The sequence below is a fragment of the Emcibacter sp. SYSU 3D8 genome (assembly GCF_039655875.1).
In the GTDB taxonomy this organism is placed as follows: Bacteria; Pseudomonadota; Alphaproteobacteria; order SMXS01; family SMXS01; genus RI-34.
In genome coordinates this window covers 736,355-792,056 of the sequence record NZ_JBBYXK010000001.1, presented here as the reverse complement: position 1 = coordinate 792,056, position 55,702 = coordinate 736,355, and the positions used below count along the sequence as shown (strand labels likewise).

Below are 55,702 nucleotides of genomic sequence, written 5' to 3'. Positions count from 1 at the left end.
GCTGATTCCGGCGCTTGGCCTGCTGCTGATCTCGCTGTTTGTCGGTGACGGACCTGGCGGCGGCTGGACCATCTATCCGCCGCTCTCGGTGCTGGGCAACGGCTCCACGCCGGGCGGCAACGCCTCGATCGACTTCGCGATCTTTGCCCTGCATGTCGCCGGTATCTCGTCGATCCTGGGCGCTGTCAACTTCATCACCACCATCCTGAACATGCGGGCGCCGGGCATGACCTTGCACAAGATGCCGCTGTTCGTGTGGTCGGTGCTGGTTACCGTTTTCCTGCTGCTGCTGGCGCTGCCGGTGCTGGCGGGCGCCATCACCATGCTGCTGACCGACCGCAACTTCGGCACGCACTTCTTTGACGCCCAGGGCGGCGGCGACCCGATCCTGTTCCAGCACCTGTTCTGGTTCTTCGGTCACCCTGAAGTGTACATCCTGATCCTGCCCGGCTTCGGCATCGTCAGCCAGATCGTGTCGACCTTCTCGAAGAAGCCCGTGTTCGGTTATCTGGGCATGGCCTACGCCATGGTCGGCATCGGCGTCATCGGCTTCGTCGTGTGGGCGCATCACATGTTCACCGTCGGCATGAACGTCGACACCCAGGCCTATTTCGTCGCCGCGACCCTGGTGATTGCGGTGCCCACCGGCATCAAGATCTTCTCGTGGATCGCCACCATGTGGGGCGGCTCCATCGAGTTCAAGACGCCGATGCTGTTCGCCCTGGGCATGATCTTCCTGTTCACCGTGGGCGGCGTGACAGGCGTCGTGCTGGCCAACGCGTCGGTCGATCAGTCCATGCACGACACCTACTATGTGGTCGCGCATTTCCACTACACCATGTCCATGGGCGCGCTGTTCTCGATCTTCGCCGGTTTCTACTACTGGGTCGGCAAGATGTGGGGCGTGCAGTACAACGAGACCCTGGGCAAGCTGCATTTCTGGATCACCTTCATCGGCGTGAACCTGATCTTCTTCCCGCAGCATTTCCTGGGCATGGCGGGTATGCCGCGCCGCTATATCGATTATCCCGATGTGTATGCGGGCTGGAACCACGTCTCGTCGATGGGCGCCTACTTGTCCTATGCGGGGGCGATCCTGTTCCTGTTCATCATCGCCGAGGCCTTCATGCGCAAGCGCAAGGTCGCGGATAATCCGTGGGGCGAAGGTGCGACGACGCTGGAATGGACGCTGTCCTCGCCGCCGCCGTTCCATCAGTTCAATGACCTGCCGCGGATAAAGTAACCGGGAGAAACAACGTGTCCGACGCGATCATCGCATCGGTCCGATCCACTGAAGCACCAGGCGATATCGGCGACATGGAACCCCGTGTCGCCGATTATCTGGCGCTGCTGAAGCCTCGGGTCATGTCGCTCGTGGTGTTCACCGGCCTGGTCGGCCTGGTGGCGGCGCCCGGCGGCATCCATCCCGTGCTCGGCCTGCTGGCCATCCTGTGCATCGCGGTCGGTGCCGGCGCATCCGGCGCGCTCAACATGTGGTACGACGCCGACATCGACGCCCGCATGACCCGCACCATGGGCAGGCCCATTCCCTCGGGCAGGCTCAACGACCGCGAGGCGCTGGGTTTCGGCATGGCCTTGTCGGTCGGCTCGGTCATCGTCCTCGGTCTGTTCGTCAACGTCCTCTCGGCGGCGCTCCTTGCTTTCACCATCGCCTTCTACGTGCTGGTCTACACGATGTGGCTCAAGCGCCGCACGGTGCACAACATTGTCATCGGCGGCGCCGCAGGCGCGCTGCCTCCGGTGATCGGCTGGGCGGCGGTCACCGGTTCGGTGACCTGGGAGCCGCTGCTGCTGTTCGCCATCATATTCATGTGGACTCCGCCCCATTTCTGGGCGCTGTCGCTGTTCGCCAAGGGCGACTATGAACGGGTGGGCGTGCCCATGCTGCCGGTGGTCGCCGGCCCGCGCGAGACCCGCAAGCAGATCCTCATCTACAGCCTGCTGGTCACGCCGCTGGCCGTGCTGCCGGCCGCGCTTGGCATGGCGGGCTGGCTGTATGGTGCGTTCGCCGTCGCCTCGGGCGTCTGGTTTCTTTACCTGGCACTGCGCGTCTGGCGGGGTGAGGACATGATCCAGCCTCGCCGGCTGTTCCTGTTCTCGATCTTCTACCTGTTCGGCCTGTTTGCCACCTTGCTGGCCGAGAAATTGCTGGGGCTGAGCTGATGCCGTTGCACGACGAGCACCGCAAGCGCCGGGTTCGCAACTGGACCATCGCCGGGCTGCTGTTCCTGCTGGTCTTCCTGTTCTACGTGGCGTCGATTGCCAAGATGGCCGGGGGCGGGCATGTCTGGGGCCAGTGACGGCCACGCCGCCGGGCGCCATCGTCGCACCGTTATCGTGCTGTCCGGCGTGGTATTGGGCATGATCGCTCTCACCGCCGCTTCCGTGCCGCTCTACCGCATCTTCTGTCAGGTCACCGGTTATGACGGCACGCCGCAGCGGGCCGAGGTCATTCCCGACCAGACGTTCGACCGCGAGGTCAAGGTGCGCTTCAATGCCGACACCGACCCCAACCTGCCGTGGCGATTCCGGCCCGAGCAGCATTTCGTCGACGTCAAGGTGGGCGAGAACAAGCTGGTGTTCTACAGCGCCGAGAACAATTCGGGCCAGCCGGTCACGGGCCAGGCGGTGTTCAATGTCACCCCGGCAAAGGCCGGCGCCTACTTCACCAAGGTGGAGTGTTTCTGCTTCACCGAACAGACGCTCCAGGCGGGGCAGAAGGTTGACATGCCTGTCAGCTTCTTTATTGATCCCGCCTTCATGGACGATGCCAACATGAAGGATGTGACCTCGATCACGCTGTCATATACCTTCTATAATCAAAATCAGGAGGCCGGCGGCAAGACCGCGGCCGTGCAATAAGCGAGCAGGGACGAACAATGGCCGACGCGCACGCCAAACCCAATCACGACTATCACCTGGTTGACCCTAGCCTTTGGCCGTTCGTGGGCGCCATGAGCGCGTTCGCGCTGTTCGGTGGCGGCGTGATGATGATGCACGACATGGGCTGGTGGCTGGCCGCGCTGGGCATGATCGGCGTGCTCTATACCATGTTCGTGTGGTGGAAAGACGTGATCAAGGAAGCCAACCAGGGCGATCACACACCCGTGGTTGCGCTGCACCTGCGCTACGGCATGATCCTGTTCATCGCTTCCGAGGTGATGTTCTTCGTCGCCTGGTTCTGGGCCTACTTCAATGCGGCGATCTATCCCACCGATTTTATCGGCAGCAGCTGGCCGCCCGAGGGCATTCAGACCTTCGATCCCTGGCATCTTCCGTTCATCAACACGCTGATCCTGCTGCTGTCGGGCACCACGGTGACCTGGGCGCACCACTCGCTGCTGGAAGGCGACCGCAAGGGCCTGAAGCAGGGCCTGTGGTGCACCATCGTCCTGGGCGCGCTGTTCACCTGCGTGCAGGCCTACGAATACAGCCATGCGGCCTTTGGCTTCACCGACGGCATCTATGCCTCGACCTTCTTCATGGCGACCGGCTTCCATGGTTTCCACGTGCTGGTCGGCACGATCTTCCTGGCCGTCTGCCTGATCCGCGCCTATCAGGGCGACTTCAAACCCGAGCAGCATTTCGGCTTCGAGGCGGCAGCCTGGTACTGGCACTTCGTCGATGTGGTGTGGCTGTTCCTGTTCATGGTCATCTATGTGGGTGGCCAGGGCGCCGGCGGCGCGCATCACTAGGCGACACGCCACGTTCATTCTGTTTTGGGTCGGTCCCGCCTGATGGCGGGGCCGAACCTGTTTTGGGGAACATGACAACACTTTTTCTGCAGAAGCCTCGTCCCATCCCGGTCATCTTCACCGTGGTCGCCATCATCGTTTGCACAGCCTGCGGCGTCTGGCAGCTTCAGCGCATGGCGTGGAAGCACGACAAGATGCAACTGATCGAGGAGCGGATCGGCCTTCCCGAAGTCCCGCTGCCGGCGACCATCGAGCATCCGGAAGCCTGGGAATACCAGCACGTCACGCTCAGCGGCACCTTCCTGCACGACAAGGAAAGCTATACGCCGGCGCAGTCCACGCGCGGCAATTACGGTTTTCAGGTCATCACGCCGCTGGTGCGTCCCGACGGCTCGATGGTGATGATCAATCGCGGCTGGGTGCCCGATTCGCAACGTGATCCGTCGACGCGCACCGAAGGTCTGGTGCAAGGCGAGACAACGGTTGCAGGCATCGTGCGGCTGCCCTGGCATCAGAAATGGATCGCGCGGCTGGTGATGCCGCCGGCCGACCTCGAGCAGAAGATATTCTTCGACGGCAATCTGGCGGCCATGGCCAAGGCGCAGGATGTCACCGTGCTTCCGGTCTTCGTGGAAGCGGACGGGCCGCCCACGCCCGGCGGCTGGCCGAAGGGCGGGCAGACGGTCATAAAGCTCAGCGATCCGCATCTGTCCTATGCCATCCAGTGGTTCGCCTTCGCGATCACTGCGGCGGTAATCTTTGTTCTCTATCATCGGCGGAAGGGCTGATATCCATGCGCCCAGATTCGATCCGCTATGTCAGCACCCGCGGCGCCGCCCCCGTCCTGGGCTTCGAGGATGTGGTTCTCGCCGGCCTGGCGCGCGACGGCGGCCTCTATGTTCCCCAGTCCTGGCCCACGGCCACGGCGGACGACCTGAAGCGCTGGTCTTCGTTGTCCTATGCGGATCTGGCGGTCGAGGTGATGCGTCCGTTCGTCGAGGGCATCCCCGAATCCGATTTCGCCGCCATCGTCCATGAGACCTATGCCGCGCCCGCCGTGTTCCACCATGCCGCGGTGACGCCCCTGCGCCAGCTGGACGCCAACGAATGGCTGCTGGAGCTGTTCCACGGCCCGACGCTCGCCTTCAAGGATGTGGCGCTGCAGCTGCTCGGAAGGCTGTTCGAGTACATCCTGAGGAAGCGCGGCGAGCGCATCACCGTCGTGGGCGCCACATCGGGCGATACCGGCTCGGCCGCGATCGAAGCGTGCCGCGACCGCGAAAACGTCACCATCATCATGCTGCATCCGGCGGGAAGGGTGTCCGAAGTTCAGCGCCGGCAGATGACCACGGTGCCATCGGCCAATGTCCATAACGTCGCCGTCGAAGGCACGTTTGACGACTGCCAGGCACTGGTGAAGGCCATGTTCAACGACCACGCCTTCCGCGATCGGCTGAACCTTGCGGCGGTCAACTCGATCAACTGGGCGCGTGTGCTGGCGCAGGTGGTGTATTACGTCCAGTCGTCGCTGGCGCTGGGCGGCAGGCCGGTCGATTTCGCCGTTCCCACCGGCAATTTCGGCGACGTGTTCGCCGGCTATGTGGCCGCCCGCATGGGCGTGCCGGTCAACAAGCTGATCGTCGCGACCAACATCAACGACATCCTTTCGCGTGCCCTGCGCAGCGGCGACTACAGCCGCGGCACGGTGCAGCCGACCATCAGCCCCAGCATGGACATTCAGGTCTCGAGCAACTTCGAGCGCCTGCTGTTCGACCTTTACGACGGTGACGGCGTCCGCATCCGCCAGCTCATGGATGACTTCTCGGCGACCGGCAAGCTGGCCATCGGCAACGCGCAGATCGCCCGTGCCTCCGGCCTGTTCGTGGCCGACAAGGTGGACGAGGACGAAACCCGGGCCACCATCGCCCAGGTGCTGAAGGACAGCGGCATGCTGATCGACCCGCATACGGCCGTCGGCGTCGCGGCGGGACGGCGGCTGCGCAGCGGTCCCGACGTGCCGTTGGTGACGCTGGCGACGGCCCATCCTGCCAAGTTTCCCGATGCCGTCAGCGCGGCCAGCGGCGTCCATCCGGCGCTGCCGCCGCATATGGCCGACCTGATGTCCCGGACCGAGCGCTTTGAAATTCTCCCCAACGACTTGAAGTCGGTGCAGGACCACATAGCTGCACGCGCATCATGAGCGTTGAAATCACCACATTGCCCAACGGTCTGCGCGTCGTCAGCGAGACCATGGACCGGCTTCAGACGGCCTCCATCGGCGTCTGGGTCGGCGTCGGCGCGCGCGCCGAATCCGCCGAGCAGAACGGCGTCTCCCACATGCTCGAGCACATGGCCTTCAAGGGCACAGCGAGCCGCTCGGCCCGCGACATCGCCGAAGCCATCGAGGACGTGGGCGGCCACCTGAATGCCTACACATCGCGTGAGCAGACCGCATATTACGCCCGCGTGCTGGGCGAGGACGTGCCGCTCGCCGTCGACCTGCTGGGCGACATTTTGCAGCGCTCGACCTTCGATCCGGTCGAACTTGAGCGCGAGCGCGGCGTGGTCATCCAGGAGATCGGTGAGGTCCAGGACACGCCGGACGATCTGGTGTTCGACCTGCTGCAGGAAGCCGCCTATCCCGACCAGTCCGTGGGCCGCTCGATCCTCGGCACCATCGAGACGGTCTCGGGCTTCTCGCGTGAGTCACTGGCGGGCTATATGGGACGCCATTATGCCGCCGACACCATGGTGGTCGCGGCCGCGGGCGCCGTCGATCACGCCCGGCTGGTCGATCTCGCCGCGCAGCAATTCGGCGATCTCAAGCCGGGCGCGCCCGAGGCGCTGCCGCTGGCCGAATACCGGGGCGGTGAAGCGCGCTGCAACCGCAAGTTCGAGCAGGTTCACCTGACCTTCGGTTTCCCCGGCGTGTCGTTCCTCGACGACCGGTTCTTTGCCATGCAGTTGATGTCGACCGTCCTTGGAGACGGCATGTCGTCGCGGCTGTTCCAGGAGGTGCGCGAGAATCGGGGCCTTGCCTATTCGGTCTATTCGTTCACCGCCGCGCTGGCGGATGGCGGCATGTTCGGCATCTATGCGGGCACCAGCCCGGACCAGATCGGCGAGCTGGTGACGGTAATCGGCGACGAGGTTCGCAAGATGGGCGACAAGGTCGAGCCGCGTGAATTCGCCCGTGCCCGCGCCCAGATCAAGGCCGGCACCCTGATGGCGCTGGAAAGCTCGTCCAGCCGGGTCGAACAGATGGCGCGCCAGTTGCTGATGTTCGGCCGGGTGATCCCGCTCGAGGAAATCGTCGCCCGCATCGACGCGGTAACGCCCGAGGCGGTGAGGGAGATGGCCGGTCTGCTGCTTACCGAAGGCAAACCCACCATTGCCGCCGTCGGCCCGCTGAAGAAGCTGCCGGACTACGACACGATCACGAAGCGCTTCGCGGCCTGACCGCTCAGGCGTGGCCGGCCTGGGTTGACAGCATGGACAGGTCGATGCCCAGCTTGGCCATGGCAAGCGGCCATTTCAGCGTGGCTTCGGTGCCGAAGAGCAGGTCCGGGTCCGCTTCCGTGTGCAGCCAGGCGTTTTCCTGAATCTCGGCTTCCAGTTGTCCCGGTCCCCAGCCCGCATAGCCCAGCGCCAGCAGGCTGTGCTGTGGCCCGGTACCGTGGGCGAGAGCCTTCAGGATGTCGACGGTGGCGCTCAGCGCCACCAGCTCCGATACGATCAGCGACGTGTCGTGCAAATAATCGGCCGAATGCAGCACGAAGCCGCGATTCGGCTCGACCGGTCCGCCGGTGAAGACGCCGACCTGCGCGCAGTTGGGCGGCGCGGGGATTTCCAGCTGGTCCATCAGTTCGGGAAAGGCGATGTGCTCCGCCGGCTGGTTGACGATGATTCCCATTGCCCCTTCCTCGGAATGTTCGCACAGACAGATCACGCTGCGTTCGAAACGCGGATCTCCCATGTTCGGCATGGCCAGCAGCAACTTGCCGCGGAGGTAATCGGGCTTGCGGGAGCGCACTCGGGTAAAGGTTTGCTTCGACATTGTCTGTAAGTGTGCCTTCCGGCGCGCCGCTCAAGAGGGAACGCGGAAAATCCCGCGCAGGCATGCTATTATAGCCCTATTCGGCGCGGGCGTGTAACCGGTCGGCTCGGCGTGAATTCCCCCATGCAATTCGGGTGGTGCTGCTGCTATGATCCCGCCCGCTGCCGCCGACCGGCGGCGACGAAATTCCGAGATATGGCAGGAACAGGGAGATTCCCATGACGATCAAAGTTGGTGACAAGATTCCCGAGGGTACATTGACCCAGATGACCGAGAAGGGTCCGGCCCCGATCTCGACGTCCGAGCTGTTCGGCGGCAAGAAGGTGGTGCTGTTCGCCGTTCCCGGCGCGTTCACCCCGACCTGCTCGGCCAAGCATCTGCCGGGCTTCGTGCAGAATGCCGACGCCATCAAGGCCAAGGGCGCGGATGTCATCGCCTGCATGGCGGTGAACGACGTGTTCGTGATGAATGCCTGGGGCAAGGACCAGAATGTGGGCGAGAAGGTGCTGATGCTGGCTGACGGCAGCGGCAACTTCACCAAGGAGCTGGGCCTTGAATTGGACCTCAGCGGCCTGGGCCTCGGCCACCGCTCGCAGCGCTTCTCGCTGATCGCCGAGGACGGCGTGGTGACGCATCTCAACACGGAAGAGGGCGGCGCCTTCCAGAACTCCAGCGCCGAAGTGGCCCTGGGTCAGCTCTGAGTATTGCTTACGGGCAATGAAAAGGGGCGCTTCGGCGCCCCTTTTTGTTGGTTTCAGGTGGCCCCGGCTAAGCCCACCTGATCTCTTCCAGTCCCCTGCGCGCCAGTTCGTCGGCCCGCTCGTTCTCTAGGTGGCCGGCGTGGCCCTTCACCCAGTGCCAGGCGACATCGTGCATCTGGATCAGCGCATCCAGTTCCTGCCACAGCTCGGCATTCTTCACCGGTTTCTTGCCGGCGGTGCGCCAGCCGTTACGTTTCCAGTTGTGGATCCATTTGGTGATGCCGTCCCGCACATAGATGCTGTCGGTGTAGAGATCGACCTGGCTGCGCTTCTTCAGCGCCTCCAGCGCCCTGATCGCACCCAGCAGCTCCATGCGGTTGTTCGTGGTCGGCTTCTCGCCGCCCCAGATTTCCTTTTCGGCGCCGTTGTATTCCAGCAACGCGCCCCAGCCGCCCGGACCGGGATTGCCCGAGCAGGCCCCGTCCGTATGGATTCGCACCCGCGCCGTCACAGGCCGTATTCTCCCGGATTCTTCACCCGCCGGTGGAACAGCAGCTTCTCGACATATTCCGACGGGTCCTTGGGCCGTACCAGCGCGCCCTCTACCTGGTTCACCCAATCATACAGCCGGGTCAGCAGGAAGCGCAGCGCCGCGCCCCGGGCCAGCGCCGGCAGGGCGTCGATCTCGGCCGGCTCCAGCGGCCGCACCGACTGGTAGCCGGCCAGCAGACGGCGGGTCTTGGTGGCGTTGAACGACCGGTCGGATTCGAAGCACCAGGCGTTCATGGCAATCGCCAGGTCGTAGGCCAGGAAGTCGTTACAGGCGAAATAGAAATCGATCAGGCCGGTAAGTTGCTCGCCGATGAAAAATACATTGTCGGGGAACAGGTCGGCGTGAATGACGCCGGACGGCAGGACCTTTGGCCATGCCGTGTCCAGCCATGCCAGTTCGTCGTCGATCATGCTCATCAGGCCGGGGCGCACCTGCTCGGCCTGATCGCGACAGGCATTGGCAAGCTGGCGCCAGCCGGCAAGACCCAGGCCGTTGTTGCGGCTCATGCCGAAGTCCGCCACGGCCATGTGCATCTCGGCCATGCCGCGGCCGACGCTGGCGCAATGGGCCGGCGAGGGGCGCACCACCGAAAGGCCGCGCAAGAACGAAATCAGCGCCGCCGGACGGCCGCACAGCTCTCGTAGCGCCTTGCCGTCGTCGCCCGTGATCGGCGTGGGGCAGGCCAGTCCCTTGTTCGCCAGATGTCCCATCAACCCCAGGAAAAATGGCAGCTCGTCGCGGTTCACCCGCTTTTCATAGAGTGTGAGGATGTAGCTGCCGCGCTCGGTCTGGAGCAGGAAGTTGGAGTTCTCGACGCCCTCGGCGATGCCCTTGAACGCGACGACGTCGCCTACGTCATAATGGGCCAGGAAATCGGCCAGGGCGTCCTCATCGACGTGGGTGTAAACGGCCATGATGGGGTGCAGTCGCGGGTTGGAGGGGCTCGCCGGCGGGTGATCGTGGAAGCCGGGGGCGGGCGCGCTTGTCCTGACCCCTGGCGTTCTCTAATATGCCGCTCCGACGCGTCATTTGATAGCAGCGCAAGGGACATACCATCATGGCAGAGCCGGTCATAGCCCAGAAAGAGCCCTATGGCATCGACGTCAAGGCCGGCAAGAGCTACTGGTGGTGCGCCTGCGGGCAGAGCAGCAAACAGCCGTTCTGTGACGGCAGCCACAAGGGCTCGGAGTTCGCGCCGGTGGAATATCAGGCGACGAAGGACAGGACGGTATGGTTCTGTGGCTGCAAGCACACCGGCAAGTCGCCGCAGTGCGACGGCGCGCACAACAAACTCTAGAGCAGCCGCGGTCGCCGCAGGGGACACGCTGCTCAGGCACTGAGAATTGATCATTGTCCCGCATTCGGGTGAATCACCTGGAGCCGGGCAATCCAACCAACCGGACACGGTCGAAAAGGCGGATTGATGAAGTTTTCCATGGGTTTGCCGCGGATCGCAGCGGTTGTGGTCGGGGCGCTGGCGCTGTCGGGATGCGGTATTCTCGGCGGCAAGGTCGACATGGGCATGTCCGAGGCCATGAAGCAGCACTGCCCGCCGGTCGGCATCGTCGCTTATACTGGTCAGTTGACCCGATTTGCCGGAGACGGGCGCCAGACGGGTGACGTGGCGCTCCGCGCCGAGGTCACGAACCTGAAGATTATCTGCAGCAGCCCCAAGGACCAGACCCAGGTGAATGCCCGGATCACCTTCGACATCGTCGGCGAGCGTGGTCCCGCCTCGACCGATTCAGGCGCGACGTTGAAATATTTCGTCGCCCTCGCGGATGAGAACCAGAAGGTTCTCAAGAAGGATGTCTACGACACCAGCCTGACGTTCGGCTCGAGCGACGTGGTCATTTCCCATGAAAAGCTGAATGCCGTGCTGCCGCAGAAGGGCGATGACGTTCCCTATGAGGAGGTGCTCATCGGGCTCCAGCTCGAGCGCGGCGAGTTCGGTTACAACGTCGCCCGCGGGGCCGGAAAGTAGACTTGAGACGCTGCTGCCGGCAGCCGAATATGGTCGCCGGCTGAAAGCCTCCGGGGACAACGACCATGCCGCCATCCATGCTTGCCGCGGAACCATGCTTTGCCTCGCCGATCTTCACGTTCGAGATCGATGGCGCCGAGGCCCTCAACGCGGCGATGATTCGCGACATCGAAGCCTATCGCCATGACAACGAGGGGATGCAGCGGAGCAACCAGCATGGCTGGCATTCCCCGACCGACTTCTTTCGCCGACCGGAAGCATCGTTCCGGGCGCTCGCCGATCAGATCAATTCGTCCATCGCTGCGGCGACACGGCAGATCGCCCCGAAGCTGGATCTGAGCAAGCGGGTCTTCATCCTGCAGGGCTGGATCAACGTCAATGGTCCGGGCGCCTACAATACGCCGCACGCCCATCCCGACTACGAATGGTCGGGCAGCTATTATGTCAAGGTGCCGGACTCGCCGTCGGACAGCCGCAGCGGCTGCATCGAATTCCTCGATCCGCGCGGGCCGGTCCACCAGATGGAAGGCCTCGGTTCGACGCACTTCGTGCCCAAGATCCGCAAGCGACCCCGGGCGGGCCTTATCTACCTGTTTCCGTCATATCTTCGGCATTGGGTCTATCCGAACGAACAGGACGATTCGCGCATCTCCATCGCCTTCAATGCCAAGTTCAGGCTCAAGGAGCCGATCCGCCAGACCTCATGAGGTTGACGGCGCCAATGGCGCGGTATCCTCGATGAACCGGCGTATGCCGTCCAGGCTGCCTGCCTTGCCGCCGCTCATGGCCGGCATCAGGACCAGCCGGTGGACGCCCATATCCTCGAAACGCCTGATCCTGTCGGCGTCCACGGGGCCTCTTGGGGTCACGGAAATTTCGAGCGCATCGAATCGTTCCGGCCGGCCTGCCTCGGCCGCAGCCGATTTGAGACCGGCCAGGGAGGCGGCGACATCTTCCTCGGTCTGGCCGAAGCCGAACCAGCCGTCGCCATGCCGGATGGCGCGCCGATAGCCTGCCTCGGACATGCCGCCAATGATGATTGGCGGGTGCGGTGTCTGCACTGGCATGGGCTTTGACTGGATATTGGCGAATTTCGTGAAGCGGCCATCGAAGCTGGGCCGGTCCTGGGTCCACAGGGCCCGGATCGCCTCGATGTGGTCGTCGACCCTGGCGCCTCGCTCGCTGTAGGGCACGCCGATCGCGTCGAACTCGCCTTTGACATAGCCCACGCCGACGCCGAACAGCAGACGGCCGTTCGACAGGACATCCACGCCCGCCAGTTCCTTGGCCAGGATCACCGGATTGCGCTGGGCCAGCAGGATGATGCCCGAGCCGAGCTTCAGCCGTGTCGTCACGGCTGCCGCGAACGCCAGCGAGGCGATCGTGTCGATGATCGGAAGGTCGGGCGGGATGGGCGAGGGCGGCGCCTGCGGGTCGATGGCGACCACGTGTTCGCCGGTCCAGGCCGATTCGAAGCCGGCGTCCTCGGCGCATCGCAGGATGGCGGCAATGGTGTCCGGCCTGGCGGTCGGGCCGGTGTTGATGGCGTAGTACCCGAGTTTCATGATCTTACTTCCACGCGACGGGGAGCTTGCGGCGGCCCCACAGGAAAAACGGCCCGATGCGCTCGCCCGGATCGACCAGCCGCAGATCGGGCATCCGCTCGGCCAGCGCCCGCAACGCTACTTCCGCCTCGAGACGGGCGGTCGGCGCCCCGATGCAGAAATGGATGCCGTGGCCGAACGCCATGTGTCGCTTGCGCGGACGGGTGATATCGAACTCGTCCGGCCGCTCGAACACCGCCGGATCGCGGTTCGCCGCAGCGTAATTGATAAGCACCTTGCTGTTGGCGGGAATGGTCTGGCCGTGCAGGGTCACATCCCGCGTGGTGTTCCGGTACAGGCCCAGCACCGGGGGGTCGTAGCGCAGGCTTTCCTCGATGGCGGAATCGATCAGGTCGGGGTTCTCGACCAGCATCTTCCATCGCTCCGGCCGCTCCAGCAGGCGCCACATCAGGTTGGTGATCAGCGATGTGGTGGTTTCGTTGCCGCCCACCAGAAGCTGGTTCAGCACCGAGAGCGCGTCCGACTGGGGGACGAACTTACCATGCTCGTCGCGGGCGTTGGCAACCAGGGTCAGCAGGTCGTCCGGCACGGCCTCGCCTGCCGCGATCCTGGCCTGGCGTCCCAGCAGGTGCGCGGTCATGTAGGACTGGAAGACCGCCTGTTCGGCGGCATAGGGCGCCGGGTCCTTGGCGCCCATGATCGAGACTTGCATGTCCGACCACATCTTGAACCGGTCGAGGTCTTGCTCGGGCACGCCAAGCAGCCGTGAAATGATGATCACCGGCAGGGGAAAGGCGATGGCATCGTGCAGGTCGAACGCGGCCGGGCCGCGCAGCACGTTCTCGATCAGCCCGGCCGTCAGCTCGACCACGGGGGCGCGCAGCTCGTTCACCTTTTTCGGCGTGAACGCTCCCTGGACCAGCTTGCGGAAATAGGAATGCTGCGGTGGATCGCACAGCATGCCGATGGGATCCTGGAACGCCGGGCCCTGGCCATGCCGGCTCGAGAATGTCTCGATGTCCTGCAGCGCATTCGCCACGTCCTCATAGAGCGAGAGCGTATAGAACGGCGGGTTCAGCTCATCGCATCGATGAACGGGGCAGGCGGACAATAATTGGCGATGACCGTTGGCCGGATCGGCCATCACCTCTTCCGAAAATGGACTCCAGCTCATAACGACTCCCCCGTTCCTGACCCTGTGCAGGATTCTCCGGCACGGCCTCGCCTACTTTCCTGCTTTAGCCGCCATCATGCCAGACAACCTTGTAGAGGTCGAAGCGCCGGTCGCGCAGGTTGCGCACCGTGCCCTGGGCGCGGGCCCACGACAGGTCGGTCATGTCCAGGTCAGCGATCGCCACGGTTTCCACGTTCTCGGTCGTTTCCGCGGCAATGCCGTCGCGGGCGAACGGGAAGTCGCAGGGCGTCAGGATGCATGACTGGGCATACTGGATGTCCATGTTGTCCACGTTGGGCAGGTTGCCCACATTGCCCGACATCACCACATAGCACTGGTTCTCGATGGCCCGTGCCTGGCAGCAATAGCGCACCCGCAGATAGCCCTGGCGGCTGTCGGTGCAGAACGGCACGAACAGCAGCTTGGCGCCTTCGTCCACCAGCCGCCGCGCCAGCTCCGGGAATTCGGAATCGTAGCAGATCAGCACGCCGATCGGCCCGCAGTCGGTCTGGATGGTGGCGACCTTGTCGCCGCCCTTGATGTTCCACCAGTGCCGCTCGTTGGGCGTCGGGTGAATCTTCTCCTGGGCGTGCACCGAGCCGTCGCGCAGGAACACATAGGCCACGTTCTGGATGTCGCCGTCGTCGGTCCGGGTCGGGTGCGAGCCGCCGATGATGTTGATGTTGTAGCTGATGGCCAGCTGGCGCAGCGCGGCCACGAAGCGCGGCGTGAAATCGGTCAGGGTTTCCAGGGCCTCGGCCGGAGTCAGCTTGCGCTTCTCGAATGCCAGCAGCTGCAGCGTGAACAGTTCGGGAAACACCACGAAGTCGCAGCGGTAATCGGCCGTGACGTCGACGAAATATTCCACGTTGGCGATGAATTCCTCGAAGCTGTCGATCTTGCGCTGCTGGAACTGCACGGTGGCGACCCGCACGTCCTCCTTCTGTCCCTGCGGCGGATGATGCGGGCTGCTCTCTTGCGGTGCATAGGGGTTGCGCCACACCATATGCGTCGCACATCCGCCCGAGGCCTTGTCGGATTCCAGGTAATTCCTGAGCACCCCGATGGGCTCGAATCCGGCGCGGATATGGAAGGAGATCACCATGTCCTCGACACGGCGGGCCTTGACCGCCTCGACGTAGTCCATGGGATCCGGATAGGCTTTCCTGCGCCGCTGCCAGCCGGGCATGCGGCCGCCGAACACGATGCCCTTCAGCTCCAGTGCCTCGCACAGCCGCTCGCGCTCGTCGTACAGCCGCTGGCCCAGGCGCAGACGCCGCCGCGACGGGTCGACGCAGACTTCCATGCCATACAGCCACTCGCCGTGCGGGTCGTGCCGCGATCCGTAGCCGCCGCCGGTAATCACGCTCCAGCTGTGCTGGTTCAGCGCCGTGGTCTCGTCGATGCGGAAGCTGGCCGCATAGCCCACCACGGTGCCGTCATATTCCACCAGGAACTGGCCTTCGGGAAAGTTGACGATCTGGCCCTGGACCATGCCCGGCGTGTAGGGAGGCATGTCGGGGTAAACCCGCTGCACCAGCGCGATGATTGCCCCCACGTCGTCGAGCGTGGCGTTGCGAACCACCAGCTTGGCGGAGGCGCCGCGCGGCGCGGACGGCTTTTTCTTTGCCGCCGCCCGCGGTTTCGCGGGCTTGGCGGTGGCAGGCTTTTTTGGGGCGGGAGCGCGGGCCATAGAGATTCCTTGTTGGTTTTCTACCCCACTATATGCACCGGATTGACGCGATGGAAACCGGCGCGACCAGACCCGCGGCGCCGTTCGGCGCGCGACGCGGGTCAGGTGCCGCCTGCAATCGCGTGACAGCGGGGTGGTGCTGCGCATAATACCGCGACCAATCCGCGATAAACCGACCGATGACGGAGTCCGCCGTGAAGACCGCCAATAACAGCGTAGCCACCGATGACGTCATCGCCCTGCTCGATCTGGAGCCGCTCGAGGTCAATCTGTTCCGGGGAATCAGTCCGGACGTGACCTGGCAGCGGGTGTTCGGCGGGCAGGTGATCGGCCAGGCGCTGACCGCCGCCTACCGCACGGTGGAAGGCCGTATTTGCCACTCGCTCCATGCCTACTTCATCCGGCCCGGCGATCCGAAGGTGCCGATCATCTACGAGGTCGACCGCTCGCGCGACGGCAAGAGCTTCACGACGCGGCGCGTGGTGGCGATCCAGCATGGCAAGCAGATATTCAATCTGGCGGCATCGTTCCAGATTCCCGAGGAGGGCTTCGAGCACCAGTTCGACATGCCCAATGTGCCCATGCCTGAGTCGCTGCCCACCGACGAGGAATTGCGGATGGCGATCATCGACAAGGTCCCCGAGGCCATTGCCAAGCACTTCGCCCGTCCGCGCCCGATCGAGATGCGGCCGGTCAGCCGGCACGATTTCATCGACCCGGTCAAGGCGCCGCCCTATCAGCAGGTCTGGTTCCGCGCCCGCAACACGGTGGGCGACAACCTGCCGCTGAACCAGTGCATGCTGGCCTATGCCTCCGACATGAGCCTGCTCGACACCTGCTTCCGGCCCCATGGCATTTCCTGGCTGTCGGGCAAGCTGCAGTCGGCCAGCCTGGACCACGCCATGTGGTTCCACCATCCGTTTACCATGGACGACTGGCTGCTCTACGACATGGACAGCCCCAGCGCCTCGGGCGCCCGCGGATTCAACCGGGGCAGCGTCTATACCCGCGAGGGTCTGCTGGTTGCCTCCGTGGCGCAGGAAGGCCTGTTCCGCTACCGGGGTTAACGGGGGCCGGACCGGCTGCCAATCCCCGGTTCCCATTGCCGCATGGCGGGCGTCCCGGGGCGGGTGTATCATCGCGGGCAATGCATAAAGCGCGCGAGGGCGTGGCCAATGAATACAGTTACTGCAACTGTTCGACGTTGTCTGACGGCGGTGGAGGCCATGCGATCGGTCACGCTTCGCTATCATGATGCGGGCGTTAGCGCTGTGTGCGAGGCGTTGTGCCGGGGCATGGGGCTGGGCCCCGATCTTTCCGCCAGGCTGTCTTATGCCGCGAGCCTGCATGATATCGGCAAGATCGTCGTACCGGATGCCATCATCAACAAGCCGGGACCGCTCGATGAAGCGGAATGGGCGGTGATGCGGCAACATCCTGTGATGGGGTTCAACATCCTGCGCGATTCCGAAGACATCACACTGAAAGTGGCGGCCAACGCAGTGCTATACCACCACGAATGCTGGGACGGTTCGGGCTATCCTCATGGACTGGCGGGGGAGGCAATTCCGCTGGAGGCGCGCATTGTCGGCATCTGCGATGTCTATCATGCGCTGCGTGAGGCCCGGCCGTACCGGGCCGCGCTGCAGCATGACCACGTCATGGGCATGATCCTGGAGGGCGACGGCACCGGCCGGCTTCATGCCGGCAAGTTCGATCCAGAGGTGCTGGCGGTCTTTCGTGCAAGTTCGGACGCGGTTCGCGAGGCATTCGATGCCTTGGGCTGACGGTTTGCGGGGCTTGACGCGAGCGGTACGGACGGTGCTCCATTCACCTGATTGATGCAGGGAGCCTGCGATGTCCAACGCGTGCAGCCATGCCGATTCCATCCATCCTGTCACGCCCAGCGCCAAAGGCTGCGAGGACTGCCTGAAGATTGGCGCGCCCTGGGTGCATCTGCGGCTGTGCCGCACCTGCGGACATGTGGGCTGCTGCGACGACTCGCCCAACCGGCATGCGACCGCCCATTTCCACCAGACCGGCCACCCGGTCATCGAAGGTTACGATCCGCCGGAAGGCTGGGGCTGGTGCTATGTGGACGAAGTGGTGCTCGACCTCACCGATGACATGACGCCGCAACTCGGCCCGATCCCGCGCTACCTCTGACGCTTTTCATCAGGCCGTCGCCGACGCCGTGCCCAGCCAAGGCATGACCATGTGCAGCGGCGGCATGCCGTCTTCCTTGCGCTTGAGCAGGTCCTCGATCTTGTGGCGGACGTCGTCGCCGATCAGGAACTGGCCGCTTTCCCAGAATTCCTGGCCGCCCCTGGTGCGCAGGATCAGCATGGCCGTGCGCTCCTGCATGGCATAGACCGCATCTGGGCAAACGCCCGCCTGCCGGAAATAGATGGCATTCTCCAGGCCGGTCAGGAAGGCCGAGAACACGGTGTAGACCAGATGCTGCTCGTTCGGCGGCAGGTCGTGGAATCCGCCCACGGCGCGGCGCAGGATTTCAATGCGCTGCGGGTCCTCGCAAATCCAGCGATTGTGGTCCGTGGTCTTGTCGATCAGCATCTGCTGGCTGGTGGCGCGGGTGAAATTGGCGCTCTGCCGGAGCTGCCGCGCGACATAAAGCAGCGAAATCACGACGGCGGCGGCACCCGCCACTTCGGCGAGCGCCGTTACTGCGTCCCAGTTCATGAATTGGCCTCCGGTGGCTGGACGATCACAGGACAGCCTGTCACAGGCCGGTCACCGAGGCCAAGGGGCAGAGTACCCGCATTGATCGGCCAGGCCGTCAGGTAACCAGCATGGTCACCCCGAGCATGGTGAAGATGATGCCGAAATAGACCAGCGGAAACGCCCACCGGCTGCGCTTGTCGATGCGGTCGGACAGCGCCGCCTTGCCCAGCTGGTCCAGCCGGCCCGCCACCAGATTGACCACCACCGAGGCGACCATGATCAGGAAGCTGATGGTCAGGAAGCCGTGCATCAGGGTGAAATACGAGATTGGCGGCAACAGCCCGCTCATCACGATCTGATAGGCGACGGCGGTCAGGATGCCCATGAACGACACGCTCAGCCTGTCGCCCAGCGACGACCGGTCCATCCAGAACACCGAGAACGACAGCAGCACGATCAGCACCAGCGGCAGGGTGATCAGCCGCCGCACATAGAACGACTCGCGCTCCACGTCGACGCTCACCGTCAGGGCCGAGCCGACGCCGCCACTGCCGGCATGGGTGGCGAGGCGGCTGCCGGAGGTCAGGCGTCCGCCAAGGATGCGCCATTGCGGAATCTTGACGCCGCGGGTCAGCGTATCCGCGTCGCCCGGGATGGCCTCCAGCACGATCTCGTCCACGCCGAAGCCCAGCACCTCGAAGACGGCGTCCAGGCGTTGCCGGTCGAAGGGGAAGCGGCGCATGTCGAAATCCCCTTTCGCCACCGCGTTCACTGTCTCGATCAGGGTCGAGGTGCCGTCCGGCTTGACCCGAAGCACCACGCCGCTGTTCTGGTACAGGCCGGATTCGTTGACCAGCACCACCTGCGGATACCAGCCCGGGGCAACCTCGGCGAACTGGTACCCGCCCTGGTAGACCTTTTCGTCCACGCCGGCGGCGACCGGGTCGAACGCCTGGCGCGGATCCTTCCAGATCAGCGTCAGCACGCCGGCCAGCTCGAAGGTTTCCGTCACGTCGTTGATGGCGTTGACGTCGTGCAATTCGAAATCGGCGCGGACCACGAACGGGCCGGGCTTGGGTGGCCCCAGGTCGAAGGCCCTGGCGGCAGCCGGCGCCCCGGCGCCTGCCGTGCCCGCTGCCGATGCGGGCAGCGCCAGCATCAGCGCCGCCGCCATGACGAGGCCGGCGGGAAGGAACTGCCGCATCACGGCGGATACGCGTCCGCCGGTTTCCGTGGATGCCTGAAACATGATGCCCCCGAAATCAATGCAGCCCCTGTTACCGCAAGCCTAGCCGCACCGGCGGGCAATCGCCAGCGCGCAGGGACATCGCGGGCCGAGGCTTGCGCCTAGGGCTTCTGCGCGGCGGCGCAGAGTTCGCGCAACTGTTTCAGCAGGGTGGGACCGGTGATCTGCGTATCGGCATAGCCTTCGGCCTTGAGCTGCTTGCGAAGGGCGTCGATCCCATCGCAGGAGCCCGACCTGGCCAGTTCGAATACGCGTTCAAGGGCGGTGAGGCGATCTGTCATCCTGTAAACTTAGGTCCGCGCGGCCGGAGAGCCAGTCTGCATGAGCGAATGGCTGCCGATGGTCCTTGGCCCGTATGCTCGCGCCGTCTTACCGCGCGCAATTGACTGGGCATTCGCTGCGGCTGACAGCGGGCCCGCCTTGACTCCCACCCGCCGCCTGCTACCTTCCTGCTACGCCTCACGCCCTTGCGGGAGAGACCGGTCCTTGCCGGCGCCGAAGAAGCAACCGCCCCGGAAACTTTCAGGCAAAAGGACCGCACGGGTACAGGCACTCTGGAAAGCAGACGCACCATCCTGGTGCTGCTCACCGAAGGAGTAATTCGGGCCCTCGCCGATGGCGGGAGTCCGGTAAATCTCTCAGGTTCCGAAGACAGAGGGGGCAGCCTTCGTCCATCCGGACGCGGGTGGCTTGCCCACATGTCAGGAACCCGATGACCGCTCCGGAAACGCTGCTCACCACCCCGCTCCATGGACTGCACCGCGAACTCGGCGCCGAGTTCGGCGGCTTCGCGGGCTACGACATGCCGATTCGCTATCCGGCCGGCATCATGGCCGAGCATCTGCACTGCCGCGCCTCGGCCGCCCTGTTCGACGTGTCGCATATGGGACAGGTGCTGGTGAAGGGGCCGGGCGTCATCGAGGCGCTCGAGCGGCTGGTGCCCGGCGACATCGAGGCGCTGAAGGTGGGCCGCCAGCGCTATACCCTGTTCACCAACGCCCATGGCGGCATCATGGACGATCTGATGGTCACCCGCCGGGAATCCGACCTGTATGTGGTGGTGAATGCCGGCTGCAAGAGCGGGGATCTCGCCCACATGCAGGCGCATATGCCGCCGGGCACCGTTGTCATGCTGGACGACCGGGCGCTGGTCGCGCTGCAGGGGCCCAAGGCGGTTGACGTCATCGCCCGGCTGGATCCGCATATCGGCGCCATGCCGTTCATGAGCGCCCGCGAGCTGACGCTGGGCGGTATCGACTGCTGGGTCAGCCGCTCGGGCTATACGGGCGAGGACGGCGTGGAAATATCGGTGCCGGCGGAACACGCCGAGACGCTGGCCCGGCTGCTGCTTGCCCAGCCCGAGGTGATGCCGGCCGGTCTGGGCGCGCGGGATTCGCTGCGGCTCGAGGCCGGACTGTGCCTTTACGGTGCCGACCTGGACGAGAACACCACGCCGGTCGAGGCGGGACTTACCTGGACCATCGGCAAACGGCGCAAGCTGGAAGGCGGCTTCCTCGGCGCCGAGCCGATCCTGGAGCAGCTGTTCGCCGGACCCCGGCGCATCCGCGTCGGCATCCGGCCCGAGGGCAAGGCTCCGGCGCGGGCGCACACCATCATCGTCGACGAGACCAGCAACGAGATCGGCGAGATCACCTCGGGCGGCTTCGGGCCGAGCGTGGGCGGTCCCGTCGCCATGGGCTACGTCACCCCCGATTACGCCGATGACGGCACGGCCATCGGCCTTGTCATCCGCGGCAAGGTTCACCCGGCGCGCATCGCGCCGCTTCCCTTCGTTCCCAAAGGCTGGAAATAGGAGCCGTGTCCATGAGCGACGTCCGCTACACCAAAGACCACGAATGGATCCGGCTGGAAGGCGGGATCGGCGTCGTGGGGATCACCGACTATGCCCAGAACGCGCTGGGCGACGTGGTCTTCGTGGAAGTGCCTGAGGCCGGCAAGACGCTGGCCGCCGGCGGCGAGGCCGGGGTGATCGAATCCGTCAAGGCCGCCAGCGAACTCTATTCACCGGTCTCCGGCGAGGTGGTCGAGGGCAACGCGGCGCTCGACGGCGACCCGGCGCTGGTCAATTCGGCGCCGACGGGCGACGGCTGGATCTTCAAGGTCAAGCTGTCCAAACCGGACGAGGTTGCCGCGCTGATGTCCGAGGCCGACTACAAGGCCTTTGTGGAAGGGCTCGACTGAATGCGCTGGACCCGCGCCGACACCATCCTGTTCCGGGCGCCGCCGTCCGGCGAACCGGCCGACTGGCGGACCTTGCGCCGGCCCATGCTGGACCTGTCCCGCCGCGTCTGGCGGCGCGAGGGCGGTTTCCGGTTTTCCGGCCCCTCCAGCACGCCCAACGGCACGCCGTCGGGCATTGCCCGCATGCGCGACGCCAAGAAGAGAAGGGATCACTGAATGCGTTACCTGCCGCTGAGCGACGGTGACAGGCGCGACATGCTGGCCAGCATGGGCGCCGCGTCGGTCGACGACCTGTTCCGCGACGTGCCGCCGGCAGCCAGGCTCGATGGGCCGCTCGACCTGCCGCGCCACCAGGGCGAGCTGGAAGTGCAGCGCCACATGGAGGCGCTCGCGGCAAAGAATGTCTCGGCCGGCAGCGTGCCGTTCTTTGTCGGGGCGGGCGCCTATCGCCATCATGTGCCGGCCAGCGTCCAGCACCTGATGCAGCGCGGCGAGTTCCTGACCGCCTACACGCCCTACCAGCCCGAGATCAGCCAGGGCACGCTGCAATATCTGTTCGAATTCCAGACCCAGGTGGCGCGGCTCACCGGCATGGATGTGGCAAACGCCTCGATGTATGACGGCTCGACCGGCTGCGGCGAGGCGGTGCTGATGGCCCAGCGGGTCACCAAGCGCCGCAAGGTCATCCTGTCCGGCAACCTCCACCCGCAATATGCCGACGTGGTCGAGACCGTGACCCGATTCACCCCGGAAGACGAGGTGATCCTGCGCCGCGCGCCGGCGCCGGAAGGCGGCGAGGACCTGGCCGCGCTGATCGACCAGAACACGTCCTGCGTGGTCGTTCAGAACCCGGATTTCTTTGGCCGGATCAGTGACTTGTCGACCTTGGCCGAGAAAGTGCACGAAGCCGGCGCGCTGCTGATCGTCGTGGTCACCGAGGCGGTTTCGCTGGGCGCCATCCGGTCGCCGGGCGAGATGGGCGCCGACATCGTGGTGGGCGAGGGCCAGTCCATCGGCAACAGTCTCAATTTCGGCGGCCCTTATCTGGGGCTGTTCGCCACCCGCCAGAAATATGTCCGGCAGATGCCCGGGCGGCTCTGCGGCGAGACGGTGGATTCAGACGGCAGACGCGGTTTCGTGCTTACCCTGTCGACCCGTGAACAGCATATTCGCCGTGAAAAGGCGACGAGCAATATCTGCACGAATTCAGGACTTTGCTCGCTGGCCTTCACGATTCACATGACATTGCTGGGCGAGGAAGGGCTGCGCCGGCTGGCGCGGCTCAACCATGCCAGGGCCATCCGCGCGGCCGATACGCTGGCGCGCGTCCCGGGCGTCGAGGTGCTGAACGAGACCTTCTTCAACGAGTTCACCATCCGGGTGCCGCGCTCGGCCGCGCAGACGATCGAGCTGCTGGCGCAGCATCAGGTACTGGGCGGCGTGCCGGTGTCGCGCTTTCACACGCAGCTGGACGACCTGATCGTGGTCGCGGTCACCGAGACCAATACGGATGAGGACATCGCCGCGCTGGGCGCGGCGCTGACGGAGGTGCTGCAATGAACCGGCAGGGACGCCCGACCGGGCCTTCGGTCAGTACGGGAGAAACCGCCGGCGCCACCTGGACCGGCAACAAGGCGCTGGCGCTCGACGAGAAGCTGCTGTTCGAGCTGGACGGCTGGGGCCGTACCGGCGTCGACCTGCCGGACGCCGATCTGGAGGCCGACCGTCTTGGCGGCCTCGCGCGCACCCGTCCCATCGGGCTGCCGGGTCTCTCCGAGCCCCAGGCGGTGCGGCACTATACCCGCCTGAGCCGGAAGAACTATGCCATCGACATGGGCCTGTTCCCGCTGGGCTCGTGCACAATGAAGCACAATCCGCGCCTCAACGAAAAGGTCGCCGCACTGCCGGGCTTTGCCGACATCCATCCGTTGCAGCCGGTCTCGACGGTACAGGGCGCGCTCGAGCTGATGGAGCAGCTGTCCCATTGGCTGACCACGCTGACCGGCATGCCTGGTGTCGCATTGTCGCCCAAGGCCGGCGCCCATGGGGAATTGTGCGGCCTGATGGTGATCCGCGCGGCGCTCGAGGCCCGCGGCGACGCGCGCAGCCGGGTGCTGGTTCCCGAATCCGCCCACGGCACCAATCCGGCGACGGCGGCGCTGTGCGGCTATAGCGTCGATCCGATCCCGGCGACGCCGGCCGGCCGCGTCGATGTGGACGCCATGGTTGCCAAGCTCGGGCCGGACGTGGCGGCACTGATGCTGACCAATCCGAACACCTGCGGCCTATTCGAGAACGATATCATCGAGATAGCCGAGAAAGTTCATGCAGCGGGTGCGTTCTTCTACTGCGACGGCGCCAATTTCAACGCCATCGTGGGCAAGGTACGGCCGGGCGATCTGGGCGTCGACGCCATGCACATCAACCTGCACAAGACATTCTCGACGCCCCATGGCGGCGGCGGACCCGGCGCCGGCCCGGTGGTGTTCTCCGAGGCGCTGTTGCCGTTCATCCCGCCGGCCTATGTGGCGCGAGACGGTCAGGACCTGAGCCTGGTCGAGGACGTGCCGCACGCCCGTGTCGGCCGCATGACCGCGTTCCACGGCCAGATGGGCATGTTCGTGCGGGCGCTTGCCTATATGCTCAGCCATGGCGGCGACGGCCTGCGGCAGGTGGCCGAAGACGCCGTGCTCAATGCCAACTACATCCGCGAGAGCCTGAAGGACGTCATGTCCGCGTCGTTCGACGGCCCGTGCATGCACGAGGCGCTGTTCGACGACCGGTTCCTCAAGGACACGGGCGTCTCCACCCTCGATTTCGCCAAGGCGCTGATCGACGAGGGTTATCACCCCATGACCATGTATTTCCCGCTGGTGGTGCACGGCGCCATGCTGGTCGAGCCAACCGAGACCGAGAGCAAGGAGAGCCTCGACGACTTCATCGGCGCCATGCGCTCGCTGGCGCTGGCGGCGAAGGCCGGCGACACCGAGCGGTTCGCGTCGGCGCCAAGGTTCGCGCCCGTCGGCCGTCTCGACGAGACCCGCGCCGCCCGCGCGCCCATCCTCACCTGGCAGGAGCCCGAGCCCAAGGCGGCGGCGGAATAACGTAGCGCGGCGGGCATAAGTACAATGTCCAAGCCCGAAGAGCTCGTCATTCGCTTCAACCGATGGAAGGTGATTCCTCCTGCCTTGATGTGCATCGCGTTCCTCACGCTTTCGATGCTCATTCTGAACACGATAGAGCCCGGTATGCCTTGGCATTGGAAGACTTACGCGGCGTCTATACCCGCGCACCCACAAGGTGAACTGCTCGCTCATTGACGTTGATCCAGAGGCACTTGCCCAAAGGGTTCGCGAGATGCGGGACCACTATGCAGGCGCAGCCGACCCAGTGCATTCGCTCAGAACCAGTAGTCCGCAAAGCACATAGAACCCCTATTTTGCTCGCGAGAAGGCGAAACAAAAAAACATTGTCATCCCCGCCAAGCGAAGCGCGAGCGGGGACCCATGGCGATGACGGCCACGCCCTAAAACCACTCGAGGAACAGGTCCTTCCAGTAGGGATTGCCGGCTTCGATGACCTCGATCTTCCAGGCACGATTCCAGCGCTTCAGCCGCTTCTCGCGGCGGATGGCCTCGGTGACGTCGCCGAACACTTCGTAGTAGACCAGCTTGTCGAGGCCGTGGGTCGCGGTGAAACCGGGAAGCACTTTGCTCTTGTGCTGGGCGATGCGTCTGGTGAGGTCTGATGTCACGCCGGTGTAAAGCGTGCCGCGCGTTTTGTTGGTGACAATATAGACGTAGTATTGTTTTTCGGACATGGCGTGGCTGATATCGATATGGGTCCCCGCTCAAGGCGGGGATGACAATTAAATTAGTAGATTACATACTTTTCTCTGAATCTCTATCTCATCCCGCTAAAGCGCTCGAGACGCTTCCTTGGGCCGCATCACCACGTGGTTGCGGCCGGTGCGCGAGGTCATGAAGTCGCCGAACTCGGCGGCGCAGGCGAGCGCGCTCCTGGGGCTGTCGGGAATGGCGTGAATGGGCTGGGTAAATTCCAGCACGATACGGCCGTCCTCGCTTGGTTCGGACGCCATGAACAGCATGGGAAAACGGTTGATCTGGGCCCACGAAAACGCATTGGGCGAGATTGCCAGGGACGCCGGGTTGCAGCGCAGGCCATGGGCCAGCGGGTCGAAGTCCACATAGCCGATCACCACGGCGCCGTCCCGCAGCCGACGTGCAGCCTGAAGCAGGACGTCAGACCGGTCGGAATCCACCAGATCGATGGGCGTGGCAGTGCCCCAGTTCCAGCCTGACATGTCGCGGGCGCCGCGCTGGCCCGAGCCGATGAAGACCGGGTCGAGACCCAGATCCAGAAGACCCTTGTGCGATGCCAGCGTGAGTCCGAAATGGCCGGTGCAGATCAGCACGCCGCCATATTGCCGGTGCGCTTCCTTGAGCAGCCAGGCGCCGCGAATGTCGAGGTGCAGCGTGAAGTCGGCGTCGATGCGGGTGAACACGCTCAGAATCCGGTTGAGCATGGAACTGCGCCAGTCCTTCTGCTGCCGGGGATTCACCCCCAGCAGATACAATCTGGACAGCACGGGATAGGACGCGCGGATGACCCGCCACGCCGTGAACTGGGCCCGCTCGCGCCGGCTTGAATACCAGATGATGCGCCCCACCAGCCCAAGCAACTGGTTGGCTATGCTTCGCCACATGGATCGGCCTCTTCCGACACAAGGCTAGCGAAGCGAATTATCGCGCGCAACAGGATGGCGCACGCACGTGGCTACGCCAGTACTTGCCACGCGATCATGCCCATGCCGGCAACCGCCACCGCCCAGAAAATGGGGCGGATCCAGGGGATGCCGAAAGCGTAGACCAAGGCGTGGATGAGCCGGGCGCCGAGGAACAGCTGGCAACCCAGCACCGTCCACTGGTTGGAGATGCCGGCCGCGGCCGCCGCCAGCACCAGCGGGGCGAACAGCACCAGGTTCTCGATCATGTTGGCGGCCAGCCTGCGCAGCCGCTTGTTGACCACGCCGGGCTCCGGCAGGTTGTCGCGCGGACCGGTCATCACCTTCATGCCGTTGACCAGCACCGACTGCGTGGCCGGCACCAGGATCAGCACGAAGGTCAGGATGACGCTCCAGACCAGGATTGTCAGTTCGGCGCTCGTCTCGGTCATTGTTCCCTCCCCAGGTGAACCCGGCGGGTACAATAACGCCGAATGCGCCCGGGCGATATGGCCAGGCGATATTCACCGCCACTGCTGCTTTTCATGTTGTTACCGATAGGTAAATTCATTACGCTTCATGCCGATTCCCGGCTCGAGCATCATCATTCACTCACACCGAGGTGCGTATTGTGTCCACACAAGCCAAGGCTCCCGACGTCTTCAATCCGTTCCTGAGCGGCAATTACGCGCCGGTGTCCGAAGAGACCGTCGCCGATTGCGTCGAGGTGATCGGCAAGATCCCCGAGGACCTGAACGGACATTTCCTGCGCATCGGGCCCAATCCGGTCTACGTGCCGGATCCGGCCACCTACCACATCTTCGACGGCGACGGGATGATCCACGCGGTGCAGTTCGACAAGGGCCGCGCCACCTATCGAAACCGCTTCGTCGACACCGAAGGCTTGCGCAAGGAGCGGGCGAAGGGCACCTGGATCTGGAAGGGCATGGCAGCTATGGGCGACTTCGTGAAGGGCGTTGCGCCGCCCGCCGAAGGCCTGATGAAGAACACCGCCAATACGGCCATGGTCTATCACAACAAGACCCTGTACGCGTTGATGGAGGCCGCGCCGCCGCACCGCATGTCGCTGCCCGGCCTTGATACCGAGGGCGAGTACAATTTCGGCGGCAAGCTGCGCCATCCCTTCACTGCCCATCCCAAGGTCGATGCGGTGACCGGCGAGATGATCACCTTCGGCTATTCGCCCATGCCGCCCTATCTGACACACAGCGTGGTCAGCGCCGAAGGCGAGATCGTCCACACCGCGCCGATCACCATTCCCAAGGGCGTGATGATGCATGACTGCGCCATCACCGAGCACTACACCGTGTTCCTCGACATGCCGATCACCTTCGATTTTGTCCGCGCCATGGCCGGCGGCCTGATGCTGGACTGGGAACCGGAGAATGGCTCGCGTCTCGGCGTGGTGCCGCGCATGGGCACGGACAAGGACGTGAAATGGTTCGATGTGGACACCTCGATGGTGTTCCACGTCTCAAACGCCTGGGAGGAGGGCGACGAGGTAATCGTCCAGGCCAGCCGGTCGTTGCGCACCGATGTAGCGCGGGCCACCGAAAACGCCGGCAATCACGCGGACATGGCCGATCAGCTGGGCCAGCTCTACGAATGGCGCCTCGACATGAAGACGGGCGCCGTATCCGAACGTCATCTGGATACGCGGCACCACTGCGATTTCACTCGTATCAATGACGATTTGTGCGGCCGCAAGTCGCGCTACACCTATGCGGCGCGTTTCGACCTGGACCATGACGCCCTGTTCAACGCCGCGTTGAAATATGACGACCGGACCGGCGAGGTTCTGGTTCATGAACTGGGTGACAATCGCTGGGGAGGCGAGGGCGTGTTCTGCAAGCGGGACGGCGCCGCCGCCGAGGACGACGGTTACCTGGTGCTGTTCGTCTGGGATGCCAATAGCCAGCGCAGCGAATGCCTGGTGATCGATGCACGCGACTTCACCGCGCCGCCGGTGGCGCGAATCATGATTCCGTCCCGGGTACCCTTCGGCTTCCATGCTGGCTGGGTCCCGGCTGGCTGAACGGCGGCAACTGGCCAGACGGCAGTCAGGCCGCCGCAGCCGCACGGCGCGGTCCGTGTTTCGTATTTGAACAGTGGAGTTTAACCGGCCGGGGCGGGTACAATCCTGCTCTGGCGGGGCGGCCTGCACATGGACCGTGGCCTTGCCGGATCGCGTGGAGGCGGGACCATGGTGCGAGTTTCCGGCATGAAGCGATTGTTGCTGGCGGCGGTCATCGCCGCGATGGGGACAAGCGCTGCACAGGCTGCGTCGGTCGAGGTGTTCACACCCACCGGAACGGTCAAGGATGTGCGCCAGGTCGCGGTCCGCTTCTCGGACAATATGGTGGCGCTGGGCGATCCGCGGCTGCCTGATCCCTTCACCGTAAGCTGCCCGGCCAAAGGCAAGGGCCGATGGGCCGATCCGCGCAACTGGGTTTACGATTTCGATCAGGACCTGCCTGGCGGCGCCGTGTGCAGGTTCACGGTGAATCCGGACGTGACGGACATCGGCGGCGCCGCCGTTACCGGCGCCCGCGAATTCACCTTCGACACCGGTGGGCCGTCGATCAGGGCCAGCCTGCCTTATGAAGGCTCGGAGCGGATCGACGAGAACCAGGTCTTCGTGCTGGCGCTGGATGCGCCGGCCGACCCGGCGTCGGTGGAGCAGCACGGCTATTGCGCCGTCGACGGCATCGGCGAACGCATTCCGCTCAAGGTGCTGCGCGGCGCCGATCGGGCCGCCATGCTGAAGGTGCAACGGCGCATCGGCTATTCCTATTATTCGATCCTGTGGAAGGACGGCGACTGGAACGAGGTTCGTATCCGCGACCGGGCCATGACAGACAAGGCCGAGACGCAGATCACCCTCGCCAGATGCCAGCGCAGCCTGCCGCCGGCAACGCGCGTGGAACTGGTCTGGGGCCAGGGGATCGCCACGCCTGGGGGCATCGCGACACCAGGCGAGCAGCGGCTGGCCTATCAGGTGCGTCCCGCCTTTACCGCCCGCGCCGAATGCGAGCGGGTCAACGCCAAGGCCGGTTGCCTGCCCATGCGGCCGATCCGGGTCGGTTTCACGTCGCCGGTACCGCGCGACAAGGCGCTGGCCATTACCATGACCGGTCCGGGCGGCAAGACCTTCAAGCCGGATACGGCGACCCGCGAGGCCACGCTGCAGACCGTGGAATTCAAGGGGCCGTTTCCCGAGCGATCCACGCTCCAGCTGGCCATGCCGGCGGGCATGGCCGACGACGCGGGCCGCAAGCTCGAGAATGGCGACCGGTTTCCGCTCGAGATGCGGATCGACAGCTTTCCGCCGCTCGCCAAGTTCAACGGCGAGTTCGGCATCATCGAAGTCCACGAGGACGGCGTCCTGCCGGTGACCGTCCGCAATATCGAGCCTCTGGTCGCGGGGAAGGCGTCAGTGACTCCGGCCATGCCCGGTACCGCCGCGCGCATGAGCGAAAACGACCAGCAGATCGCTGAATGGCTGCGACGGGTGAAGTCCGGCATGGAATCGCGCGGAGAATGGACCGGCGAAGGCGACCAGCGGAAGTGGCAGGAGCGCACCGGCGACACCTCGGTATTTTCCGGCAAGGGCGAGGAGGGCGTGAAAACCATGGCCTTCCGCCTGCCCAAACCCGAAGGCGCCAAGGCATTCGAGGTCGTCGGCATCCCGTTGAAGAATCCCGGCTTCTATGTGATCGAACTGGCCAGCCCGATCCTCGGCGAGGCGCTGATGGCCAAGGGAAAGGTGCGCCACGTGGCGACTGCCGCCCTGGTCACCGACATGGCGGTGCACTTCAAGTGGGGGCGCGAAGGCTCGGCCATTTGGGTCACGCAGTTGCATGACGCCGTCCCGGTCAGGGGCGCCAAGATCTCCGTCAGCGATTTCTGCACCGGCCAGGTGCTGTGGACCGGCGAGACCGGCAAGGGCGGCATCGTTTCCGTCGCCGCCGGCAAGCTGCCCGAGCCTGGCTATGCGTCCGAGCGCTGCGGCGCCTACGGTAGCCATCCATTGATGATCAGCGCCCGCACCGACTCCGACATGAGCTTCACGCTCACGTCGTGGAACAACGGCATCGCCCCTTACGACTTCAACATGTCGTCTTACGGTGCACAGGAGTCCTTGGTGCATACCGTGTTCGACCGGCCGCTGTTCCGGGCCGGCGAGACCGTGTCGATGAAGCATTTCCTGCGCCGGCACACCTCGGCTGGCATCGCCGCGATCAGGCCCGGCGCGGCGCCGGTCAAGGTCGCCATCGTCCATGCCGGCAGCGACGCCCGTTACGCGAGCGACGTGACCTTCGATGCCAACGGCATCGCGCTGCAAACCTGGCAGATCCCGCCCGAAGCGAAGCTGGGAGACTACATCGTCCAGCTCCAGCTCGGTGACCGGACATTTACCGCCGGCTCCTTCAAGGTCGAGCAGTTCCGCGTGCCGACCATGTCGGCCGTGGTGCAGGGACCAGACAAGCCGCAGGTGCGGCCCAAGCAGGTGCCGCTCGATCTCTATGTCAGCTATCTGTCCGGCGGCGGCGCGGGCGGCGCCCAGGTCAAGCTGCGCACGGTGGTCACGCCCTGGCCGGTCTCGTTTCCCGACCATGACGGCTACACCTTCGGCGGCAGGCCGGTGAAGGTGGGGCTACAGACCAACGAGGGCAGTCCCTTCGATGTCGATCCCGAGGCGCAGGGGCCCTCTGCCAAGCCGATCACCCAGGTGATGCCGCTTACCCTCGATGACAAGGGGGCGCTCAGGGTCACGGCAGCCGTGCCCAAGGAACTGGAAGAGCCGTCGCGCATGGTGGCCGAACTGGAATATGCCGACGCCAACGGCGAGATCCAGACCGCGACCAGCCGCATCGGCCTGTATCCCGCCGCCGTCAATCTGGGCATCAGGACCGACGGTTGGGCCGGCAGCAGCGACAAGCTGCGGTTCACCGTCGCGGCGGTGAACCTGAAGGGGAAACCCGTCTCCGGCCAGAATGTGCGCGTCGCGCTCTACCAGAAGACCGTCTACTCCTACCGCAAACGGCTGATCGGCGGCTTCTACGACTATGAGAGCTCTACCAAGGTCAGCCTGCTGCCGGCCTCCTGCGACGGCGATACGGATGCCGGTGGCTATCTCCACTGCGATGTGGCGCCCGGAGTCTCGGGCGAGGTGCTGATCCGTGCCCAGACCCGGGACGGCGGCGGCCATGTGGCCGGTGCGACAGCGTCGGCCTATGTGGCCGGTCCGGAGAACACCTGGTTCGACCAATCGGCCAGCGATCGCATGGACGTGATCCCCGAAAAGCCCGAATACGAGGCGGGCCAGACCGCCCGCTTCCAAGTCCGCTCGCCGTTCCGCACGGCGACGGCGCTGGTGACCGTCGAGCGCGAAGGCGTCATCGACAGCTTCGTGACCGAACTGTCGGGCAGCGATCCGGTGGTCAAGGTGCCGATCCGCGACAATTACGCGCCCAATATCTACGTATCGGTGCTGGCGGTCCGCGGCCGGGTCGGAGACTGGAAGACGTGGCTGTCCGACATGGCCCGCGAATACGATCTGCCACGCTGGCTGGTGGTGCGGGACGGCGGCAAGCCGACGGCACTGGTCGACCTGTCCAAGCCCGCCTATCGCATGGGTATGGGCAAGATCAGGGTCGGCTGGGCGCCGCATCGGCTCGACGTCCAGGTCAAGCCCTCGGACGACACTTTCAGGATCCGTGAGCAGGTCAAGGTGAAGATCCATGTCGAGCGCGCCAACGGCAAGGACATGCCGGCGGGTGGCGAAGTGGCGATCGCCGCCGTCGACGAGGGTCTGCTGGCGCTGGCGCCCAACAATTCCTGGAATCTGCTCGATGCCATGATGGGCGAGCGGGCCATGGAAGTGTGGTCGTCTACCGCCCAGATGCAGGTGGTCGGCAAGCGCCATTATGGCCGCAAGGCGGTTCCGACCGGCGGCGGCGGCGGCCGCGAGAGCGCCCGCGAGCTGTTCGATACCCTGCTGATCTGGAAAGGCCGCGCCCCGCTCGATGCCGACGGCAACGCCGAGGTCACGATCCCGCTTAACGATTCCCTGACCAGTTTCCGCATCGTCGCGGTGGCCAATGCCGGGCAGGGCCTGTTCGGCACAGGCGATGCGTCCATCAAGACCACCCAGGACCTGATGGTGCATTCCGGCCTGCCGCCGATGGTGCGCGAGGGCGACCGGTTCAACGCCATGTTCACCGTCCGCAATACCACGGGCTCGTCCATGGAGGTCGAGGCCGAGGTGGCGGTGACGCCGGTGCCGGGCAAGGCCCCGGCGCGGCAGACGGTGAAAGTGCCGGCGGGCGGCGCCTATGACCTGGTCTGGCCGGTGACCGTGCCGGTCGGTGCTGCGCAACTGGCTTGGGATGTCACCGTCCGCAACAAGGGCTCCGCGACAGGCGATCACCTGCGGATCACGCAGAGGGTAGAGCAGGCGGTGCCGGTACGGACCTTCCAGGCCACGCTCGAGCAGGTCGACGGCAGCGTGACCATCCCGGCCGAGCGGCCCGCCGGCGCCATTCCGGGCCGCGGCGGCCTCGCGATCAGCCTCCAGCCGACCTTGGGCAGCGCGCTCGATGGCGTGCGCGCCTATATGGCCGACTACCGCTACGATTGCTTCGAGCAGAACGTATCGAAAGCCGTTGCCCTGCGCGACGAGGCGCGCTGGCGGACGATGATGGCCCGCCTGCCGGCGTACCGGGACAGCGACGGTCTGGTGAAGTATTTCGAGTCCGACATGCTGCAGGGCGAGGACACGCTGACGTCCTATGTGCTCGCCATCGGCCATGAGGCCGGCTGGGACATTCCGGAAGCCGACCGTGCGATCATGATCGAGGCGCTGACGAGTTTCGTCGAGGGCAGGATTATCCGTGGCTCGGCATTGCCGACGGCGGACCTGGCGATCCGCAAGGTCGCGGCCATCGAGGCGCTTTCGCGCTATGATGCCGCAACGCCCGAGATGCTGACCAGCATTTCCATCGCGCCGGCGCTGTGGCCAACCTCGGCCGTACTCGACTGGCGCAACGTGCTGCAACGGGTCAAGACGATCCCGGGCCGCGACCAGAAGCTGGCACAGGCGGATTCCATCCTCCGCGCCCGGCTCGATTTCCAGGGCACGACCATGGGCTTTTCCACCGAGCGCACGGACGCACTGTGGTGGCTGATGATCTCGCCCGATTCCAATGCGGTGCGAGCCGTGCTCAGCGTGCTGGAATCGCCGCGCTGGCAGCGGGATGTTCCGCGCATGGTCCGGGGCGCGCTGGGCCGGCAGCAGCAGGGCCGCTGGACCACCACCGTGGCCAATGCCTGGGGCGTGCTGGCCATGGAGAAGTTCAGCGCCCGCTTCGAGGCGGCGCCGGTGACAGGCGTCACCAACACCGATTACGCCGGCCAGACGATCTCCTCGGCCTGGGATGGGGACGACAAGGAACACCGGCAGAACTTCCCCTGGGCCGAAGGCCGCCAGGACCTGACCGTGACCCAGGCCGGCACCGGCAAGCCCTGGGTGATGGTCCGGGCCCAGGCGGCGGTCCCGCTGACGCAGCCGTTCAGCAGCGGCTTCAAGGTTACCCGGACGGTGACGCCGGTCGAACAGGCGGCCAAGGGCGTCTGGACCCGCGGCGATGTGGTCCGGGTGCGGCTCGACCTGGAAGCCCAGTCCGACATGACATGGGTGGTCGTCGACGATCCGATCCCGGCCGGCGCGACCATTCTGGGCGGCGGTCTGGGCGGTCAGTCCGACAGCCTGACCATGGATCAGCGGGAAGCAGGCTGGGCGTGGAAGGCGTATGAGGAACGGCGCGCCGATGGCTTCATCGCCTATTACCGCTTCGTGCCCAAGGGTGCGTGGAGTGTCGAGTACACGGTGCGCTTCAACAATCCCGGCCTGTTCCAGCTGCCGGCGACCCATGTCGAGGCCATGTACGCACCCGAAATGCTGGGCGAATATCCGAACCGGCCGGTGGAGGTGAAGGCGCCGTGACCGGGCGCGGCAGGTTCGCGCTTGCGCTGCCGGCGCTGCTGCTCGCCGCGATCCTGGTCGCCCACGCCATCTGGCCTGCCGCGCCCGTTCCTTCCTTCGAGCAGGTGAGGGACGGCTACCGGCCGTCCGAGGCCTGGCTGCTCGACCGGCGCGGCCGGGTGCTCGACGTCAAGCGCGTCGATTTCGGCATCAGGCGGCTCGACTGGGTGATGCTGGACGGTGTCTCGCCGGCGCTCCGCGAGGCGATCGTCGCTGGCGAGGACCGGCGCTTCCGGCGTCATGGCGGCGTCGACTGGACCGCTGCGGCAGGCGCGCTGCGCGACCGGCTGACCGGGGGGCCGAACCGGGGCGGCAGCACCATCACCATGCAGCTTGCCGCCTTGCTCGACGCGGATCTCAAGGCGGGCGGCGGCGGCCGCCGCTGGGGCCAGAAACTGGCGCAGATGCGCGCCGCCCTGGCCATCGAGCAATCGTGGACCAAGGACCAGATCCTCGAAGCCTATCTCAACCTGCTCGATTTCCGCGGCGAGTTGCAGGGGATCGGCGCCACGGCGAAATTTCTCGCCGGCAAGCATCCCTCCGGTCTTACCACCAACGAAAGCCTTGTCCTGGCTGCGCTGCTGCCCAGTCCGGGCGCGTCTGCCAACCGGGTCGCCGCCCGCGCCTGCGCCCGGTCCCGGGCCGATTGCGCCGGCCTGCGCGTCACGGCGGGGCGGTTGCTGGACAAGGCGCGCGCCACGCGCCCGCCGGGCCTGGCGCCCCAGCTTGCCAACGCCCTGCTGCACAGTCCCGGCGAGCGGCGGCGGACGACCCTGGATCTCGATATCCAGCGCCGTGCGGTGGAAACGCTGGGCCGCCATCTGGGCGGCCTGACCAGCCGCAATGTCCGCGACGGCGCCGTGCTGGTCGTCGACAATGCCAGCGGCGAGGTGCTGGCCTATGTCGCCTCCAGCGGCAGCCGCTCCCGCGCCGCGCAGGTCGACGGCGTCCGCGCTCCCCGACAGGCCGGTTCCACCCTGAAGCCGTTCCTCTACGGCATGGCGCTGGAGAAGCGCTATCTGACGCCGGCCTCGATTCTTGACGATTCGCCCATCAACCTTCAGACCAAGGTCGGCCTCTATATCCCGCAGAATTATGACCTCGACTTCAAGGGCGCGGTCAGCGTCCGCACGGCGCTTGCCAGTTCGCTCAACGTGCCCGCCGTCAGGACGCTGGTACTGGTGGGCGTCGAGCCGTTCCGCGACCGGCTGCAACGGATCGGCTATGACGGCATCGACCGGGACGGTGACTATTACGGCTTCTCGCTGGCGCTCGGCTCGGCCGAAGTGACGCTGTGGGAACAGGTCACCGCTTACCGCATGCTGGCGCGCGGCGGCCTGCTGGCGCCGCTGCTGCTCGATCCCGGCACCCCCGACGCGGCCGACCAGCGGGTCATGCCCGCGGCCGCCGCCTTCCTGGTTGGTGACATCCTCGGCGACCGGGCGGCGCGGGTCACCACCTTCGGCCTCGCCAACAACCTCAACACCCGCTTCTGGAGCGCGGTCAAGACCGGCACCAGCAAGGACATGCGCGACAATTGGTGCATCGGCTGGTCGCGGCGCTACACGGTGGGCGTGTGGGTCGGAAATTTCGAGGGCGATTCCATGCACAACGTCTCCGGAGTCAGCGGCGCGGCGCCGGTATGGCAGAATGTCATCGCCCAACTCGACCAGGGCGGTGAGATCGCCGCGCCTGCGCCGCCCGAAGGCGTCATTCGCCATGAGGTACGATTCGATCCGGCGATCGAGGGCACGCGCGAGGACTGGTTCCTCAGCGGCACGGAAACGGCACTGATACGCGCCGTCCCGACCAGCAGCTTCGCCCGCATCGTCAGTCCGGCCCACGGCGTGGTCATCGCCCTCGACCCGGATATTCCGGCCCACAATACCCGCGTGCCGGTGCGGGCCGAGGGCGCGGACAGGACATTGTCGCTGAAGATGGACGGCCGGCTGCTCGGACGCGCCGACGCATCCTATTTGTGGGCGCCGCGTCCAGGCGCGCATACCGTCCTGCTCCAGCGCGCCGACGGCAGCGTGGTGGACAAGGCGCAGATCACCGTGCGCGACCTCAAACCCGCCAAAAAATAGTGTTCGTTACACTTTTGTAAATTTGCTATTGATGGTGATGCAACCGGCGCGACGCTGCCGATCGTTACCGGTTCAAGTCCGTGGCTATGGGGAGAAAGCCATGACCGAGATACGCAAGACCTATTGCCGCATCTGCCAGGGCTTCTGCGCCATGGAAGCCACGATCGAGGACGGCAAGGTCACCAGGGTACTTGGCGACAAGTCGAACCCGATGACCCGCGGCTATGCCTGTTTCAAGGGGCTGCGCAATCCCGAGTTCCATCACGGACCCGAGCGGATCACCGCCAGCCTGAAGCGCGGCGCCGGCGGCGCGCTCGAGCCGATTCCCTCTGAACGCGCCTTCGACGAGATCGCCGACCGGCTGCGCGCGATCATCGACGAGGATGGGCCGCGCGCCGTGGCCGTATTCATCGGCACGCAGGGTCTGTTTGCCGCGCCGAATCCGGGATTCGCCGGCGCATTCACGGCGGCCATCGGCTCGCCCAGCCTGTTCGGCACCATGACCATCGACCAGTCGGCCAAATGGATCGCGTCGGGGCGGATCGGCGAGTTCGGCGGCGGGCCACAACCTTTCATCGGCGCCGACGTCTGGATGTTCGTTGGCACCAACCCGCTGGTGTCGGTGACCGGCGGGCCGGGCCTGTCGGGCTTCAACAACTTCAATCCGGTCAAAAGCATGGAGGACGCGCGGGCGGCGGGCATGAAGCTGATCGTCGTCGACCCGCGCCGCACCGAAACCGCGCGGCACGCCGATATTTTCATCCAGCCCAGGCCGGGCGAGGATGCGGCCATCCTGGCGTCCATGATCCACGTCATCCTGGCCGAAGGCTGGGAGGACAGGAATTTCTGCGAGCGCCATGTGACCGGCCTCGAGGCGCTGCGTGATGCAGTACGGGATTTTACGCCGGAATGCGTCGCCGCACGCGCCGATATTCCTGCCGTGCAGATCGTCGAAGCCGCCGACCTGTTCGCAAGGCGCTCGCGCACCGGCATGGCGGGCAGCGGCACCGGTCCGGACATGGCGAAGCATTCCAACCTGTCCGAGCACCTGGTGCAGTGCCTCAACGTGATCTGCGGCCGCTATCTGCGGGCGGGCGATTCCGTGGCCAATCCGGGCGTGCTGTCGCCGCGCATCGAGCGGTCCGAGGCGGCCGTGCCGCCGACCCGCGAATGGGAACGCGGCGGCGCCAAAAGCCGCAAGCACGGCCTTGGAACAATCAAGGGGCAGATGATGTCGGCGATCCTGCCTGACGAAATCCTGCATCCCGGCCATGGCCGTATCCGCGCGCTGATTTGCATGGGCGCCAATCCGGCGGTAGCGCTGCCCGACCAGCGCAAGGCGCTTCAGGCGCTCGGGCAACTTGACCTGCTGGTTGCCATCGACCCGCGCATGTCGGCGACGGCGCGGCTTGCCGACTACATCATCGCACCGACCCTGCCGTTCGAGCGGCCGGACCACACCGGTTTCTTCGACAAGTTTTTCCCCGTGCCCTATGCCCAGTACACACCGGCGCTGATTGCGCCGCAGGGTGACGTGGTGCACGACTGGTACGTTTTCTGGAGCCTGGCGAAGCGCCTTGGCGTGACGCTGTCGTTCTACGGCACGCCGCTTTCCATGGAGATAGCGCCCACCGCCGACGAGGTTCTGGAGATGATGGCGGCCCACGCCCAGGTCCCGCTCGGCGAGGTCAAGCGCGCTGAAGGCGGGCGGCTCTTTCAGGTTCCCGATCAGATAGTTGGCCCCGGCGACGGGCAGGCCGTCACCCGTCTCGACGTTGCGGGTTCCGACGTGCTGGACGAACTGGCGACGCTGCGCGGGGACGTGACGGGCGGTGTGCCCCAGGCCGACGAACGCGCCTTTCCCATGCGGCTGGTGTCGCGTCGCTTTCGCGAGGTGATGAACTCGCTGGGCGCCGATCTGCCGCTGACCCGCGAGCGGCTGCCCTATAACCCGGCTTTCATGAATCCGGGAGACATGGCCGCCGCGGGCCTGAGTGACGGCGAGCGGGTGCGCATCGTCTCGCCGCACGACAGCCTGTTCGCCATGGTGAAGGCCGACGCCACCGTGCGCGGCGGCGTCGTCTCCATGAGCCATTGCTGGGGCGGTTTCCCGGATGACGAGGACGAGCGCGAAGGGCGCTACAGCGCCACCAGCCGGCTGGTCAGCGCCGACTGGGCCGCCGAATCCATCAACCGCATGCCGGTGATGTCCGCCATTCCCGTGCGGATCGAACGCAGCAATCAATAAGGGGAGAGATCATGACCGATACCAGCCGGGTGTTTCAGCTTGCGCGCAGGCCAGACGGTGCGCCCAGACCTGACGATTTCAAGCTGGCCGAGGTGCCGTTGCCGGCGCTGGGGCCGGACCAGGTCAAGGTGCGCAATACTTTCCTTTCGGTCGATCCCTATATGCGTTTGCCGATGACCACGCTCGAGGGCGTCCATGCGCCCACCGACATTGGCGGCGAGATGGACGGCGGAGCGGTGGGCGAGGTAATCGAATCCACGTCGGGCGCCATGCCCAAAGGCTCATTCGTGTTTTCGCCGTTGATGGGCTGGCGCGATCTTTACGTGGCCGGCGCCAGTTCTCTCGTGCCCATTGATCCAGAACTGGCGCCTCTCAGTGCCTATCTCGGCGTGCTGGGCCTGTCGGGCATGACGGCCTATGCCGGGATGGAATATGTCCTGAAGCCGAAGGCGGGCGAGACCATCTTTGTCTCCGCCGCGGCGGGCGCCGTCGGCATGGTGGTGTGCCAGCTTGCCAGCAACCACGGTTGCCGGGTGATCGGCAGCACGGGCGATCCGCGCAAGGCCGCGCTGCTCAAGGAGCGGTTCGGCGCCGAGGCCACCATCAACTACCGGACCGAAGATCTGCGCGCGTCGCTCAAGCAGTTCACACCCGATGGTCTCGACATGTATTTCGACAATGTGGGCGGCTCCCATCTGGAGGCGGCGCTCGATTCCATGAAGGTCCATGGGCGTATGGCTCTTTGCGGCGCGGTCGAACTCTACAATTCTGCCAATTACCGCCGTGGCCCGGGCAACTTTTTCGCCGCGATCGAGAAGGGCGTGACCCTGACCGGCTTCAACATTGGTCTTTACGCCGCCCAGCGGGCCGAGATGATGCGTGACCTGGCCGGCCAACTCGTCAGCGGTGCGCTGCACGGCGACGAAACCATCGTCGATGGTCTCGAGAACACCGGCAAGGCCTTCGTCGACCTGCTGGCCGGCGCGAATGTGGGCAAGATGGTGGTCCGGCTCTAGGTTCAGGCTCTGACTCTCACCTCCCTATCTTGTATGCTAGATCATTGGGCATTCGCATCGGAGGCGGCGGGGGATGAAGCATCGTTGTGCGGTTGGTTGGCTTGCGGCCGCGGTAGCGGCAAGTCTGGTGCTGCCCGCATGGGCGCAGGAGCCCGCCGGCGACTGTATTCCCAACGGCAGCCAGCGCGGGGTGCTCTATCAGGGGCTGGTCGACGCCATTGCCCGTGACATCGAGGCGCCAAGCAAGGCCGGCGACCATGCAAAGGTGCTGAAGCTGGCGGCACAGGCACAGGACACGAGGCTTTGCGCCATGCCGTCCGCGATCACCATCGCGCAGGCCGCGGCGTTCGTTGCCGTCGAGCAGGTTTGCGATGCGGCGCAGCCGCTGGAGCAGTTCTTCTCCGCGGCCGTGCCGGGCGACCCGGACTATTCCCGGGCCGAGCGGCTTTATGACCAGGTCATGGAAGCGCGTGAGGCCGGACTGTGCCAGGAGGTCGTGGGCGGCGTCGCCCTGGCCGAGCCGACGGCAGCGGCCGCGCCCTCCCACGAGTCCGTGCAGGCCGCCGCTGCCGAGGGAGAGCCGGATGACGGTAGCCTTCGCGACAATTACCGTGGCGGCGAACTGAACGAAGGCCGCATGGCGTTCGACGGCGGCAATTATGCCCGTGCCGCCGAGCTGTTCAGCGTTGTGATCCAGCAGGCGCCCGACTCCTTCGAGGGCTATGCAAGGCGCGCCCAGGCGAATGCGCGCCTCAACCGCGTCGAGGCGGCGATCGCCGATTATGCCAAAGCCATCGACCTCGCGCCGTCGCGCGGCTACCTGATCGCCGATTTCGCCCGCTACCTGATCGGCGTGAACCGGGTTCAGGACGCCCTGGCGCTCTACAACAATTATCTGGATCGCTATCCGAACGATGTGCAGGTGCTGCGCGAGCGGGCCCGAGCCCGTCTTCGGGCAGGGCTCGTCGATCTGGCGCTGCAGGATTACGGCCGCGCCATCGAACTGGCGCCTGGCAATACCCAATTGCTGTTGCTGCGCGCGTTCCTCTTCCACGACAACGGCCGGTTCGAGGAGGCCATTGCCGATTACACCGCCGCCATTCGGGCCGGCGCATCCGGCGCGGACGTCCATTACCGCCGGGGCATTGCCTATTACGCGCTCAACCGGGCCAGCGAGGCGATCGCCGACCTCGATGCCGCCATCAGGGCCAACCCCTCGCTGGTGGCCGCCTATACCGCACGGGGCACGCTGTATCAGCTGCAGGGCAGTGGCGCTGCGGCCATCGCGGATTTCAGCAAGGTCATCGAGCTGAAACCCGAAAGCGCCAACGCGTATCTTGACCGCGCAAGGGAACACCAGCGCCAGCTGAATCTGGACGCCGCCATCAACGACTATTCGTCGGTGCTGCGGTTCGATCCGGGCAATCTGGAGGCGCTCAAGGGCAGGGCCATGCTCTACCAGCAGCGCGGCAACTATGCCAACGCACTCGACGACCTGACGCAGATCATCAACCGGGACTATGTGGACGCCGACGCCTATGCGCGGCGGGGCTGGCTCTTCTATGCCTGGAAGGAATACGGGCGCGCCATGGAGGATTTCGACAAGGCGCTGGTGATCGACCCCAACGGAACCCAGGCGCGGCTGGGACGCCAGGCCGTGCTCGAGGCCGTGGCCGCGGCGGAGAAAGCCGCCGCCGAAGCGGCGAAGCGGCGCTGAGCAGGCCGCCATGCTGGACATCTACATCGACGGCGACGCCTGCCCGGTAAAGGACGAGGTGCTGAAGGTCGCCGGCCGCCACGGTTTGCAGGTGTTGTTCGTCAGCAACCGGTGGAGCCGCAAGGTCGACGCACCGAATGTGCGCCAGGTGGTGGTGACCGAAGGCTTCGACGCCGCCGACAACTGGATTGCCGACAATATCGGCGAAGGCGACATCGCGATCACCGCCGACATTCCGCTGGCGTCCCGGTGCCTGAAGGCGGGCGCCATGGTGCTTGGCCCGACCGGCCGGCCCTTCACCGAACACAGCATTGGCATGGCGCTCGCCATGCGCGACCTGAACACCCATCTGCGCGAGACAGGCGAAATCAAGGGCTACAACGCCAGCTTCACCAAGGCCGACCGGTCGCGCTTTCTGGGCGAGCTGGAGAAATTGATCCAGCAGAGGCGAAAGGACGGACGGTGATAGCCGTCCGTGTGGCTGGCCCCGACGATGCGCCTGCGGTCGACGGCATCCTTCAGGACTCCTATCCGACGTTGATGGCCCCTGCCTATGAGCCTGCCCTGCTGGCACCGGCGCTGGCGCTGATGATCAAGGCCAATTCCCGGCTGCTGGCCTCCGGCACCTTTTATCTGGCCGAGGCGGGCGGCGAACCGGTCGGGTGCGGCGGCTGGACGTTCGACGAGCCGGGCACGGGCATAATCAAGGAAGGTGCTGCCCACATCCGCCATTTCGGCGTCCGCGCCGACTGGACAGGCAGGGGCGTCGGACGACGGCTCTATGGACGGTGCGAGATGGACGCCGGCGCGGCGGGGGCGAACCGGTTCCTGTGCTTCTCCAGTCTCAACGGGGAACCGTTCTACCTGGCGCTTGGATTCAAGACCGAAGAACGCATCGACGTCCCGCTTGGACCAAATTTGAGCCTGCCGGGCATTCTCATGAGCCGGTCGATTTGATTGCTGCGGGACGGGGAACGGGCATTGAGACCGCATCAAGGCGGCTTACATTACCAGGCGGATTGTACGCATGGCTGTTGCCAGCGTGTGGTGCACGACTGACTGTAAAGACGGCGCGCGTGCCGTGGATGAGCGCCATCCGCCACCAGTGGACGGCGGGTCAAACCCTGCTATCATCCGGCCGTGGGAATGACGGGGAGAGTACCATGCTGAAAACCGTCAAGGTGACGATCGAGCAGATCTACGTGCCGACAAAGTACCGCAAATCTCTCGACCAGACCAAGGTCGACAAGCTGGCCGCGGACATCCTCGAGAACGGCCTGAAAATTCCGATCCATGTGCGGCCCGACGCGGAGCGATACATTCTGGTCGAGGGCCTGCACCGGCTGGAGGCCGCCCGGGCGCTTGGCGAGGCCACCATCGATTCCCTGATCGTCAACGCCCACCGGGCATAGCGCGCGCACGCTCCAGGCAATCGTCGGTTCACGGCGTAACATTCGGCCGGTGCAGGGCGAATGGGTAATCGGACGTGCGCGGTGCTGGACCGTGCGGTCGGGGAGGGAGAACTTCGGATGCGACTGATTGCTGCTTTGATGCTAGTCCTCGGCATGGCGGGCGCCGCCGCGGCGAGCGCGAATGCCGATCTGGGGCCGGCTCTGGGATCACCCGTGCCGGCAATCGGCACGCCGCTCGATTCCGCCGGGACGCCGCGGACCATGGCCTCGCTGACAGGCGAGAAAGGCGTCGTGCTGGTGTTCTATCGTTCGGCGGCGTGGTGTCCCTATTGCCAGGCGCAGCTCATCGAGATCAATGACGGCCTCGGCGAGATCGAGAAGCGCGGCTACACCGTTGCCGGCATCTCCTACGACGATCCGGCGACAGGTGCGGCGTTCTCCCGCAAGCGAGGCATCGGCTATCCGCTGGTGAGCGATCCGAAATCCGAGATCATCGATCGCTTTGGTGTGCGCGACCCGCAATATCCGCCCGGCAGCATGGCTCACGGTGTTCCCCGGCCGATTATCCTGGTCCTCGATCCGCAGGGCGTGGTCCTGGCCAAGCTCTACGAGGAGTCCGTCGCCAAGCGGCCGCCGGTCGGGCTGATCGTCGAAACGCTGGACGGCCTGGCGGCGCGGTAAGCCGGCCGAACGAAAACGGCCACCGCGTCAACGATGGCCGTTTCTCAAAAGAATTGGCGGGTTTTGGCTACTGGAGCTTCCTGTCCAGCGCTGCCTTGGCATCCTGGAAGCCGGTCAGGTCGAAATTGAGCGGCATCTGCTTGCTCGACGGCGACAGCAGCGTCAGGGTCGCCTGCTTGCCGCCCTGCATCGAGCGCAGCACCGCGTCGGTGACCGGGATCGCCACCCGGCAGCCGCTCGACAGGCACTGCACGTAATTTCCCGGGACGGCCGCGCCGCCATCGACGGTGAAAGGCGGCTGGTTCTGCAGGCGGAAGCCCAGCGGCACGATGCCGACCAGGGTCTGGTTGGTGCCGGACTTGCCATAGGCGAGGGCGGCCACGAACTTCTTGTCCTTGTTCACCAGCACGACCTGGATCTGGCAGGCCTTGGGCTGGGGGCACACCAGGCCCCAATTGCCGAACATTTCCGGCTTGGGCGCGACGGGCTGGGCGGCGGGCGCGGGCGTTTGCGCCACTGCAGCTGACGATACGGTGACCGACCCCAGCGCGAGCACGCCCAAGGCCGCGGCGACGAAGTTCGACCGAAGAATATTTCCGAGCAAGTTGTCCTCCATGGGACTGAAGTTTAAGCAGACATTCGATTGCGACGACCCCCTCGGCCACCCCGTCCGGCCGCTGATCGAGCGGCTGATCCGTAGCATTCTTGCCAGTGGGCGTCCATGGCCGTGTTTTAAGCGGGCCTGGAGGAATTAGGTGTCCGGGGCGGTGATGTCGACAGCGAAACGAGCCTAAAAGCCTGCCAGCGCCGATTTCTCCACCGCCTGGCGGCGATTATTCCGTGCCCCGGCGCAAGGGCTCGGCTAGAACGGGGCACCTGAATGACTATGCGGAGACGGTCCATGTCCAACAGCTTCCGTTCGCTCTATCCGGCACAGCGCGTTCTGATGGGGCCGGGACCCTCGAATGTGCATCCGCGGGTGCTGGCGGCCATGGCGCGGCCGACGGTCGGCCATCTGGATCCCTGGTTCTCCGGTTTCATGGAAGATCTCAAGGAACTGCTGCGCATGGCGCTGCGCACCCGCAACCCGCTGACATTCCCGGTATCGGCGCCCGGCTCCGCCGGCATGGAAACCTGTTTCGTCAACCTGGTGGAACCCGGCGACAAGGTCGTCGTGGTCGTCAACGGTGTGTTCGGCAAGCGGATGATCGAGAATGTCGTCAATTGCGGCGGTATTCCCGTCGCCGTGGAGTTCGACTGGGGCACGACGGTTGATCCCGGGAAGATCGAGGACGCGCTGCGCGCCCATCCGGACGCCAGACTGCTTGCATTCGTCCATGCGGAAACCTCGACCGGCGTGGCGACCGATGCCGCGGCGATCAGCGCCATCGCCCGTGAGCATGATTGCCTCACCCTGATGGATGCGGTGACGAGCGTTGCGGGCATTCCCGTCGAGGTGGACGGCTGGCAGATCGACGCCGTCTATTCGGGCACCCAAAAGTGCCTGTCCTGCCCGCCCGGGCTGTCACCGGTCTCGTTCTCCGAGCGCGCCGTGGCGGCGGTGAAGGCCCGCAAGACGCCGGTCCAGAGCTGGTTTCTGGATCTGACCAAGGTGATGTCCTACTGGGACGGCAGCAACGGGCGTTCCTATCACCACACCGCGCCGGTCAATGCGCTCTACGGCCTGCACGAATCGCTGGTGCTGCTGGCCGAGGAGGGCATCGAGAATTCATGGGCCCGCCATGCGGCCATGCATCTTGAACTGAAGGACGGTCTCGAGGGTCTGGGGCTGGAATTCCTCGTACCAGTCGAAAGCCGGCTGCCGCAGCTCAATGCCGTGAAGGTGCCGGCCGGTATCGACGAGGCCGCCGTGCGCGCCCATGTGCTCGAGCGCTACGGCCTGGAGATCGGCGCGGGCCTGGGCTCGCTGGCCGGCAAGATCTGGCGCGTCGGGCTGATGGGTCAGACAGCCCAGCGCAGCTCGGTCACCCTTTGCGTCGAAGCAATGAAGGATGCGCTGGCCGCGCAGCGTGCCTGAGCGCGCCTAGCGGGCTCGTTCGGAAAGCGCCTTTTCCGCGGCGGCGAAACCGTCCAGCGTGAACTTGATCGGAATCGGCGTATTGGCGTTCGCATACATGGTCAAGGTCACGCCGCTGTTCTTGCGCAGCGAATTGAGGAACGGCTCGGTTGCCGGCATCTGGGCAATGCAGCCATCGGTGTCGCAACGGAGGAAGGTGAGGGCATCCGTGCCGATACCGTTGTCGATCTGCAGCATCATGCTCTTGTTCAGCAGCACGCCCAGGGGTACGCGCACCATCAACACGCTGCCGGAGCCGCGCCGGATCACGTACATGCCTGCCGCCAGCTGCTTCTTGGCGTTCGACAGCAGCTGATGGATCTCGCATTCCTGCGATGCGCCTGGTTTGCTGGCCGCGCAGTAGAGCTGCCATTTGCCATGGTTGACGCGCACTTCGTCGGCGGCCCGCGCGTCCTTCGCCGATGCGAGAACAAGGATGGCAAGGCAGATGCCGCCCAGCCGCCGGATAAGATTCAACGCCGTTGTACCGTTCATATTCGCCCCCTTTAGCCTGCGACCAGTAGCAGGTTTTGCCAGTCACTGTGGGGGTAGCATGAGCGCCAACGCGCGAACAGACTTTTCCGGTCAGGCGAGCCAGGTCTTGAGGATATCGTTCAGACGATTCTCGGTGGCCTGGGTAAGGCGCTTGAGCTCATATTCCTCCAGCACCGCCCTGAACAGCTCCTCGCGGGAAATCAGGTCGTGGTTGACGCGGATTTCCATCATCACCTCGGCCAGCTCCGACGCCGGCACCTCATGCAGGGTGCGCGACCCCCGGCTGCGGACGATCACCTGCGGTTGACCGGGCAGCCGGATCACCTTTTCCTCGTTGTCGCCGAATGTCTCGATCTCGATGGCCAGGATGCCCTCGCTCTTTGCATGGGCGAGCGCGGTGGTAAAGCGGCGCCGTGTATGGTCGTAGATGCGGCCCAGGTCGCCGGCACGAGAATACAGCGCATAAAGCCGGTCCTCGAGGATGGGGCCCTCGGCAGCCGTGATCCGTTCCATGCCGTGCACCAGTTGCGGCACCGTCGCCGCCCGCGGATCGGCGACCGCGGTCTGCTGCCACTCGGTATAGATCTGTTTGGCTGTCATCCCCGTTAAAGCCCTCTCATTGGCGTTGGCCGAACCGCGCATTCTGCCCAGAAGCCCTTGAATTGCAAGGGGGTGCGCCGCCGGGCGCGGTTGCCTATAATGTTGCGAGGCCGTGTCGATCCGACATGGCATGGAGATCATGGATGTCCGGCGGCCCGTTCCGGCCGGAAGTCATCGTTTCATACGGGAGAGAACGATCATGGGGATTTTGCGTCAACTTGTCCTGTTGCTGCCGTTGGCGGCCTTTCCGGCCGCAGCGCATGCAGGCGTGGTGATCGACATGGAGACGCGCGACGTCGCGTCCGGTTCGACGACGACGGCCCAGATGTCGGTCGACGGCAAGTTCGTCAGAACCCAGGTTCGCGAGAACGGGCGCGGCGGGCAGAAGTCCGGCGGAATGTCCGAGATGATCTATCATCCGGCAGCCGCGGGCCGCGGTCCCGAAATGATCATCATCAGCCATGACGAAAAGGCCTATCGCGTGATGGACGAGCAGACGTTCAAGCGGCTCGGCAGCATGATGTCCGGGCAAGCCGGCGCCGCGAACTCGGCCATGGCCGAGGCGATGAAGCGGCTGACTCCCGAACAGCGCGCGGCTGTGATGCAGCGCATGCCGCCCGGCGCCATGCCGGGCGCGCCGGCGCCGTCGACGCGGGAGATCCGGGCCACCGGCCGGACCGACAAGGTGGACGGCATTGCGTGCAAGATCTGGGAAAAGTGGGAAGCCGGTGCGAAGACCGCGGAATATTGCGCCGCCGGCGCGTCGGCGTTCCCCTATGGCACCCGGGTCATGCCGGCGTTCCTTGACATGTCGGCGTTCATGAAGCGGATGTTCGAGAGCATGCCGGCGGCGAGCCGGGCCGCGGACGATTCCATGGCGCTGCTCAAGGAGATCGATGGTGTCCCGGTCCGGACGCGCACCTTCGACAACGGCGCGCTTGAGTCCGAGTCCACTTTCAAGGGCGCAAGGGAACAGGCGCTGGAGGCTTCGTTCTTTCAGCCGCCGGCCGGATACAAGAAGCTGGACGTGATGTCCGGCCGCTGAGCCGGGCGCTTGCAAATCCCGTGCGGCGCACGATTTAATGCCGCACGGGCGAGCAAGGGAGTGGACCATGGCTGACATTGAAACCGCGACGCTGGCAGGCGGTTGCTTCTGGTGCACCGAGGCCGTGTTTCTTCCGATCAGGGGCGTCGAGTCGGTGCGGTCGGGTTATACCGACGGCCTGACCAGCAATCCTACCTACCGCGAGGTATGCTCGGGCACGAGCGGGCACGCCGAAGCCGTGGAAGTGCGGTTCGATCCGGACGTGGTGTCCTACGCCACGCTCCTCGACATTTTCTTCGCGACCCACGATCCGACCCAGCTCAATCGCCAGGGCGCGGACGAGGGCACCCAGTACCGGTCGGCGGTGTATTATCATTCCGAGGCGCAGAAGCACGAGGCCGAGGCCGCCATCGCCCGCGCCGGACAGGTGTGGGACGAACCGATCGTGACCCAGCTTCGTCCGGCGACCGTTTTCTGGCCGGCCGAGACCTATCACCAGGACTATTACGCGAACAATCCGGGCCAGCCCTATTGCATGGCCGTGGTGGCGCCCAAGGTCGTCAAGGCGCGCCAGAAATTCAAGGATCTGCTGAAGGCCTAGCGCGGCCTGCGTAGGCGTGATGGCCGGGTGATCTAGCCGCGCAGGTCGTATTCGCGCCAGCGCGGGTAGCGCATGCCCAGCGCATACTGGAAGGCGAAGCGCGGCCAGTTGTTGGTGATCTTGCCGGTGCTGGTCTTGTACCAGCTGCCGCAATTGGCATCCCAGACCAGGTCCTTGAGCTGCCGCTGCAGGCGCCTGTTGTAGCGGGCCATGACATCCTGCCGCACATCGATGTAGCGCAGCCGCTTGCGCGCCATGTGCCCCAGACAGCGCAGCACGTAGCGCACCTGCGCCTCGACCATGTAGATGATCGAGGCATGGCCCAGATTGGTGTTCGGGCCATAGAGCATGAAGAAATTCGGAAATCCCGCGACAGCGACACCACGGTGCGCCTCGGCGCCGCCGCGCCACGCCTCGTTCAGGCTGACTCCGCCCAGCCCGGTGATCTCGACCGGCGACAGAAACTGGGTGGATTTGAAGCCGGTGCCGTAGATGATTGTGTCGAAGGTCCGCGCCGTGCCGTCGCTGGTGACGATGCCGCTGGCGTCGATATGGCCGATGGGCTCGGTCACCACCTCCACATTGGGCAGCGCGAGCGCCGGATAATAGTCGTAGGACAACAGGATGCGTTTGCAGCCGGCCGGATAGTCAGGCGTCAGCTTGGCGCGCAGCGCCTTGTCCTTGATGTGGTGCTTCATGAAGATCGTAAGTTGCGTCTCGAGCTTGGGGCGCAGGATGCTCCCCTTGAAAAAGCTGCCGAACAGCCACTCGAAGCGCAGGAAAATCATCAGCCGGTGCAGCTTCCGGCGCAGGGGCGAACGCGCGAAGGTCTGCTTCTGCTCCTGGGTGTATTCAGCGTCTTCCTTGGGGCCGATCCAGTTCGGGCTGCGCTGGAAGATGGTCAGCGACTTCACCAAGGGGGCAATGCGCGGGATGAACTGGGTGGCGCTGGCGCCATTACCGATGACCGCCACGTCCTTGCCTGCAAGATCGTGTGTCGCGTCCCAGCGGGCGGAATGGAACGACGTGCCGGCGAACGTCACCATGCCTGGAATGTCGGGAAATGCCGGGACGTTCAGCTGTCCCAGGCCGCTGATCAGGATATCGGCGGTTTCCTCCTCGCCCGAGGCCAGCGTCAGCCGCCAGAGCTTGCTGGTTTCCTCGAACCGGGCAGAGGCAATGGGCGTGCGGAAGCGGATATGGGGCCGTAGGCCGTATTTGTCGGCGCAGCGGTTGAAATACGCCTCGATCTCGGGCTGCTCCGCCCAGATGCGGCTCCAGTCGGGATTGGGCTCGAAAGAGTAGGAATAAAGGTGCGACGGCGTGTCGCAGGCGCAGCCCGGATAGATGTTGTCGTGCCAGGTGCCGCCGACGGCCTCCGACCGTTCATAGACGGTGAAACTGTCGATGCCGGCCCGCTTCAGCTGCATGGCCGCGCACAACCCAGAGACACCCGCACCGATGATCGCGATCCGCACCAATTTGTTCCTCCCCGGTAACAGCATAGCATGACGGCTAACGATGGAAATGCGTTCGTGGTTGGCGCGCGCCCGCCCGATCGCCTACAATCTTGGATGACCGGAGCGTCAGGGGAGGCATCATGAAGATCAGGCTCGATACCGCCGTTTGCCGGGGCGGGGCAAGGTGTTGGGAAAACGTACCCGACGTGTTCGGCAAGGACGAACGCAACCACGCGGTGCTGAAATCCGCCGATATCCCCGACGACCCTCAAGTACAGAGCGACGTATCCTGGGCGGTCAGCGCGTGCCCGACCGGCGCGCTCAGCATCATCGAGGATTGACCCGGTGACGCCGGGCGGCATCGGTGAGTAGGCCGTTCGGCTCGGGAAACCTTTTCGCGGACGTTCACGCGCATCTCGCCGATGAACAGATCCTCGATCTGGTCGCCGCGCCCGGTATCCGCATCACCCGCATCGTCTCGACCGGCCATGTCACCGACTGGCAGACCTCGGATGAGGACGAGTGGGTGCTGGTGCTGCAGGGAAGCGGCACACTGCGGTTCGCCGGAAACGACCGGATGCTGGTGCTGGGACCGGGCGAGTGGTGCCATATTCCGGCCGGCGCGCGCCACCGTGTCGAGGAAACCGATCCACACCAGCCGACGGTCTGGCTGGCGGTGCACTTTCCGGACGGCGAAGCCTAGAGGCCGACGATCTCTTTGGCGGTCCAGTAGGTGACGAACGAGAACGCGTAGGCGAGGGCGAACAGGTACCCCGCCATGAACAAGGTCCAGCGCCACGAATTGGTCTCGCGCTTGGCGACCGCCAGGGTCGACAGGCACTGCGGCGCGAACACGTACCACACCAGGAACGACAGCGCGGTGGGCAGCGTCCAGGCGCCGCGCAGGGTCTCGACCAGGCTGGTCGTCACCGCGTCCTCGGTGCCGCTCAGCGCGTAAACCGTGCCCAGCGCCGCCACGGCGACTTCGCGGGCGGCGAGGCCCGGAATCAGGGCGATGGATATTTCCCAGTTGAAGCCGATGGGGGCGAAGATGGTCTGCAACCCTTTGCCGACCCACGCCGCGGCGCTGTAATAGATCGGCGGCTGGGTCGCGCCTTCCGGCGGCGGCGGGAACGACGACAGCGCCCAGAGCACGATCATCGAGATCAGGATGATGCCGCCGGCGCGGCGCATGAAGATCTTCACCCGCTGCCACAGGCCGATGGCCACGTCGCGCCAGATCGGCATCTGGTATTTGGGCAGCTCCAGCAACAGCGGCTGGGCCTCGCCGCGCAGCATGGTGCGTTTCAGCACCGCTGCCACCACCAGTGCGGCGACGATGCCGAAGACATAGAGCGAGAACATCACCAGCCCCTGCAACCCGATCGCGCCCAGCACGGTCCGGTTGGGAATGAAGGCGGCGATGATCAGGGTGTAGACCGGCAGCCGGGCCGAGCAGGTCATCAGCGGCGCCACCATGATCGTGGTCAGCCGGTCGCGCTGGCTGTCGATGGTGCGCGCCGCCATGATGCCGGGAATGGCGCAGGCGAAGCTCGACAGCAGCGGGATGAAGGCGCGTCCGTTCAGGCCGACGCCCGCCATCAGCCGGTCCATCAGGAACGCGGCGCGGGCCATGTAGCCCGAGGCTTCCAGCACCAGGATGAACAGGAACAGGATCAGGATCTGCGGCAGGAAAATCACCACGCTGCCCACGCCGGCAAGGATGCCGTCGACCAGCAGGCTTTGCAGCGCCGGGTTGGCGATTTCGGACGAGGCCACCTGTTGCAGGCCGACCACGCCCGCGTCGATCCAGTTCATGGGCGTCTCGGCCCACGAGAACACGGCCTGGAACATCAGGAACAGCAGCCCGAACAGGATCGCCGGTCCGGCCACGCGGTTCAGGAATATCTGATCCAGGATACGGGTGATCTTGTGTTCGTTGCCCTCCGATTCGATGGCGGCCGCCGCGATCCGCCGGGCCTCCCGGCGCAGGCTGCGCACGTCGGAGGGAAGGGCGGGGTCATCTGCCGGCGGCTGTTCGCCGAGTGCGGCCAGGCGCCTTGAGAGCGCGTCGATCAACTCACCCGTGCCGGCCTTGCGCACCGCAACCGACCTGACGACCGGCATGCCCAGTTCGCTCGAGAGGGCGTCCACATTGATGCTGATGCCGTCGCGTTCGGCCAGATCGTTCATGTTCAGGGTCAGCAGCATGGGCTTGCCCAGCCGCTTGAGTTCCAGCACCAGAGGCAGGTGGAACGCCAAATTGGTCGCATCGACCACGCACAGAATGGCGTCCGGCGGCAATTCGCCGGCCTGCTGGCCGAGAATGACCTTGTTGGTGACCTCTTCGTCGGCGCTGTGGGGTGTCAGGCTGTAGCTGCCCGGCAGATCGATCAGGTCGATGGCCATGCCGGACGGCGTCTGCAGCCGGCCGACCCGCCGTTCGACGGTGACGCCCGGATAATTGCCGACTTTCTGGCGGCCGCCCGTGAGTGCATTGAAGAGCGCCGACTTGCCGCAATTGGGATTGCCGACAAGGGCGACGCGGTAGGCAGCGCCGGGAGTCATCTAGATGTGTCGACCTCGACCAGAATGGTATCGGCTTCGCGCCGGCGCAGCGCCAGGATGACGCCGTCCACCTTGACCGCCATGGGGTCCCGGCCAACAGGCCCTTCGTGGCGCACCTCGATACAGGCGTCCTCGGCGAAGCCCATGCGGAGGAGCCGCTCTTCCAGATCGGCGTGGAGCGCCTGGTCGGCCATGCCGATCACGCGGCATTTCTGACCGGGCCGGAGCGAACCCAGGGTTCGAGTGTTTGCCAGAGGCTTCATCGGTTTCCCATGCAACTGCAAGTCATTCCCAACTTGCGCCGCAATGTATCAGATTTCAAGGTTTTGTTAAGGTGAATGTTGGCGCCACGGCCAGCATTGATCTCGCGCAAAAAAATGATGCCGGGAACCAACAATCCCCATATCCGTTCAGCCTGCGTATAGGAAGTGTTTAATATTCTTTCGAACTTACTACCTACAGCCCATTGCAACATCAGGAGCCGTATCATGAAACTCCATCGGATCGCTTTGGCGGCGGCAGCCGCTTCGGTTGCGTCCCTTGCTCTAGCCGGGGCGTCGCTGGCGGCCTCTTCCGAGGAAAAGCTGGCCCAGTATCAGCCCACCGGCAAGACGGTGAATTGCCTCGACACCTACCAGATCAAGGAAACGGATGTCATCGACAACCAGAACATCCTGTTCCGCACCAACGGCAACAAGCTGTACATGAATCACCTGCCGCACCGGTGTTCGGGCCTGAAGATGCAGGACGGGTTCAGCTACACGCTGCGCGGTCTCAACAAGCTGTGCAATGTGGACGTGATCACCCCGATATCGACCGGCGGCGCCGTCTACGGTCCGTGCCCGCTGGGTGAGTTCGAGGAAGTCACCAAGGCCGGCAAGCCGGCCCAGTAAGCCGCTCCGGGTTCGATCTGCCGATGGCTATTCTGGAAGGGGCGTGAACTCGGTTTCGCCCGGCACCGGCGGGAACCGCTGCTCCTTCCAGGCGGCCTTGGCCTGCTCGATGCGCTCGGGCCGGCTCGATACCAGATTCCACCAGATGTGCCGTTTCCCGATATTGGCGCCGCCCAGCAGCATCAATCGCGCATCCGACTGGGCACGGAGTGTCACCTCTGTGTCCGGGGCGAAGACCAGCATGCGGCCGCTTTCATACGCTTCACCCGCGACATCGATTGTCCCCTCGGCGATATAGGCCGCGCGCTCCTTGTGCTCGCCGGTCAGTGGCAGCGTGCTGCCCGCCGCCATGACCGCGTCCAGATAGAAGGTCGGCGAATAGGTTTTGACCGGCGACGTCTTGCCATAGGCCGATCCCGCGATCAGCCGCAGGCTGACACCGTCGTGCTCGATCATCGGCAGGCTGTCCTTGCCGTGATGGTGGAAGCTGGGCTCGGTCTCCTCGTCCTCCACCGGCAGCGCCACCCAGGCCTGGATGCCGTGCATGGCAAAGCCGCGCGCCCGCGCCTCGGGCGCCGTCCGCTCGGAATGCACGATGCCGCGCCCGGCGGTCATCCAGTTGACGTCGCCCGGCATGATGTTCTGCACCGCGCCGACGCTATCCCGGTGCATCATTTCGCCCTCGAACAGATAGGTGACGGTAGCCAGCCCGATATGCGGGTGCGGCCGCACGTCGACGCCGGTGCCCGGCGCGAACACGGCCGGGCCGATATGGTCGAGGAACACGAACGGTCCCACCATGCGCCGCGTCACGAACGGCAGCACGCGCCGCACCTCGAACCCGCCCAGATCGCGGGGCCGGGGCTCGATGACCAGTTCGACGGGTGAGGGCATGGGAGGGCTCCTTGGGTGGTTTCGTTCAGGATATTTGGGCCCGATGAATAATATCTACCACACAAAAAATCGTCATCCCCGCGCACGCGGGGACCCAGCTCTTCGTAGGGCTCGGACCTTTGTCAGGGCCGTGAAGAAGTTTGTCGTAACCGAACGACACCGCGGCCATCGCCCTTTCCCCATCTGGGTCCCCGCGTGCGCGGGGATGACGCTGATTATTACGCGGTTGCCACACTCACCGGCACGCCGTCGATCACCTGGTCGAGGAACTCGGACAGGCCGTAGCCCACCTTGCCGTTGCAGCGGTATTCGGTCATGCCCTCGGTGATCCGGGTGCTGAGCAGGGTGCCGTCCGGCGAGGTGCGGCGGTTGCGCAGCGGGATCAGCGACAGGACCTTGCCGTCGACGCGGTATTCGCCCTTTTCCGTGCGGCACCAGGCGGTCAGCGACTTCTGGTACCAGTTCTCGTCGAACTCGGCCTCGATGCGCGCGTCCTCGATGGGCCAGTAGCGGCCGTCCTCGAACACCATGCCGCTGGCGCGCTGGCCGTCCGGCGTGCCGGAGACGGTCATCACCATGCCGAAGTCCGGCCCGAAATTCATCGGCAGCCACTTGTACCAGCTGATCGCCTGCCAGTGGCGCGGCCCCCACGACTTGTCGCGCACGCCGTAGCCGTTGACCGTCCATGACCGGCCATCGACCGAGATGGTCCCGGCAGCCGCCATGTGCTGCTCGTAATGGCCGCGCAGAAAGCTCTTCTCCGGATCGAGCGCCAGCTTCGAGCCGTCCTCGTTGACGATCTCGCCGCCATCCATGGGCGACACGCCGGTGTAATCCAGGTTCATGGCGACCTTGACCTTGGGATTTTCCGCGAACGCCTTCTTCGGGTTGGCCATCTGGTGCGGGTCCGACAGCAGGCAGGCGTCGCCCTCGAAGGTGACCTTCAGCCGCTTGAACGGCTCGATGACGTCGATGCGCATGCCGCCCGCGTCCATGGCGTCGTTGTTCGCGATCTCGGCGCGCTTGAAGATGAAGGCCACCTTGCCGTCGGGCAGGTAAAGGCAGCACGACATCTCGGCATAGTGCTCGTTCGGCCGGTTGCCGATGCGGAACCAGCCGCCGATCCGCTGCGCCGGATCGTACATGTTGAAATACATGCTCTCGTTGTAGTTCTTCGCCGCTTCGGGCGTATGCGTGTACTCGTCCTGCGGGTCGAGACGCAGCTTCAGACCGGGCGCCAACTTGGCCATGATGTTCCTCCGTTTGGCACCAGCATAGCGCCGATGTTACCGGATGGAAACTGTGTGCATGTGCGCGCTATGATATGTCCTGATTGATCCGCCGAAAGAACGATCGCTTCACGCCGCGCGATGCCGAAGCGACGATAAGCGCGCGTTCCTCTTCAGTAAGCGAGGACTGTTCGGCCTCGGGAAAACCCGGCGGGCGCCGGCCGAGGATTGCGCCGAAGGCACGGGCGAAAATCCGCAGTTGTGACCATCTGAGGTCCATCTTCAGCCTTCATG

57 protein-coding genes and 1 riboswitch (1 of these 58 only partly in view) are annotated in these 55,702 nt (G+C 65.0%); of the genes, 36 read left to right on the top strand and 21 right to left on the bottom strand.

The features are described from left to right. From ctaD to WJU21_RS03785, 8 genes are all read left to right on the top strand, one after another. Positions 1-1,243 carry the 3' portion of a cytochrome c oxidase subunit I gene (gene ctaD, locus WJU21_RS03820; RefSeq protein ID WP_346322050.1) on the top strand. Its footprint begins 389 nt before the window's first position, so only the last 1,243 of its 1,632 coding nucleotides appear in the window; its start codon lies beyond the left edge, outside the window; the stop codon is at positions 1,241-1,243. 74 nt (positions 1,244-1,317) lie between these two features. Beyond that, complete coding sequence (locus WJU21_RS03815; protein ID WP_346322448.1) at positions 1,318-2,184, top strand: heme o synthase; 867 nt, start codon at positions 1,318-1,320, stop codon at positions 2,182-2,184. Further along, positions 2,184-2,321: a hypothetical protein gene (locus WJU21_RS03810; protein ID WP_346322049.1), complete on the top strand. Its 138-nt coding sequence runs from the start codon at positions 2,184-2,186 to the stop codon at positions 2,319-2,321. The genes WJU21_RS03815 and WJU21_RS03810 overlap by 1 nt, the downstream gene beginning before the upstream one ends. After that, entirely contained in the window at positions 2,305-2,883 is a 579-nt protein-coding gene (locus WJU21_RS03805; RefSeq protein ID WP_346322048.1) for a cytochrome c oxidase assembly protein, read from the top strand. The genes WJU21_RS03810 and WJU21_RS03805 overlap by 17 nt, the downstream gene beginning before the upstream one ends. 17 nt (positions 2,884-2,900) lie before the next feature. Next, on the top strand, positions 2,901-3,716 hold the full coding sequence (locus WJU21_RS03800; RefSeq protein WP_346322047.1) for a cytochrome c oxidase subunit 3: 816 nt from the start codon (positions 2,901-2,903) through the stop codon (positions 3,714-3,716). A 71-nt stretch (positions 3,717-3,787) separates the two neighbouring features. Continuing rightward, positions 3,788-4,504 carry an SURF1 family protein gene (locus WJU21_RS03795; protein WP_346322046.1) on the top strand — a complete coding sequence of 239 codons (717 nt, stop codon included), beginning with the start codon at positions 3,788-3,790 and terminating at the stop codon, positions 4,502-4,504. Positions 4,505-4,524: 20 nt separating this feature from the next. Further along, a complete protein-coding gene (gene thrC, locus WJU21_RS03790) occupies positions 4,525-5,916 on the top strand; it encodes a threonine synthase (protein ID WP_346322447.1) in 1,392 nt (463 codons plus the stop codon). Next, positions 5,913-7,175 (top strand): pitrilysin family protein, encoded by a 1,263-nt coding sequence (locus WJU21_RS03785; RefSeq protein WP_346322045.1) that lies wholly within the window; start codon positions 5,913-5,915, stop codon positions 7,173-7,175. Before thrC ends, WJU21_RS03785 begins: the two co-directional genes overlap by 4 nt. A gap of 4 nt (positions 7,176-7,179) precedes the next feature. Here WJU21_RS03785 and WJU21_RS03780 read toward each other — a convergent pair whose 3' ends face one another. Further along, on the bottom strand, positions 7,180-7,773 hold the full coding sequence (locus WJU21_RS03780) for a YqgE/AlgH family protein (RefSeq protein ID WP_346322044.1): 594 nt from the start codon (positions 7,771-7,773) through the stop codon (positions 7,180-7,182). Positions 7,774-7,991: 218 nt separating this feature from the next. Here WJU21_RS03780 and WJU21_RS03775 point away from each other — a divergent pair, with 218 nt between their 5' ends. Next, on the top strand, positions 7,992-8,474 hold the full coding sequence (locus tag WJU21_RS03775) for a peroxiredoxin (RefSeq protein ID WP_346322043.1): 483 nt from the start codon (positions 7,992-7,994) through the stop codon (positions 8,472-8,474). 67 nt (positions 8,475-8,541) lie between these two features. Here WJU21_RS03775 and rnhA read toward each other — a convergent pair whose 3' ends face one another. Both rnhA and thrB read right to left on the bottom strand, forming a co-directional pair. Next, on the bottom strand, positions 8,542-8,985 hold the full coding sequence (rnhA, locus tag WJU21_RS03770) for a ribonuclease HI (protein WP_346322042.1): 444 nt from the start codon (positions 8,983-8,985) through the stop codon (positions 8,542-8,544). Continuing rightward, the gene (gene thrB, locus WJU21_RS03765) at positions 8,982-9,941 is read right to left on the bottom strand and encodes a homoserine kinase (protein WP_346322041.1); all 960 of its coding nucleotides are present in this window, start codon (positions 9,939-9,941) and stop codon (positions 8,982-8,984) included. Before thrB ends, rnhA begins: the two co-directional genes overlap by 4 nt. Positions 9,942-10,084: 143 nt before the next feature. On the opposite strand from thrB, the gene WJU21_RS03760 reads away from it, so the two are divergent. The 3 genes from WJU21_RS03760 (at position 10,085) to WJU21_RS03750 (ending at position 11,718) form a co-directional block, all read left to right on the top strand. Next, complete coding sequence (locus WJU21_RS03760; protein ID WP_346322040.1) at positions 10,085-10,324, top strand: CDGSH iron-sulfur domain-containing protein; 240 nt, start codon at positions 10,085-10,087, stop codon at positions 10,322-10,324. Between the two features lie 126 nt (positions 10,325-10,450). Continuing rightward, positions 10,451-11,011, top strand: coding sequence for a hypothetical protein (locus WJU21_RS03755; protein ID WP_346322039.1), 561 nt, complete (start codon positions 10,451-10,453; stop codon positions 11,009-11,011). 65 nt (positions 11,012-11,076) lie between these two features. Next, on the top strand, positions 11,077-11,718 hold the full coding sequence (locus WJU21_RS03750) for a 2OG-Fe(II) oxygenase family protein (protein WP_346322038.1): 642 nt from the start codon (positions 11,077-11,079) through the stop codon (positions 11,716-11,718). Here the strand turns inward: WJU21_RS03750 and WJU21_RS03745 are convergent. The 3 genes from WJU21_RS03745 to WJU21_RS03735 form a co-directional block, all read right to left on the bottom strand. Continuing rightward, positions 11,713-12,576: an LLM class F420-dependent oxidoreductase gene (locus tag WJU21_RS03745; protein ID WP_346322037.1), complete on the bottom strand. Its 864-nt coding sequence runs from the start codon at positions 12,574-12,576 to the stop codon at positions 11,713-11,715. The two genes, WJU21_RS03750 and WJU21_RS03745, sit on opposite strands and share 6 nt — an antisense overlap. Positions 12,577-12,580: 4 nt before the next feature. After that, positions 12,581-13,750, bottom strand: coding sequence for a cytochrome P450 (locus WJU21_RS03740; RefSeq protein WP_346322036.1), 1,170 nt, complete (start codon positions 13,748-13,750; stop codon positions 12,581-12,583). A 64-nt stretch (positions 13,751-13,814) separates the two neighbouring features. Continuing rightward, positions 13,815-15,443, bottom strand: coding sequence for a carbon-nitrogen hydrolase family protein (locus tag WJU21_RS03735; protein ID WP_346322035.1), 1,629 nt, complete (start codon positions 15,441-15,443; stop codon positions 13,815-13,817). Positions 15,444-15,637: 194 nt separating this feature from the next. Between WJU21_RS03735 and WJU21_RS03730 the strand changes: the two genes are divergently transcribed. From WJU21_RS03730 to WJU21_RS03720, 3 genes are all read left to right on the top strand, one after another. Further along, positions 15,638-16,510: an acyl-CoA thioesterase II gene (locus tag WJU21_RS03730; RefSeq protein ID WP_346322034.1), complete on the top strand. Its 873-nt coding sequence runs from the start codon at positions 15,638-15,640 to the stop codon at positions 16,508-16,510. 159 nt (positions 16,511-16,669) lie between these two features. Then, positions 16,670-17,230, top strand: a complete 561-nt coding sequence (locus tag WJU21_RS03725) for an HD-GYP domain-containing protein (RefSeq protein ID WP_346322033.1) — start codon at positions 16,670-16,672, stop codon at positions 17,228-17,230. Between the two features lie 70 nt (positions 17,231-17,300). Further along, positions 17,301-17,609 carry a UBP-type zinc finger domain-containing protein gene (locus WJU21_RS03720; RefSeq protein ID WP_346322032.1) on the top strand — a complete coding sequence of 103 codons (309 nt, stop codon included), beginning with the start codon at positions 17,301-17,303 and terminating at the stop codon, positions 17,607-17,609. 9 nt (positions 17,610-17,618) lie between these two features. Here the strand turns inward: WJU21_RS03720 and WJU21_RS03715 are convergent, their stop codons facing one another. From WJU21_RS03715 to WJU21_RS03705, 3 genes are all read right to left on the bottom strand, one after another. Beyond that, a complete protein-coding gene (locus tag WJU21_RS03715; RefSeq protein WP_346322031.1) occupies positions 17,619-18,143 on the bottom strand; it encodes a hypothetical protein in 525 nt (174 codons plus the stop codon). A 97-nt stretch (positions 18,144-18,240) separates the two neighbouring features. After that, a complete protein-coding gene (locus WJU21_RS03710; RefSeq protein ID WP_346322030.1) occupies positions 18,241-19,374 on the bottom strand; it encodes a hypothetical protein in 1,134 nt (377 codons plus the stop codon). A gap of 98 nt (positions 19,375-19,472) precedes the next feature. Continuing rightward, positions 19,473-19,652 carry a hypothetical protein gene (locus WJU21_RS03705; RefSeq protein WP_346322029.1) on the bottom strand — a complete coding sequence of 60 codons (180 nt, stop codon included), beginning with the start codon at positions 19,650-19,652 and terminating at the stop codon, positions 19,473-19,475. 179 nt (positions 19,653-19,831) lie between these two features. Continuing rightward, a riboswitch (glycine riboswitch) is annotated at positions 19,832-19,919 on the top strand. 164 nt (positions 19,920-20,083) lie between these two features. Between WJU21_RS03705 and gcvT the strand changes: the two genes are divergently transcribed. The 5 genes from gcvT to gcvPB are packed head-to-tail and all read left to right on the top strand — an operon-like array spanning position 20,084 to position 24,677. After that, positions 20,084-21,184: a glycine cleavage system aminomethyltransferase GcvT gene (gene gcvT, locus WJU21_RS03700; protein ID WP_346322028.1), complete on the top strand. Its 1,101-nt coding sequence runs from the start codon at positions 20,084-20,086 to the stop codon at positions 21,182-21,184. 11 nt (positions 21,185-21,195) lie between these two features. Next, entirely contained in the window at positions 21,196-21,573 is a 378-nt protein-coding gene (gene gcvH, locus WJU21_RS03695) for a glycine cleavage system protein GcvH (protein WP_346322027.1), read from the top strand. After that, a complete protein-coding gene (locus WJU21_RS03690) occupies positions 21,574-21,789 on the top strand; it encodes a hypothetical protein (RefSeq protein WP_346322026.1) in 216 nt (71 codons plus the stop codon). Next, entirely contained in the window at positions 21,790-23,133 is a 1,344-nt protein-coding gene (gcvPA, locus tag WJU21_RS03685; RefSeq protein WP_346322025.1) for an aminomethyl-transferring glycine dehydrogenase subunit GcvPA, read from the top strand. Next, positions 23,130-24,677 (top strand): aminomethyl-transferring glycine dehydrogenase subunit GcvPB, encoded by a 1,548-nt coding sequence (gene gcvPB, locus WJU21_RS03680; protein ID WP_346322024.1) that lies wholly within the window; start codon positions 23,130-23,132, stop codon positions 24,675-24,677. Before gcvPA ends, gcvPB begins: the two co-directional genes overlap by 4 nt. Positions 24,678-25,099: 422 nt before the next feature. On the opposite strand, the gene WJU21_RS03675 is transcribed toward gcvPB, so the two are convergent. The 3 genes from WJU21_RS03675 to WJU21_RS03665 all read right to left on the bottom strand — a co-directional run bounded on the left by WJU21_RS03675 (position 25,100) and on the right by WJU21_RS03665 (position 26,769). Continuing rightward, positions 25,100-25,393 (bottom strand): GIY-YIG nuclease family protein, encoded by a 294-nt coding sequence (locus WJU21_RS03675; protein WP_346322023.1) that lies wholly within the window; start codon positions 25,391-25,393, stop codon positions 25,100-25,102. A gap of 96 nt (positions 25,394-25,489) precedes the next feature. Further along, on the bottom strand, positions 25,490-26,299 hold the full coding sequence (locus tag WJU21_RS03670; protein WP_346322022.1) for a hypothetical protein: 810 nt from the start codon (positions 26,297-26,299) through the stop codon (positions 25,490-25,492). A 71-nt stretch (positions 26,300-26,370) separates the two neighbouring features. After that, a complete protein-coding gene (locus tag WJU21_RS03665; RefSeq protein WP_346322021.1) occupies positions 26,371-26,769 on the bottom strand; it encodes an MAPEG family protein in 399 nt (132 codons plus the stop codon). Between the two features lie 179 nt (positions 26,770-26,948). On the opposite strand from WJU21_RS03665, the gene WJU21_RS03660 reads away from it, so the two are divergent. From WJU21_RS03660 to WJU21_RS03615, 10 genes are all read left to right on the top strand, one after another. Then, positions 26,949-28,373, top strand: coding sequence for a carotenoid oxygenase family protein (locus WJU21_RS03660; RefSeq protein WP_346322020.1), 1,425 nt, complete (start codon positions 26,949-26,951; stop codon positions 28,371-28,373). Positions 28,374-28,541: 168 nt separating this feature from the next. Continuing rightward, complete coding sequence (locus tag WJU21_RS03655; protein WP_346322019.1) at positions 28,542-34,346, top strand: MG2 domain-containing protein; 5,805 nt, start codon at positions 28,542-28,544, stop codon at positions 34,344-34,346. Further along, positions 34,343-36,472 (top strand): penicillin-binding protein 1C, encoded by a 2,130-nt coding sequence (pbpC, locus tag WJU21_RS03650; RefSeq protein ID WP_346322018.1) that lies wholly within the window; start codon positions 34,343-34,345, stop codon positions 36,470-36,472. Before WJU21_RS03655 ends, pbpC begins: the two co-directional genes overlap by 4 nt. Positions 36,473-36,572: 100 nt before the next feature. Continuing rightward, entirely contained in the window at positions 36,573-38,720 is a 2,148-nt protein-coding gene (locus WJU21_RS03645; protein WP_346322017.1) for a molybdopterin-dependent oxidoreductase, read from the top strand. An 11-nt stretch (positions 38,721-38,731) separates the two neighbouring features. Further along, positions 38,732-39,736 carry an NADP-dependent oxidoreductase gene (locus WJU21_RS03640; RefSeq protein ID WP_346322016.1) on the top strand — a complete coding sequence of 335 codons (1,005 nt, stop codon included), beginning with the start codon at positions 38,732-38,734 and terminating at the stop codon, positions 39,734-39,736. 73 nt (positions 39,737-39,809) lie between these two features. Continuing rightward, positions 39,810-41,453, top strand: a complete 1,644-nt coding sequence (locus tag WJU21_RS03635) for a tetratricopeptide repeat protein (protein WP_346322015.1) — start codon at positions 39,810-39,812, stop codon at positions 41,451-41,453. Between the two features lie 10 nt (positions 41,454-41,463). Continuing rightward, positions 41,464-41,919, top strand: coding sequence for a YaiI/YqxD family protein (locus WJU21_RS03630; protein WP_346322014.1), 456 nt, complete (start codon positions 41,464-41,466; stop codon positions 41,917-41,919). Further along, entirely contained in the window at positions 41,916-42,410 is a 495-nt protein-coding gene (locus WJU21_RS03625; RefSeq protein ID WP_346322013.1) for a GNAT family N-acetyltransferase, read from the top strand. The genes WJU21_RS03630 and WJU21_RS03625 overlap by 4 nt, the downstream gene beginning before the upstream one ends. Before the next feature lie 206 nt (positions 42,411-42,616). Then, positions 42,617-42,865 carry a ParB N-terminal domain-containing protein gene (locus WJU21_RS03620; protein WP_346322012.1) on the top strand — a complete coding sequence of 83 codons (249 nt, stop codon included), beginning with the start codon at positions 42,617-42,619 and terminating at the stop codon, positions 42,863-42,865. Positions 42,866-42,982: 117 nt separating this feature from the next. Beyond that, positions 42,983-43,546, top strand: a complete 564-nt coding sequence (locus tag WJU21_RS03615) for a peroxiredoxin family protein (RefSeq protein WP_346322011.1) — start codon at positions 42,983-42,985, stop codon at positions 43,544-43,546. Between the two features lie 67 nt (positions 43,547-43,613). On the opposite strand, the gene WJU21_RS03610 is transcribed toward WJU21_RS03615, so the two are convergent. Further along, positions 43,614-44,150 carry an invasion associated locus B family protein gene (locus WJU21_RS03610; RefSeq protein WP_346322010.1) on the bottom strand — a complete coding sequence of 179 codons (537 nt, stop codon included), beginning with the start codon at positions 44,148-44,150 and terminating at the stop codon, positions 43,614-43,616. 297 nt (positions 44,151-44,447) lie between these two features. Between WJU21_RS03610 and WJU21_RS03605 the strand changes: the two genes are divergently transcribed. Further along, positions 44,448-45,584 carry an alanine--glyoxylate aminotransferase family protein gene (locus tag WJU21_RS03605; protein WP_346322009.1) on the top strand — a complete coding sequence of 379 codons (1,137 nt, stop codon included), beginning with the start codon at positions 44,448-44,450 and terminating at the stop codon, positions 45,582-45,584. A gap of 6 nt (positions 45,585-45,590) precedes the next feature. Here the strand turns inward: WJU21_RS03605 and WJU21_RS03600 are convergent, their stop codons facing one another. Next, entirely contained in the window at positions 45,591-46,118 is a 528-nt protein-coding gene (locus WJU21_RS03600) for an invasion associated locus B family protein (RefSeq protein WP_346322008.1), read from the bottom strand. Between the two features lie 90 nt (positions 46,119-46,208). Next, entirely contained in the window at positions 46,209-46,718 is a 510-nt protein-coding gene (locus tag WJU21_RS03595; protein ID WP_346322007.1) for a hypothetical protein, read from the bottom strand. Between the two features lie 199 nt (positions 46,719-46,917). Here WJU21_RS03595 and WJU21_RS03590 point away from each other — a divergent pair, with 199 nt between their 5' ends. Next, complete coding sequence (locus WJU21_RS03590) at positions 46,918-47,763, top strand: hypothetical protein (protein ID WP_346322006.1); 846 nt, start codon at positions 46,918-46,920, stop codon at positions 47,761-47,763. A gap of 67 nt (positions 47,764-47,830) precedes the next feature. Continuing rightward, complete coding sequence (gene msrA, locus WJU21_RS03585) at positions 47,831-48,364, top strand: peptide-methionine (S)-S-oxide reductase MsrA (protein ID WP_346322005.1); 534 nt, start codon at positions 47,831-47,833, stop codon at positions 48,362-48,364. 32 nt (positions 48,365-48,396) lie between these two features. Here msrA and WJU21_RS03580 read toward each other — a convergent pair whose 3' ends face one another. Beyond that, positions 48,397-49,842 (bottom strand): NAD(P)/FAD-dependent oxidoreductase, encoded by a 1,446-nt coding sequence (locus WJU21_RS03580; protein WP_346322004.1) that lies wholly within the window; start codon positions 49,840-49,842, stop codon positions 48,397-48,399. A 122-nt stretch (positions 49,843-49,964) separates the two neighbouring features. Here WJU21_RS03580 and WJU21_RS03575 point away from each other — a divergent pair, with 122 nt between their 5' ends. Both WJU21_RS03575 and WJU21_RS03570 read left to right on the top strand, forming a co-directional pair. After that, positions 49,965-50,165: a ferredoxin gene (locus tag WJU21_RS03575; RefSeq protein ID WP_346322003.1), complete on the top strand. Its 201-nt coding sequence runs from the start codon at positions 49,965-49,967 to the stop codon at positions 50,163-50,165. 23 nt (positions 50,166-50,188) lie between these two features. Beyond that, complete coding sequence (locus WJU21_RS03570) at positions 50,189-50,527, top strand: cupin domain-containing protein (protein WP_346322002.1); 339 nt, start codon at positions 50,189-50,191, stop codon at positions 50,525-50,527. Here the strand turns inward: WJU21_RS03570 and feoB are convergent. Further along, the gene (feoB, locus tag WJU21_RS03565; protein WP_346322001.1) at positions 50,524-52,392 is read right to left on the bottom strand and encodes a ferrous iron transport protein B; all 1,869 of its coding nucleotides are present in this window, start codon (positions 52,390-52,392) and stop codon (positions 50,524-50,526) included. The two genes, WJU21_RS03570 and feoB, sit on opposite strands and share 4 nt — an antisense overlap. Then, on the bottom strand, positions 52,389-52,655 hold the full coding sequence (locus WJU21_RS03560; protein WP_346322000.1) for a FeoA family protein: 267 nt from the start codon (positions 52,653-52,655) through the stop codon (positions 52,389-52,391). The genes feoB and WJU21_RS03560 overlap by 4 nt, the downstream gene beginning before the upstream one ends. 225 nt (positions 52,656-52,880) lie before the next feature. Between WJU21_RS03560 and WJU21_RS03555 the strand changes: the two genes are divergently transcribed. Continuing rightward, positions 52,881-53,285, top strand: coding sequence for a DUF6491 family protein (locus tag WJU21_RS03555; protein ID WP_346321999.1), 405 nt, complete (start codon positions 52,881-52,883; stop codon positions 53,283-53,285). Positions 53,286-53,312: 27 nt separating this feature from the next. Here the strand turns inward: WJU21_RS03555 and WJU21_RS03550 are convergent, their stop codons facing one another. The 3 genes from WJU21_RS03550 to WJU21_RS03540 form a co-directional block, all read right to left on the bottom strand. Next, positions 53,313-54,179: a pirin family protein gene (locus tag WJU21_RS03550; RefSeq protein ID WP_346321998.1), complete on the bottom strand. Its 867-nt coding sequence runs from the start codon at positions 54,177-54,179 to the stop codon at positions 53,313-53,315. Between the two features lie 218 nt (positions 54,180-54,397). After that, entirely contained in the window at positions 54,398-55,429 is a 1,032-nt protein-coding gene (locus WJU21_RS03545; RefSeq protein ID WP_346321997.1) for a hypothetical protein, read from the bottom strand. Positions 55,430-55,496: 67 nt separating this feature from the next. Beyond that, on the bottom strand, positions 55,497-55,688 hold the full coding sequence (locus WJU21_RS03540) for a hypothetical protein (RefSeq protein ID WP_346321996.1): 192 nt from the start codon (positions 55,686-55,688) through the stop codon (positions 55,497-55,499). Between the last annotated feature and the right edge of the window lie 14 nt (positions 55,689-55,702).

What these genes read in the sequence shown, in the direction of transcription:
- WJU21_RS03815 (WP_346322448.1), top strand. Translation starts at nt 1,318, where the DNA reads ATGGAACCCCGTGTCGCCGATTATCTGGCGCTGCTGAAGCCTCGGGTC.
- WJU21_RS03810 (WP_346322049.1), top strand. Translation starts at nt 2,184, where the DNA reads ATGCCGTTGCACGACGAGCACCGCAAGCGCCGGGTTCGCAACTGGACC.
- WJU21_RS03805 (WP_346322048.1), top strand. Translation starts at nt 2,305, where the DNA reads ATGTCTGGGGCCAGTGACGGCCACGCCGCCGGGCGCCATCGTCGCACC.
- WJU21_RS03800 (WP_346322047.1), top strand. Translation starts at nt 2,901, where the DNA reads ATGGCCGACGCGCACGCCAAACCCAATCACGACTATCACCTGGTTGAC.
- WJU21_RS03795 (WP_346322046.1), top strand. Translation starts at nt 3,788, where the DNA reads ATGACAACACTTTTTCTGCAGAAGCCTCGTCCCATCCCGGTCATCTTC.
- WJU21_RS03785 (WP_346322045.1), top strand. Translation starts at nt 5,913, where the DNA reads ATGAGCGTTGAAATCACCACATTGCCCAACGGTCTGCGCGTCGTCAGC.
- WJU21_RS03780 (WP_346322044.1), bottom strand. Translation starts at nt 7,773, where the DNA reads ATGTCGAAGCAAACCTTTACCCGAGTGCGCTCCCGCAAGCCCGATTAC.
- WJU21_RS03775 (WP_346322043.1), top strand. Translation starts at nt 7,992, where the DNA reads ATGACGATCAAAGTTGGTGACAAGATTCCCGAGGGTACATTGACCCAG.
- thrB (WP_346322041.1), bottom strand. Translation starts at nt 9,941, where the DNA reads ATGGCCGTTTACACCCACGTCGATGAGGACGCCCTGGCCGATTTCCTG.
- WJU21_RS03760 (WP_346322040.1), top strand. Translation starts at nt 10,085, where the DNA reads ATGGCAGAGCCGGTCATAGCCCAGAAAGAGCCCTATGGCATCGACGTC.
- WJU21_RS03755 (WP_346322039.1), top strand. Translation starts at nt 10,451, where the DNA reads ATGAAGTTTTCCATGGGTTTGCCGCGGATCGCAGCGGTTGTGGTCGGG.
- WJU21_RS03750 (WP_346322038.1), top strand. Translation starts at nt 11,077, where the DNA reads ATGCCGCCATCCATGCTTGCCGCGGAACCATGCTTTGCCTCGCCGATC.
- WJU21_RS03745 (WP_346322037.1), bottom strand. Translation starts at nt 12,576, where the DNA reads ATGAAACTCGGGTACTACGCCATCAACACCGGCCCGACCGCCAGGCCG.
- WJU21_RS03740 (WP_346322036.1), bottom strand. Translation starts at nt 13,750, where the DNA reads ATGAGCTGGAGTCCATTTTCGGAAGAGGTGATGGCCGATCCGGCCAAC.
- WJU21_RS03735 (WP_346322035.1), bottom strand. Translation starts at nt 15,443, where the DNA reads ATGGCCCGCGCTCCCGCCCCAAAAAAGCCTGCCACCGCCAAGCCCGCG.
- WJU21_RS03725 (WP_346322033.1), top strand. Translation starts at nt 16,670, where the DNA reads ATGCGATCGGTCACGCTTCGCTATCATGATGCGGGCGTTAGCGCTGTG.
- WJU21_RS03720 (WP_346322032.1), top strand. Translation starts at nt 17,301, where the DNA reads ATGTCCAACGCGTGCAGCCATGCCGATTCCATCCATCCTGTCACGCCC.
- WJU21_RS03715 (WP_346322031.1), bottom strand. Translation starts at nt 18,143, where the DNA reads ATGAACTGGGACGCAGTAACGGCGCTCGCCGAAGTGGCGGGTGCCGCC.
- WJU21_RS03710 (WP_346322030.1), bottom strand. Translation starts at nt 19,374, where the DNA reads ATGTTTCAGGCATCCACGGAAACCGGCGGACGCGTATCCGCCGTGATG.
- WJU21_RS03705 (WP_346322029.1), bottom strand. Translation starts at nt 19,652, where the DNA reads ATGACAGATCGCCTCACCGCCCTTGAACGCGTATTCGAACTGGCCAGG.
- gcvT (WP_346322028.1), top strand. Translation starts at nt 20,084, where the DNA reads ATGACCGCTCCGGAAACGCTGCTCACCACCCCGCTCCATGGACTGCAC.
- gcvH (WP_346322027.1), top strand. Translation starts at nt 21,196, where the DNA reads ATGAGCGACGTCCGCTACACCAAAGACCACGAATGGATCCGGCTGGAA.
- WJU21_RS03690 (WP_346322026.1), top strand. Translation starts at nt 21,574, where the DNA reads ATGCGCTGGACCCGCGCCGACACCATCCTGTTCCGGGCGCCGCCGTCC.
- gcvPA (WP_346322025.1), top strand. Translation starts at nt 21,790, where the DNA reads ATGCGTTACCTGCCGCTGAGCGACGGTGACAGGCGCGACATGCTGGCC.
- gcvPB (WP_346322024.1), top strand. Translation starts at nt 23,130, where the DNA reads ATGAACCGGCAGGGACGCCCGACCGGGCCTTCGGTCAGTACGGGAGAA.
- WJU21_RS03675 (WP_346322023.1), bottom strand. Translation starts at nt 25,393, where the DNA reads ATGTCCGAAAAACAATACTACGTCTATATTGTCACCAACAAAACGCGC.
- WJU21_RS03670 (WP_346322022.1), bottom strand. Translation starts at nt 26,299, where the DNA reads ATGTGGCGAAGCATAGCCAACCAGTTGCTTGGGCTGGTGGGGCGCATC.
- WJU21_RS03665 (WP_346322021.1), bottom strand. Translation starts at nt 26,769, where the DNA reads ATGACCGAGACGAGCGCCGAACTGACAATCCTGGTCTGGAGCGTCATC.
- WJU21_RS03655 (WP_346322019.1), top strand. Translation starts at nt 28,542, where the DNA reads ATGGTGCGAGTTTCCGGCATGAAGCGATTGTTGCTGGCGGCGGTCATC.
- WJU21_RS03645 (WP_346322017.1), top strand. Translation starts at nt 36,573, where the DNA reads ATGACCGAGATACGCAAGACCTATTGCCGCATCTGCCAGGGCTTCTGC.
- WJU21_RS03640 (WP_346322016.1), top strand. Translation starts at nt 38,732, where the DNA reads ATGACCGATACCAGCCGGGTGTTTCAGCTTGCGCGCAGGCCAGACGGT.
- WJU21_RS03635 (WP_346322015.1), top strand. Translation starts at nt 39,810, where the DNA reads ATGAAGCATCGTTGTGCGGTTGGTTGGCTTGCGGCCGCGGTAGCGGCA.
- WJU21_RS03630 (WP_346322014.1), top strand. Translation starts at nt 41,464, where the DNA reads ATGCTGGACATCTACATCGACGGCGACGCCTGCCCGGTAAAGGACGAG.
- WJU21_RS03620 (WP_346322012.1), top strand. Translation starts at nt 42,617, where the DNA reads ATGCTGAAAACCGTCAAGGTGACGATCGAGCAGATCTACGTGCCGACA.
- WJU21_RS03615 (WP_346322011.1), top strand. Translation starts at nt 42,983, where the DNA reads ATGCGACTGATTGCTGCTTTGATGCTAGTCCTCGGCATGGCGGGCGCC.
- WJU21_RS03605 (WP_346322009.1), top strand. Translation starts at nt 44,448, where the DNA reads ATGTCCAACAGCTTCCGTTCGCTCTATCCGGCACAGCGCGTTCTGATG.
- WJU21_RS03600 (WP_346322008.1), bottom strand. Translation starts at nt 46,118, where the DNA reads ATGAACGGTACAACGGCGTTGAATCTTATCCGGCGGCTGGGCGGCATC.
- WJU21_RS03595 (WP_346322007.1), bottom strand. Translation starts at nt 46,718, where the DNA reads ATGACAGCCAAACAGATCTATACCGAGTGGCAGCAGACCGCGGTCGCC.
- WJU21_RS03590 (WP_346322006.1), top strand. Translation starts at nt 46,918, where the DNA reads ATGGGGATTTTGCGTCAACTTGTCCTGTTGCTGCCGTTGGCGGCCTTT.
- msrA (WP_346322005.1), top strand. Translation starts at nt 47,831, where the DNA reads ATGGCTGACATTGAAACCGCGACGCTGGCAGGCGGTTGCTTCTGGTGC.
- WJU21_RS03575 (WP_346322003.1), top strand. Translation starts at nt 49,965, where the DNA reads ATGAAGATCAGGCTCGATACCGCCGTTTGCCGGGGCGGGGCAAGGTGT.
- feoB (WP_346322001.1), bottom strand. Translation starts at nt 52,392, where the DNA reads ATGACTCCCGGCGCTGCCTACCGCGTCGCCCTTGTCGGCAATCCCAAT.
- WJU21_RS03560 (WP_346322000.1), bottom strand. Translation starts at nt 52,655, where the DNA reads ATGAAGCCTCTGGCAAACACTCGAACCCTGGGTTCGCTCCGGCCCGGT.
- WJU21_RS03555 (WP_346321999.1), top strand. Translation starts at nt 52,881, where the DNA reads ATGAAACTCCATCGGATCGCTTTGGCGGCGGCAGCCGCTTCGGTTGCG.
- WJU21_RS03550 (WP_346321998.1), bottom strand. Translation starts at nt 54,179, where the DNA reads ATGCCCTCACCCGTCGAACTGGTCATCGAGCCCCGGCCCCGCGATCTG.
- WJU21_RS03545 (WP_346321997.1), bottom strand. Translation starts at nt 55,429, where the DNA reads ATGGCCAAGTTGGCGCCCGGTCTGAAGCTGCGTCTCGACCCGCAGGAC.
- WJU21_RS03540 (WP_346321996.1), bottom strand. Translation starts at nt 55,688, where the DNA reads ATGGACCTCAGATGGTCACAACTGCGGATTTTCGCCCGTGCCTTCGGC.